The following is a 55490-nucleotide window of genomic DNA, read 5'->3' as shown; positions in this document are numbered from 1 at the left end:
CACACCGTCATCGCGGACCCGCACGCCAACGCCGAGGCGGTCCTCCGCCAGGCCCGCAGGTGCGCCGGGGAGGGGGTCGCCGTCGCCGTCTTCCCGGAGATGGGACTGTGCGGCTACTCGATCGAGGACCTGCTGCTCCAGGACGCGCTGCTCGACCAGGTCGAGGAGGCGCTCGGGACGGTGGTGGCGGGCTCGGCGGAACTGCTGCCGGTCCTGGTCGTGGGTGCCCCGCTGCGCCACCGCAACCGGGTCTACAACTGCGCGGTGCTCGTGCACCGCGGCCGGATCCTCGGTGTCGTGCCCAAGTCCTACCCGCCGAACTACCGGGAGTTCTACGAGCGCCGGCAGATCGCCGCGGGCGACGACGAGCGCGGCGGCACGATCCGGGTCGGCGGGGAGTCGGTGCCGTTCGGCGTGGACCTGCTGTTCGCCGCGGACGACGTCCCGGGCCTGGTGCTGCACACGGAGATCTGTGAGGACATGTGGGTGCCGGTGCCGCCGAGCACCGAGGCGGCCCTCGCGGGCGCCACCGTCCTCGCCAACCTCTCCGGCAGCCCGATCACGGTCGGCCGGGCCGAGGACCGCAGGCTGATGTGCCGTTCGGCGTCCTCGCGCTGCATCGCCGCGTACGTCTACGCGGCGGCCGGCCTGGGCGAGTCGACCACCGACCTGTCCTGGGACGGCCAGACGATGATCTACGAGAACGGGGCGCTGCTGGCCGAGTCCGACCGCTTCCCGCTCGACGACCAGTTCGCCGTGGCCGACGTGGACCTCGACCTGCTGCGGCAGGAGCGGCTCCGGACGGGCAGCTTCGACGACAACCGGCGCACCCACGCCGCCCGCACCGCGGACTTCCGGACGGTGTCGTTCCGGCTGGACCCGCCGACCGGCGACCTGGGACTGCGGCGCCGCGTCGAGCGCTTCCCGTTCGTGCCCGCGGACCCCGACCGGCTGGCCCAGGACTGCTACGAGGCGTACAACATCCAGGTCGCGGGGCTCCAGCAGCGGCTCGCGGCGATCGGTGGCCCGAAGGTGGTCATCGGGGTGTCCGGCGGTCTCGACTCCACGCACGCGCTGATCGTCGCCGCCCGCGCGATGGACCGGGCGGGCCGCCCGCGCGGCGACATCCTCGCCTTCACCCTGCCCGGCTTCGCCACCAGCGACCACACCAAGAACAACGCGCACGAGCTGATGCGCTCCCTCGGCGTCACCGCGGCCGAGCTGGACATCACGCCGACCGCCCGGCTGATGCTGAAGGAGATGGGCCACCCCTTCGCCGCCGGCGAGGCGGTCTACGACGTCACCTTCGAGAACGTGCAGGCCGGACTGCGCACCGACTACCTGTTCCGGCTCGCCAACCAGCGCGGCGGCATCGTGCTCGGCACCGGTGACCTCTCGGAGCTGGCGCTCGGCTGGTCCACGTACGGCGTGGGCGACCAGATGAGCCACTACAACGTCAACTCGGGTGTGCCCAAGACGCTGATCCAGCATCTGATCCGCTGGGTCATCGGCAGCCACCAGTTCGGCGAGGACACCGACCGGACGCTCGCCGCGATCCTCGACACCGAGATCAGCCCGGAGCTGGTGCCGGGCGAGGAGATGCAGTCCACCGAGTCCAAGATCGGCCCGTACGCGCTGCACGACTTCACGCTCTTCCACGTGCTGCGCTACGGCTTCCGGCCGTCGAAGATCGCCTTCCTGGCCTGGCACGCGTGGCACGACCCGGCCCGCGGTGCCTGGCCGCCGGGTTTCCCCGAGGCCGAACGGGTGGCGTACGACCTGCCGGAGATCCGGCGCTGGCTGGAGGTGTTCTGCCGGCGCTTCTTCGGGTTCGCGCAGTTCAAGCGCTCGGCCATGCCGAACGGGCCGAAGGTCTCGGCCGGTGGTTCGCTCTCACCGCGCGGCGACTGGCGCGCGCCGTCCGACGGCACGGCCGGGACCTGGCTGCGCGACCTCGCCCGCTTCGACCCACCGGAGCCGGGCCGCTGACCCCGCCCACGGGCCGGGCCGTGGGCGTTCAGTGGTGGAGGACGCCAGGGCGGTCGACCACGTGCGTGGCGACCACGCGTTCCCGCCCGGCCGGCGCGGCCGTGCGGCGGGCGTCCACCGCGTAGGCGACGGCCGCCACCGCGAGGCCCAGCACCGCGAGCCCCGCCCCGGCGAGTGCCGGGGAGGTCACGCCGAAGCCCGCCGCCAGGGCCAGCCCGCCGATCCAGGCGCCGCCGGCGTTCGCCAGGTTGAAGGCGGCCTGGTTGGCGGAGGACGCCAGGGACGGCGCCGCCGTCGCCTTCTCCATGACCATCAGCTGGAGCGGCGACCCGGTGACGAACGCGGCGACACCGAGCAGGATCACCGCCAGGCCCGCGCTCCACTCCGTACGCATCAGCAGCGGGAAGACCGCCAGCACGGCGACCAGCGCGGCCAGGCCGCCGAAGAGCGTGCGGCGCATCGCGTGGTCCGCGAGGCGTCCGCCGAGCAGGTTGCCCACGGTGGCGCCAACGCCGAACAGCGCCAGCAGCAGCGTCACGCTGGAGTCGGCGTACCCGGCGGCGTCGGTGAGCATCGGCGTGATGTAGCTGTACGCGGAGAACAGCGCGCCGAAGCCCGCGACCGTCGTGCCGAGCGCCAGCCACACCGGCAGGGACCGCAGCGCGGCCAGTTCGCCGCGCAGCCCGGTGGCGGCCGCGTGCCCGTGGTCGCGCGGGATCAGCAGCGCCAGCGAGACGATCGCCGCGAGCCCGATCGCGCTGACACCGAGGAACGTGGCCCGCCAGCCGAGGTGCTGGCCCATGAGGGTGGCGACCGGGACGCCCGCGATGTTGGCGACGGTCAGGCCGAGGAACATCAGCGAGACAGAACGGGCCCTGCGCTCCGGGCCCACCATGGTCGTCGCGACGACCGCGCCGACGCCGAAGAAGGCGCCGTGCGGGAGACCGCTGAGGAAGCGGGCGGCCAGCAGGTAGTGGTAGTCGGGGGCGAGGGCGGAGAGGGCGTTGCCGGCCACGAACAGGGCCATCAGACCGATGAGGACACTACGGCGGGACAGCCGCGCGGTGGCCGCGGCCAGCAGCGGGGCGCCGACGACGACACCGAGCGCGTAGGCGGAGACGAGGTGTCCGGCGCCGGGGATGGAGATGTGCAGGTCGTCCGCGACCTCGGGGAGCAGCCCCATCATCACGAACTCGGTCGTCCCGATGCCGAAGGCACCGACGGCGAGGGCGAGCAGGGCCAGGGGCATGAGGGGCCTTTCGAAGGGAGTTCCGTACCTCGTATGTTCAAGTACGGAACAAAGTCTCTCAGGCCGAGTATTCCAGTGGGTGACGACGAGGTTGCGACGGAATCTCAGGAGCCGTCCGCTGGGGACGGAATCTCAGGAGCCGTCTGTGGCCAGGTTCACACGCGCCGCCACCGGCAGGTGGTCGCTGCCGGTGGCCGGCAGCGACCACGAACTGACCGGCTCCACGCCCTGCACCATGATCTGGTCGATCCGCGCCATCGGGAACGACGCCGGCCAGCTGAACCCGAAGCCGCTGCCCGCCGCGCCCTGCGTGGAGCGCATCTGCGAGGTGACGGCGGTGAGCGCGCGGTCGTTCATGGTGCCGTTGAGGTCGCCGAGCAGGATCTTCCGGCCCAGCTTCTCGTCCGCGATCGCCTCGCCCAGCGCGTCGGCGCTCTTGTCGCGCTGACGCGCGGTGAACCCGGCGTTCATCTTCACCCGCACCGACGGCAGGTGGGCGACGTACACCGCGACCTCGCCCGCCGGGGTCGCCACCGTCGCCCGCATCGCCCGGATCCAGCCCAGCTTGATGTCGACGGCCGCGACCGCGCTCAGCGGGTACTTGCTCCACAGCCCGACGGTGCCCTGCACCGAGTGGTACTTGTACGTCGGCGTCAGCGCCTTCTCGTACGTCGGGACCGCCGACGCCTTCAGCTCCTCCAGGGCCAGCACGTCCGCGCCGGACGCGGCGACCTCACGGGCGGTGCCCTCGGGGTCGGCGTTGTCGGCGTTGACGTTGTGGGTGGCCACCATGAGGTCGCCGCCGGCGGCCGACTTGTCGGTGAGCAGACCGCCGAAGAGGTTCAGCCACACGATCGCTGGCAGCAGCACCGCGATCAGCGCGGTCGCGGACCTGCGCACCAGCGCCAGGACGAGCAGCACCGGCACGAGCACCCCGCACCAGGGCAGGAACGTCTCCGTGAGGCTGCCGAGGTTGCCGATGGTGTTCGGGATGCGCGAGTGCAGCAGCATCACCAGGGCCAGCAGCAGCGCGATGGCCGCGAGGACGAGGCCGCGCCGCCAGATCCGCGGGTCGCCGCGCCAGCCGCCGATCAGACGCCCGGCCAGGCGCCGGAGCCGGGAGCCCCGGCGCTGGTCCCCCGAGCCGCCGTTGTCCGTCTCCGCCACATACGCCTGCTGCGCCATACCGTCGCCTCACTACCTGCCGAGCACACCGTCGTCCCCCCACGTCCCTATGACCCTAGGGGATGATCGGCTCCGATCCCCGCCGCCCCATGACGGCCGTACGGGCACGAAGACGCCCGGGGCGGCGCCGGGAGTTCCGCTTACGGACCGGACCGGGGGGTCTGTGACGAAACGCGCACATTCGGGCCGGGGCTTGCCGTTTGGGAACAGTTCACCCCGCGGCACCGGGCCGGTCCGCACGACAGAGCCCGGTCAGGACAACCGAGTTCGCGGGCCGGGCGGGACGACCGGGCGCAGTCCCTGGAGCAGCGTGTCGACCACCCGCTGGGCGAGATCCTCGGGCAGGTCGCCGTCCGGGCGCATCACGGAGCGGACGAGCATGGGGCCGATGAACAGGTCGTTGGCGAGCTCCACGTCGATGTCGGCGCGCAGTTCGCCGTTCTCCTGGCCCCGGCGCAGGATCTCGGCGGCGAGCCGGCGCCGGGGGGCGATGACGGTGCTGTCGTAGGCGGCCCAGATCGTCGGGCAACTCTTCATCTGGACGTGCACGTTGTACAGGATGGCCGAGGAGCGGCTGGCCAGGCCGCGTCGGCGCTGCGACTCCAGCAGGACGATCAGGTCGTCGCGCATCGAGGTGCCGGGGAGCACGGGGTCGGGGGGCTCGGCGGCGCGCAGCACGTCGACGAACAGGGCCTCCTTGCCGCTCCAGCGGCGGTAGATGGTGGCCTTGCCGACGCCGGCGGTGCGGGCGATGCGCTCTATCGACAGCTCCGCCAGCGACACCCCGTCCTCGAGGAGCTTCATCACGCCCTCCATGATGGCGCGCTCCACGGCCTCGCTCCGGGGGCGCCCTCTGGCGGGGGCCCCCGAAGCGGTGTTGGTGTCGGCGAGGCTCACTGTCGTCCGTCCCTTCGTCGCGCTGGGATGATTCTCGGTGATTCCCCCCGGCTTATTGAGGTCTGCCCCCCGGACCACCGTCCGTTACTCTCCCGCCACCACCAATTCCGTCTCCTTCTCGTCCTGCTGACCGGACGTCGGCCGGCCCGGCAGGAACAGCGCCACGACGGCCGCGCCCACGAGGGCGATGCCGGCGCCGCACAGCGCGGTGACGTGCATCGCGTGCAGGAACGCGTCGTTGGCGGGCGTGACCAGGGCCTCGCCCCGGGCACCCAGCTTGGCGGCGACGCCCAGTGTGGCCTCGATGGACTCGCCGGCCGTGTCGCGCAGCCCGGGCGGCAGCGCGCCGAGCTTGTCCTCGACGCCGCTGCGGTAGGAGGCCGACAGGACCGAGCCGAGGACGGCGATGCCGAGCGCGCCGCCGACCTGCCGGAAGGTGTTGCTGAGCGCGGACGCGGAGCCGGCCTTCTCGCGGGGCAGGGCCTGCATGATGACGACGCTGGTCGGCGTCATGATGTGCGCCATGCCGGTGCCCATGAGGAAGAAGACGACCTCCAGCAGCCAGATCGGCGTGTCCACCTCGAACGAGGCGAACGCGGCCAGCGTCGCCGCGATCAGGAGCATGGCGCCCGTGGTCGTGGCCTTGATGCCGATGCGGTCGACGACCAGCCGGGCCCGGGGCGCGAAGATCATCTGGGCGGCGGCGAGCGGCAGCATCAGCAGGCCGGTCTGGAGCGGCGAGTAGCCGCGCACGCTCTGGGTGTAGAAGACGGAGAAGAAGGTCACGCCCATCAGCGCGAAGAAGACCAGCGCGATGACGGCGATCGCCGCCGAGAAGACCTTGTTCTGGAAGTACGTGATGTCGATGGACGGATGGTCGCTGCGCTTCTCGAACACCACGAAGGCGGCGAGGACGGCGAGACCGGCGGCGACGGTCGCCAGCACGGTGGGATCCGTGAAGTCGGCGAGCTGGCCGCCCTTGATGATGCCGTAGACGAGCAGGACCAGGCCGACGACGGACAGGACCACGCCGACGGGGTCGATACGGCCGGGGTTCGGGTCCCGGGAGTCGGGCACCAGCCACACCATCAGCCCGATCGCGAGCACCACGATCGGCACGTTGATGAGGAAGACCGAGCCCCACCAGAAGTGGTCGAGCAGCACACCGCCGGTGATCGGGCCGATGGCGATGGCCAGGCCCACGCCGCCGGCCCAGATGCCGATGGCCTTCGGCTGCTCGTCCCGCTCGAACACGTTCATGAGGACGGCGAGCGTCGCGGGCATCACGAAGGCGGCGCCCAGGCCCATCACCGCGCGGAAGACGATCAGCTGACTGGGCGAGCCGGACTCGGCGGCGAGGGCCGAGCCGATGCCGAAGACGACGAGACCGCCGAGGAGGACCAGTTTGCGGCCGAGACGGTCGCCGAGCAGTCCGGCGGTGAACAGCAGGCCCGCGAAGACCAGGGTGTAGGCGTTGATCGCCCACTCCAGCTGGCTCTGCGTGGCGCCCAGGCCGGTGGGCGCCGGGGTCGAGATCGTCTTGATCGCGACGTTCAGGATGGAGTTGTCGAGGACGACGATCAGCAGGCTGAGCATCAGCACACCGAGGATCGCCCAGCGTCGCCGGTGCACCTCTTCCGGTATTCGGGAGGCCGGGACGGCAGGAGTAGTCATGGTGGCGAGCCTAGGCGCGTTCCGATACGAGACCGTCTCGTATCGGAAATCCTTTACCGAGACCTTACGCGGGCCGGGACACCGGCCCGATCGTCGGCCCGGACAGCGACCCGGACGTCGGCCCGAACGTCGGCTGGAACCTCACAGGGGGTCCCCTGGCCCTCCCCGACGCGAGGTGCCACCATGGAGGCGATCCGGGGACACCGTGAGGGTGCCTCGAGATGACGTAAGGAGCCGTTGCAATGACGCAGCTTTCGGCTGCCCAGACGAAGCCCTCCGACGGCAGCAAAGCGCTGTACGGGGGGAAGGGCACACGCCGTATCACCGTTCGTGACCTCGCCACCGCCAAGGAACGCGGCGAGAAGTGGCCCATGCTCACCGCCTACGACGCGATGACCGCGTCCGTCTTCGACGAGGCCGGGATCCCGGTCATGCTCGTCGGCGACTCCGCGGGCAACTGCCACCTCGGGTACGAGACCACCGTGCCCGTGACCCTCGACGAGATGACCATGCTGTCGGCCGCGGTCGTGCGCGGCACCCAGCGCGCCCTCATCGTCGGCGACCTCCCCTTCGGCTCCTACCAGGAGGGCCCGGTGCAGGCGCTGCGCTCGGCGACCCGGCTGGTGAAGGAGGCGGGGGTCGGCGCCGTCAAGCTGGAGGGCGGCGAAAGGTCCCATGAGCAGATCCGGCTCCTTGTGGAGTCCGGCATCCCGGTGATGGCCCACATCGGCCTCACCCCGCAGTCCGTCAACGCCATGGGCTACCGGGTCCAGGGCCGCGGCGAGGAGGCCGCCCAGCAGTTGCTGCGCGACGCGAAGGCCGTGCAGGACGCGGGCGCGTTCGCGGTCGTGCTGGAACTGGTCCCGGCGGAGCTCGCGGCCGAGGTGACCCGGGTCCTGCACATCCCGACGGTCGGCATCGGCGCGGGACCGGAGACGGACGCGCAGGTGCTGGTGTGGACCGACATGCTGGGGCTGACCGGCGGCCGGGTACCGAAGTTCGTCAAGAAGTACGCCGACCTGCGTGAGGTCATGGGCAACGCGGCCAAGGCGTTCGCCGAGGATGTCGTCGGCGGGACGTTCCCGCTCGAGGAGCACTCCGTCCACTAGCACCGCCCTTCGAAGCCATCGCCGCACCACGCAGCCCCGCCGACCATCCCCCATCGGCGGGGCTGCGCCCCTTCCGCCGGCGTCGTCGGTACGGGTGTCGGCGGCCTGTGGGCGCTGTCGGTGCGGGTGTCGGCGGCCTGTAGGTGGTTTGTCGGTGGCGGCTGGCACTGTCATCGGCATGACGCGAATCGACAAGAACCCCGCCGGCGGGCAGGCCGCCGTCACCGTACGGGGGCTGGTGAAGCACTTCGGGGAGACCAAGGCGCTGGACGGCGTCGACCTGGACGTGCGCGAGGGCACCGTGATGGGGGTCCTCGGACCGAACGGCGCCGGGAAGACCACCCTCGTCCGCATCCTGTCCACGCTCACCGCTCCCGACGCCGGACACGCCACCGTCGCCGGCTACGACGTACTGCGGCAGCCGCGGCAGCTGCGCCGGGTGATCGGACTGACCGGGCAGTACGCCTCGGTGGACGAGAAGCTCCCCGGCTGGGAGAACCTCTACATGATCGGGCGGCTGCTCGACCTGTCGCGCAAGGACGCCCGGACCCGTGCCGACGAACTGCTGGAGCGGTTCTCGCTCACCGAGGCGGCCAAGCGCCCGACGAGCACGTACTCCGGCGGTATGCGGCGCCGGCTGGACCTGGCGGCCTCGATGATCGGGCGCCCTGCCGTCCTCTTCCTCGACGAGCCGACCACCGGACTCGACCCGCGCACCCGCAACGAGGTGTGGAGCGAGGTCAAGGCCATGGTCGGGGACGGTGTCACCGTCCTGCTGACCACCCAGTACATGGAGGAGGCCGAGCAGCTCGCCTCCGAACTGACCGTGGTCGACCGCGGCAAGGTGATCGCGAACGGCGCCATCGACGAGCTGAAGGCCCGGGTCGGCGGACGGACCCTGCGCGTGCGGCCGGTCGATCCGCTGGAGCTGCGCCCGCTCGCCGGGATGCTCGACGAACTGGGCATCACCGGGCTCGCCACGACGATCGTGGACGCGGCCAACGGCGACCTGCTCGTGCCCATCCTGAGCGACGAGCAGCTGACCGCCGTGGTCGGCGCGGTCACCGCACGCGGTATCACGCTCTCCTCCATCAGCACCGAACTGCCCAGCCTGGACGAGGTGTTCCTGTCCCTCACCGGCCACCGCGCCAGTGCCCCGCAGGACGCCACGCCCGCCGAAGACCGCGAGGAGGTCGCCGTATGAGCGCCGCCACTCTCCAGCCGGCCGATCTCAAGGCCGACGCGCCGATCGGTCCGCGCGCCCATCTGCGCCACACCGGCGCCCTGATCCGCCGCAACCTGCTGTGGATCCGCCAGGACCCGGAGTCGATGTTCGACGCCATCCTGTTCCCGGTCATCTTCACGTTGCTGTTCGTGTACGTCTTCGGCGGCTCCATCGGGCAGTCGCTCGGCGGCGGCCAGCAGGCGTACGTGCAGTACGTCGTGCCCGGCCTGATGGCCATGATGGGCATGAACATGGCCCAGGGAGTGGGCACCGGCTTCAACACCGACTTCAACTCCGGTGTCATGGACCGGTTCCGGTCCCTGCCGATCGGGCGCGGCTCGGTGCTGTTCGCCAAGATCGCGGTGGAACTCATGCGGATGCTGATCGCGACCGCGGTGCTCATGATCGTCGGCGTCCTGGTCGGCTTCGACATCACCAACTGGCCCGGTCTGTTCGCCTCCGTGGGGCTGTCCGCGATCTTCGGCTCGGCCCTGATGTGGGTGTTCCTCACCCTCGGCGTGATCATGAAGAGCGCGCAGTCCGTGCAGGCGATGGGCTTCCTGGTGCTGATGCCGCTCCAGTTCGGCTCGTCCATCTTCGCGCCGACCCAGTCGATGCCGGGCTGGCTGCAGAACTTCACCGACTACAACCCGCTCTCCTCGCTCGCGGACGCCGCGCGCGGGCTGATGGTGGGCGGTCCGGTCGCGCACGGTCTGTGGGTGACGCTGGGCTGGTCGGTGGCGCTCACCGCGGTGATGGCTCCGGTCGCGATCCACAAGTTCCGTACCAAGAGCTGACACACCGGCCCGCCGGCGTACGCGTCACGCGCGGTTCGGGGCACAGCGGGGCGGCGGACTCCCGAGAGGGGAGCCCGCCGCCCCGCCCGTACGTCCCCCGCGCGGGGCGGCGGGCGGCACCGGACCGGCGAGCGGCGCTCACACCAGGGCCGCGGCCTCCTCGTAGGAGAGTCCGGCGCCTCGCGCGTACGCCGTCTCGTACTCCGCCTCGCCCAGGGCGCCGCGGGTGAACTCCACCGCCCGGACCAGCGCCGCGGTCTCCAGACTGCTGGCGACATGGCCGGCGGGCAGGAGCGCGGCGGCGGCGCCCAGGCAGCGGGCCGCGTCGTGGGCGCGGCTGCCGCCGTCGGCCCCGCTGAGGGCGATCGCGGCGACGGACAGGTAGGCGGAGCGCATATGGGGGGCGATGGTCTGCGCCAGGCGGTCGCTCGCCTTTTCCAGGGCGCGCCGAATGGTGACGAGGGCCTCCTCGTAATGTCCGTCGACCGCGTCCAGCCAGGCTTCCGCGCCCAGGATGACGGCGTCGAAGACCACGAAGTTGGACAGTCCGAACTCCTGGCGCAGCAGCCGGACGTGCTCGCGCGCCTCGGCCGTACGGCCGGTGATGCCCAGCCAGCCGGCCAGGAACAGCCGGGCGAAAGGTATCGCCTCGTGGGCGGCGCCGTCCTGCCCGTCGATCACCTCGCGCAGCATCCGCTCGCCCTGCTCGTGCCGCCCCGCCTCCAGCAGGGCGCTGCCGAGCCGGGCGGTGAGGAGCTCCACCTGGCCGCGGGCGCCCAGCCGGTCGGCGTGCTCGACGGCCGCCTCGTAGTCGGCGGCGGCGGACAGGTACGCGCCCTTGCGCTCATGGGCCTCGCCGCGGGCGGAGAGCGCCTCGGCGGTGCCCCAGGCGTCCCCGAGGCGCTCGAAGATCTCCAGCGACTCGTCGGCGTCCCGGGCCGCGTCGCCCACCCACTCGGTGCGGTTGGCCAGCAGGTTGGCCCGCATCTGGAGACTGCCGGCGAGCTCCCACTCGAAGCCCGGGGTGGCCCGGCAGGTGCGCACGGCGGCGTCGCCGATGACGCGGACGCGGTCCATGTCGCTGGTGAGCATCACGGCGAAGAACCAGAGCATCCCGGGGGCGCGGCAGATCTGCGGCATCCCGGGCTCGTAGGTCTCGGTGATGACGCGCAGCTTGGCCTGGGCCTGCGGGGTCTGCCAGGCGGCGAGCTCGGTCTCCATACAGGCGAGATGGGCGAGGTGCAGGCCGCGCCGGGCCTCGGCGAGGATCTCGCCGTTCATCGGCGGCGGCGCGTCCGTGCAGCGCTGCCACACCGGGGCGGCCGGGCGGACGGGCCCGGCGAACGGGTCGGGACCGAGGGTCATGACCTCGGTGCACCAGCTGCGGGCCTCGATGCGCAGATCGCGCATCTGCCAGTACCAGACGAGCGACAGGACGAGACACAGGCCTTCCTGCTCGTCGCGGGCGGCGACGGCGTGACGCAGCGCGGTGCGCAGGTTCTCGTACTCCGTCTGGAACCGTTCGATGGCGGCGCGCTGGCCGGGGCCGCGTAGCAACGGGTCGGTGGTGCGGGCCAGTTCGCGGTAGTACGTCAGATGCGCGCGCTCCGCCTCGGCGCGCTGCCCCGCCTCGTCGAGCCGCTCGCCCGCGTATTCGGCGACGGTCTCCAGGAGGCGGTAGCGCATCTCGCCGTCAGAAGCTCGTTCCGGTGCTCGCGGCGCCTCTTGGTCCGGCCCGTGTTCCGGCCCTCGCGCCGCGCCTTGTCCCGAACCGTGGTCCGGTCCCGCCACCGCGCCCTGTTCCTGGCCCTGTTCCGGTCGCGGCGCCGACGCGTGTTCCGGTCCCGGCGCCGCGCCCCGGTCCGAGGCGGGGGGAGACCCGGGGGACGACGCCGGCGCCGCCACCACCAGGGACTTGTCGACGAGGGAGCCCAGCGCCTCCAGCGCGGCCGGACCGCACACGGCCTCGGCGGCGGCGAGGTCGCAGCCGCCCGCGAAGACCGACAGGCGCCGCAGGACGTCCCGTTCGTCCTCGTCGAGCAGGTCCCACGACCAGTCGACGACCGCGCGCAGGGTCTGCTGGCGGGGCAGGACCGTACGGCTTCCGGAGGTGAGCAGCCGGAAGCGGTCGTCGAGCCGGTCGGCGATCTGCCGTGGCGTCAGCATCCGCAGCCGGGCGGCCGCGAGTTCGATGGCGAGGGGCAGCCCGTCGAGCCGTCGGCAGATCTCGGCACAGGCGCCGGGATCGTCCCCGACCCGGAATCCGGGTCGGGCGGCCGCGCCCCGCTCGGCCAGCAGCCGTAGGGCGACCGGCTCGGGCAGCGGCTCCACCGGCCGCAGCAACTCCCCCGGGACGCCCAGGGGTTCGCGGCTGGTGGCGAGCACGGTCAGCTCCGGGCAGCGCTCCAGCAGCTCCTCGACGAGCCGGGCGGCCGCCTCGACGACATGTTCGCAGTTGTCGAGGACGATCAGCATGCGGCGTCTCGCGCAGTGCTCGACGAGCCGCTCCACGGGGTCGTCGTACCGGTCGGAGACGGCCGCCCTGATGCCCTCGGCGCCGGCGCCGTGCAGCACGGTCTCACGGGCGCCGATGGCGGTCAGCACGGCCTCCGGCACAGCGGCGGGGTCGTCGACGGGCGCGAGCTCGGCCAGCCACGCCCCGTCACGCGCCACGTCGCGCACCGCCTCGGCGGACTCCTGCGACAGCCGGGTCTTCCCGGCGCCGCCCGGTCCGAGCAGGGTGACGAGCCGCGCGCTCGCGAGGTCGCCCCGGATGGTCTCGATGTCGGCCTCGCGGCCGACGAACGAGGTGAGCCGGGCGCGCAGGTTGCCGAGCCGCGGGGTGCCGCGCGAGCCGTCGGCGGCCGGGCGCGCACCGGGCGCCGGCCGCGCCGCGGGCCGGGCCTCCGTCCGCGGGCTCAGCAACGCCGCGTGCAGCGCCCGCAGCTCCGGCCCCGGGTCGGAGCCCAGCCGGTCCGCGAGCAGCCGTCGTACGTCCTCGTAGGCGGCCAGCGCCTCGGCGGTGCGGCCCGCGTCGCGCAGGGCGCGCAGGCGCAGCGTCTGGAGCGGCTCGTCCAGGGGGTGGGCGTCGCACAGGGCGGTCAGCTCGGGCAGGCACTGGTCGGCCTGGCCGAGGGTGAGCGCGGCGGTGTGGCGGGCGCGCAGCGCGCCGAGGTGCCGGGCCTCCCAGCGGGCGGCCTGCGCGGCGCGGTCGGGGAGGTCGGCGAGGACGGGGCCGCGCCACAGGGCGAGGGCGTCGTCCAGGACGCCGGCGGCCTTCGCGGGGTCGTCGTCGGCCAGGGCGCGCAGGCCGTCGGCGGCCAGCCGGTCGAAGCGGTACAGGTCGATGTCGTCGGGTGCGGCGGTGAGCCGGTAACCGCCCTCGACGGAGGCCACCGCGTCCGCGCCGAGCGCCCGGCGCAGCCGGCCGACCAGCGCCTGGAGGGCGCCCGGGGCGTCGGCGGGCGGGTCGCCGTCCCACACCTCGTCGACCAGCAGGCTCGCGGGCACAGTACGGCCGGGCCGCAGGGCCAGCACGGTCAGCAGGGCGCGCAGCCGTGCCCCGCCGACCGTGACGGGCGTGCCGTCGGGGCGGAGTGCCTGGGTGGTGCCGAGAATGCGGTAGCGCACGGGGTCCATTGTCTCCGGTGGCGTCGGGGCCGGTCACGGGGTTCGGTCGGCGAGGCGTGCCCCCGAGGGGGCGGGCCGCGGAAACCGCCCGCGGACCGGGCCGGTCGCGTTCCCGGCACGTCGGGCGGCCGTCTCCGCGGTGGCTCGCGGCGGCCGCCTCCGCCGCACCTTACGGCCGTCGGCCGTACGCGGCTCACTCCGGCCGCCTCCCCTGAACCGTACCCAGCTCCGGCCGCCGACCCGTACCGGCCGCCTCCGGCCCGACCAGGCACCCCCGGTTCACAGCCCGCACGAGGCCGCTGCTCTCGGGCATCCGGTCCCCGGCCCGGTCCTCCCCCGGCGCCGCGGCCGGGCCCGCCGCGAAGTGCTTCCCGCAGCACTCCATCCGCTGGTCCGCGCGGAACACCCGCCGAAGTAGCATGCCCCCACCTTCCTGGGAACCGGCGACCGATCGCGAGACGTTTTCCCGTACGCCGGGTACGGTCGGGCGCTCCGGCGCCCCACCGTCCCGGACATCCCAGACATTCCAGACCTCCCGGACAGCCACCGAGCGCGACACCCGAGCGCAGTACAGGAGCCTCCTCCATGACCACCGCCACCACCCGCCACGGCGAACGGCGGATCAGCCCCGTCTTCGTCGGGATCCTGGCCGTCACGGCGGTCACCGGCTGGGCGACCTGGAGCGGCTTCGCCGAGCAGCCCGGCGTGGCCGTGTTCCTGTTCGTGACGGCCGCGTGGATCGTGTCCCTCTGCCTGCACGAGTACGCGCACGCGCGCACCGCTCTGCACAGCGGCGACATCTCGGTGGGCGAGAAGGGGTATCTGACCCTCAATCCCCTCAAATACACGCACGCACTGCTGAGCATCGTGCTGCCCGTGGTGTTCGTGATCATGGGCGGGATCGGGCTCCCCGGCGGCGCCGTCTTCATCGAGCGCGGGCGGATCCGGGGCCGCTGGCGGCACAGCCTGATCTCCGCCGCGGGACCGCTGACGAACGTGCTGTTCGCCGCCGTGTGCACCGCCCCGTTCTGGCTGGACTCGCTGGAGGGCGTGCCGCACGACTTCCGGCAGGCGCTCGCCTTCCTCGCCCTGCTCCAGGTCACGGCGGCGCTGCTGAACTTCCTGCCGGTGCCCGGCCTGGACGGCTACGGCGTCATCGAGCCCTGGCTGTCGTACAACGTGAAGCGCCAGGTGGAGCCGTTCGCGCCGTTCGGGCTGCTGTTCGTGTTCGCGCTGCTGTGGGTGCCGTCGGTCAACAGCGCCTTCTTCGACGTGATCGACACGATCCTGCGCGGGATGGGCATCAGCGGCGAGGACACGTACTGCGGCCAGGAGCTCTACCGCTTCTGGCAGGGCACCAACGAGTACTGCTCGGTCAGCCCGTGACGGAGCCGCCCCGCGCCCGGTCCCGGCCGCGCTTGAGGTAGTACCAGGTCATGTTGGACGACAGTCCCGCCATCAGGACCCAGACGACACCCAGCCAGCTGCCCTGCACGAAGGAGACGACCGCCGCGGCGGTGGCGAGGACGCAGACGACGAGGCTGTAGAGGCCGATTCGCCGGGCCGGGTCGGAGGGGAGCATGGCGGACATGGGGGTGGCTCCTGTCGGGGGACACTGCTGCTGGCGCCGTCCAGTGTCCCCCATGGAGCCGCCCGCCCGGGACGGGCCACCCGCCGACGGCCGACCCGCGCGCGGGCGCCGACCACGCGAAGGCCACGCGCCGGCCGTCAGCCGGTCGCGGCGCGGGCCGTCCGTCGGCCGTGCGTCGTCACACGTCGGTGACGCGCAGTCCCGCGTGCGCCTTGTAGCGGCGGTTGACGGAGATCAGGTTGGCGACCAGCGACTCGACCTGGTGGGCGTTGCGCAGCCGGCCCGCGAAGACACCGCGCATGCCGGGGATGCGCCCGGCCAGCGCCTGCACGATCTCCACGTCGGCGCGCTCCTCGCCGAGGACCATGACGTCGGTGTCGATGGCGTCGATCTCCGGGTCCTGCAACAGCACCGCGGACAGGTGGTGGAAGGCGGCGGCCACCCGCGAGTCCGGCAGCAGGGCGGCGGCCTGCTCGGCGGCGCTGCCCTCCTCCGGCTTCAACGCGTAGGCGCCCTTCTTGTCGAAGCCGAGCGGGTTGACGCAGTCGACGACGAGCTTGCCCGCCAGTTCCTCGCGCAGCGACTCCAGCGTCTTGCCGTGGCCGTCCCAGGGCACGGCGACGATCACGACGTCGCTGCGCCGCGCGGTCTCGGCGTTGTCGGCGCCCTCGACGCCGTGGCCGACTTCGTCCGCGGCGGCCCGGGCGCGGTCGGTGGCCCGGGAGCCGATGATCACCTTCTGGCCGGCCCTGGCGAGCCGGTAGGCCAGGCCCTTGCCCTGCGGCCCGGTCCCGCCGAGCACGCCGACGACGAGTCCGGAGACGTCGGGGAGGTCCCAGGGGTCCTTGGCGGGGGCCTGCTGTGCACTGTCGGTTGAGGTCATGCGCCGACTTTACGTGCGTGTCCGTCCGGTCACCGGGTCAGGTGAGCCGCGCCACCGGCACTCTGTGGAATGCGATCGTCTCGTAGGCGCCGAAGTCACCTGTCTCGTAGAGCAGTCCGAGCGTGTCGGCGTCGATCCGCACCAGGTCGGAGTAGGCGGCGGGCAGCCCGTTCACCGTGTACACGGGCCGCCAGGTGACGCCGCCGTCGGTGGAGGCGCGCAGGGTCATCAGGGCGCGTACGGCGGGGTCGGCGGGGCCGGAGTAGAGCAGCGTGTCGGGGTCGCGGAGCTGGAGGAGGCTGCCCTCGCAGACGGGGGCGACCAGTCCGGCCTGCGGACGGAACGGCCTGACCAGGGTCCGCCCGCCGTCCCCGGAGTGGGCGTCGGCGCGGTTGCCGGGCGACGGGGAGTCGTTGCGGGTGTTGAAGTAGACGCGGCCGTCGGGGAGTTCGGCGGCGGTGGTCTCGTTGACGTTGACGTAGCCGTCGGTGTTCTCGTCGACGTAGCCGAGGTACCAGGTCACGCCCCGGTCGTCGCTGAGCAGGCAGTGGCCGCTGTTGTACCTCGACTCGTTGCCGACGTCGGTGCCTGCGGGCGGGACGGTGTGGTTGCCGGGGACCAGGACCCGGCCGGTGCTCAACTGGAGGGCGTGGCCGGGCGTGGTGGCGTACCAGCGCCAGCCCGTCCGCTTCACCTGCTTGGTGATCTCCTTCAGGCCCGACCAGGTCGCGCCGTGGTCGTCGCTGTGCTGCACCCACACCCGGCGGCCGTCCGCGTCCTTGACCGTGCCGCGCAGGATGGCGTCCTCGCTGACGGCGCCGGAGGCCCGGACGTGGACGAGCAGGATCCGGCCGGTGTCGAGGACGACGGGCGCGGGGTTGCCGGCCAGGTTCGTGCCGTTGTTCGCCGCCACCTGGAGCGGGCCCCAGGTGCGGCCGCCGTCCGTGGAGCGCTTCAGGACGATGTCGATGTTGCCGTGGTCCCGCGCGGAGTCGACGCGGCCCTCGCAGAAGGCGAGCAGGACGCCGGAGGCGGCGCGGACCACCGCCGGGATCCGGTAACTCGCGTATCCCTCGCGGCCCGCGCGGAAGGGTAAGGCGGTCTCGTTCGTCATGGGAACTCCTCAGGCCCTCTTTCCCCGGACGTCTCCCCTTTCCCCGGGTCGGGCGAATTCCAGGTGAACTCCGGGTCACGAGTGGCTGGTTGCGGCAGGATGCGGTCGTATGGACGCCGTACGGGTCGCGTTGCTGCGCGAAGTGCTCGCCGGGACCGAGTGGCTGGGCGCCACCCGGCGGTTCGCGGGTGCGCTGCGCGGGTCCGTGGTGTCGCACGGGGGCGGTCTGCTGCTGGTGGGGACACCCGGGTACGAGCCCTGGCACCTGGCCGCCCACCTGGTGGACGAGGCCGCGTGGTCGGGCACGCCGGAGCTGACCCCGACGCTGGTCCGGCATGACGCGCGCGCCTCGGATCCGGCGCAACTGGCCGTCGGTCTGGGGCGGATCGAGGCGGTGCGGCGGGGCGAGACGCTGCTGGTGGTGACGCCCGAGGACCCCGGCGGCCCGCTCCTGGAGCGGGTGCACGACGCGCGCCGGGCCGGGGCGACGGTCCTGGCGCTCGGTTCCGGGGGCCGTGACCTGGTGTCCCTGTCCCATGAGTCCCTCGCCGTCCCGGACGGCACCGACCTGGACCTGGACACCGTGCAGCACCTGGTCAGCGCCGGGGCCGGCGAGAACGCGCTGCCGGCGCCCAGGCGCCGCCGGCGGCTGCGGGACGATCTGTCCCGGCTCGCGGACCGTCTGACGGCGCCGCCGCCCGCACCCTGGTGACGTCCCGTCGGCGAAGGGCTCGGGCCAGGACCGCGTTCCGCGCCGTCCCGCCGCGCTCGGCACCGATCGGCGCAGCGGCGGCCGTCGGCCGAGGCGGCGGCCCCGGCGAAAAGGGTTTGCCTCCCGCGTCGACGGGGACCGATCATGAGCTGTCGTGACCGAAGTGCCCGCCTCACCCGCGCCCCCCGCCTCCCCCGCCGAGAGTCCCTCCGGACTGCGCGCCCTGCTGCCCGACCTCGCGCCCTGGCGGGCCTCGCTCGACTTCCGGAGGCTGTGGCTGTCGGGGCTGGTCTCCAACTTCGGCAGTTTCCTCACCTTCGTCGCGCTGCCGGTGCAGTTGAAGGACCTCACGGGGTCGGCCGCCGCGGTGGGCGCGATCGGCGCGGTGGAACTGGTGCCGCTGATCGTCTTCGGGCTGTACGGCGGGGCGCTCGCCGACGCCCTGGACAAGCGGAAGCTGATCGTCTGGACGGAGGCGGGCCAGGGGCTGCTCTCCGCCGTGCTGCTGCTCAACGCGCTGCTGCCGCGGCCGGCGATCTGGCCGTTGTACGTCGTCGCCGCGCTGTCCTCCGCGCTCGTCTCGGTGCAGCGGCCCGCGCTCGACTCGCTGTGGCCGCGGATCGTCGCCCATGACCACCTTCCGGCCGCGGCCTCCCTGAACTCGTTCCGCTGGACGGTCGGCGGAGTGGCGGGCCCGGCGCTCGCTGGCGTGGTCGTGGCGTACGCGGGGCTCGGTTCGGCGTACGCGGCCGACCTCGTCACGTTCGCCGTCTCCGTGCTCCTCGTCGTCCGCATCGCGCCCTCCCCCGCCGCCCGCGAGGCCGCCCGGCCGTCCCTGCGCTCGATCGTCGAGGGCGCCCGCTACGCCTGGAGCCGCAAGGAACTCCTCGGCACCTACGCCGTCGACCTCGCGGCGATGTTCCTCGCGATGCCCCTCGCCGTCCTGCCGTTCCTCGCGGACGAGCTGGACGCGCGGTGGTCGCTGGGCCTGATGTACGCGGCCATCCCGGCCGGGGCCCTGCTGGTCAGCCTGACCAGCGGCTGGACCGCGCGCGTGCACCGGCACGGGCGGACGGTGGTGCTCTCGGCCGCGCTGTGGGGCCTGGCGATCGCCGCCGCCGGGGTGGTCGGCAACGTGTGGCTGGTGCTGCTGTTCCTGGCCGTCGCGGGCGGCTGCGACATGGTCAGCGGCATCTTCCGCGGGGCGATGTGGAACCAGACGATCCCGGACGAGCTGCGCGGCCGGCTCGCCGGGATCGAGCTGCTGTCCTACTCGGTGGGGCCGACGCTGGGCCAGGTCCGCGCGGGCGGGGTCGCCGCCTGGCTGGGCGTGCGGACGTCGGTGTGGTCCGGCGGCCTCCTGTGCGCGGGGGCGGTGGGGCTGCTCGCCCTGTGCCTGCCGAAGCTGATGACGTACGACGTGCGCACGAACGAGCACGCGCTGCGGCGGCGCGAACGGCACGCCACCGCGAGCACGGGTCCCGCCGCGCACGCCACGCCGGGTCCGGATCCGGTTTCCGCGGCGGACCCGGCGCAGGCGTGATCAGTCGTCGTCCGGGGCGCCGCCCGCCGGGGCGTCGTGCCAGCGGGGGTCGTTCTCCCACTCGAGGTTGCGTTCGCGGGCGGTCTCCATCGCGTGCTGGGCCTCCTGGCGGCTCGCGTACGGGCCGAATCGGTCCTTGCCTGGACAGTCCGGCCCCTCCTCGACCTTCTTGTGCTCCAGGCAGTAGAACCACTCGCCCGGCTTGCCGACCGTGCGCTTCTTGAACAGGGCCATGACCAGCTCCTCTCGCCACCGACATGTTCCCCCATCCCCGCTGGATAGACTCGCCGACATGTCTGGCCAGTCACTGCTCGTACCAGGGGAGCTCTCTCCCGCCCGTTCCGTCCCCGGCAACATCCGCCGCCCCGAGTACGTGGGCAGGCCCGCGCCGACGCCGTACACCGGACCCGAGGTGCAGACGCCCGAGACCGTCGAGGCGATGCGCCGCGCGGGCCGGATCGCCGCACAGGCGATGGCCGAGGCGGCGAAGATCATCGCGCCGGGCGTGACGACGGACGAACTCGACCGGGTGGCGCACGACTACATGTGCGACCACGGCGCCTACCCGTCGACACTCGGCTACCGCGGCTTCCCCAAGTCCCTGTGCACCAGTGTCAACGAGGTCATCTGCCACGGCATCCCGGACTCGACGGTGCTGCGCGACGGCGACATCGTCAACCTGGACGTGACCGCCTACATGGGCGGGGTGCACGGCGACAACAACGCCACGTACCTGGTCGGTGACGTGGACGAGGAGTCGCGGCTGCTGGTGGAGCGGACCCGGGAGTCCCTGGACCGCGCGATCAAGGCGGTCCGGCCGGGCCGGCAGGTCAACATCATCGGCCGGGTCATCGAGTCGTACGCCAAGCGGTTCGGGTACGGGGTGGTCCGGGACTTCACGGGCCACGGGATCAACTCCTCGTTCCACTCCGGGCTGATCATCCCGCACTACGACAGCCCGCACGCGACGACGGTGATCCAGCCGGGCATGACGTTCACGATCGAGCCGATGCTGACGCTCGGCACGCACGAGTACGACATGTGGGACGACGGCTGGACGGTCGTGACGAAGGACCGTCGGCGGACGGCGCAGTTCGAGCACACACTGGTGGTGACGGAGACGGGAGCCGACATCCTGACGCTGCCGTAGCCGCTCGACCCCCCTGGCCCGCTCTCTTCGGAGGGCGGGCTTTTTTCGTGTTCCGCCCCAGGTCCGGCCGTGGATCCGCCTCCGGTCCGCCCTCTCGGGTGAGGACCGCCGCCATCCGGGGTACGGTCTTACCGACAGGCCGTCGGCAAAGCTGTTGACTTAGGTAAGGCTTACCTTAAATGATGCCGCATATGGACTCCTTTTCGACAGTCATCCGCACCGCCTCGCACGAGCAGCACGTGGAGGCGGAGACCTCGACGTTCATGAGCGACCTGCTCGGCGGCCGACTGGGCGTGGACGCGTACGCGCGCTACACCGAGCAGCTGTGGTTCGTGTACGAGGCGCTGGAGGCCACGGCCGGGCGGCTCGCCGCGGACCCGGTGGCCGGACCCTTCGTCCAGCCCGAGCTGTTCCGGCTGACCGCGCTGGAGCGGGATCTCGCGCATCTGCGCGGTGCCGACTGGCGGACGGGCCTGTCCCCGCTGCCCGCCACCCGCGCCTACGCCGACCGGGTGCGCGAGTGCGCCGAGCGATGGCCCGCCGGCTATGTCGCCCACCACTACACCCGCTACCTCGGCGACCTCTCCGGCGGCCAGATCATCCGGGACCGGGCGGAGCGGACCTGGGGGTTCGAGCGCAAGGGCGACGGGGTCCGGTTCTACGTCTTCGAGGGCGTCGCCAACCCGGCCGCGTTCAAGCGGGGTTACCGCGAGCTGCTGGACGCGGTCCCGGCCGACGACCTGGAGAAGCAGCGGATCGTGACGGAGTGCAAGCGGGCCTTCGCCCTGAACACGGCGGTGTTCCAGGCGCTGGGCGAGGAGTTCCCGCTGAGCGCCTGAACCGCCGCGCGGAACCCGTCCTAGCGTTCCAGGAGCACCCGGCCCCCGATCTCCACCCACCCGTACGGCTGTGGCGCGGTGAGGATCTGGGAGCCCGCGCCCTGCGTGATGTTGAGCGCCCGGCCGAGCCGTTCGGTCAGGAGCAGCGCCGCCGCGCCCGTCGCCTCGTCCTCCTCGACGCCGTCGTCGCGGCCCGGGAAGGCGCGGGCACGGACGCGGCCCGCGGGCTCGTCCTCCCAGGCCCAGGCGTAGATCCACTCGCCGGCCGGCGGCACGGGCAGGTCGTCGACCTCGGCGGCCGTGGCGTACCGGCGCAGCGTACGCGGCGGGACCCACTCGGCCCGCGCCTCGATCCAGCTGAACTCGCCGTCCTGTCGCGCCCCGACCACCCCGGCCGGCGTGACCAGTTCGGGCACGTCGAGGAGCCAGGCCGTGCCGACGCACGGGTAGCCCGCGAACGGCAGCCGCAGGGTGGGCGTGTAGATGTCGATGACCCCGCGCTCGGGGTCGTCCACGAACACCGTCTCGCTGAAGCCGAGTTTCCCCGCCAGGGCCTGCCGGTCGTCCCGCTCCGGCAGCACGGAACCCTCGCGGACGACGCCCAGCTCGTTGCCGTATCCGCCGTTCGCCGCGCAGAACACGCGCAGCACGTCGTAGTCAGTCACCCGGGCATTGAAACACCCGGTCCGTCCGCGCGAGCGCCGCGACCGAGGTGGCCGCCTTCGCCGTACGGCCGTTCTCGGCGCTCAGCGGCGGGGAACGGGCCCGGGTCGCGCCGGCCCGGGTGCCGGCGCAGGCCGCTCCGCTGCCGCTGCTCGACGAGCCGACCACCGCGCTCGACCTGAAACACCAGGAGTTGGTGCTGCGGCTGTGCCGGGAAAGGGCGCACGCCGGTGACGCGGTGGTCGTGGTGTTGCACGACCTGGGACTCGCGGCCGCCTACGCGCACCGGGTCGCGATCCTGTGCGCCGGCCGGGTCGCGGCCGACGGGCCACCGGCCGAGGTGCTCTCCGAGGACCTGCTCTCCCGGGTCTACGACCAGCCCGTCGACGTGCTGCCGCACCCGCGCACGGGCGCCGTCCTGGTGACACCCGGACGGAACCTTTGAATTCCCTTTGACCGCTTCTTTACGTCCGATTTGGGTCGCCGTGATCACCTCGTGCTCCTACGGCTTCCATGAGAGGTGAATCACGGCACGCAGGGGTACCACGCAGGTAAGCCTCGGTTAAGTTAGGCCAGCCTCACTAGATTCCCTGTGAGTGCCGTCACGCCGTTTTTCAGCCACCTGTGGGAGCCCGCATGCGAGCCGTCAGACTGTCCGTTGTCACCGCCGCCGCCACCGCGGCCGCTCTGACCGCCGTCACGGGCTGCACGGAGAAGAGCAGCGCCGGGGACACCGGGGCGATCCAGGTGACCGCCGCGGACTCCACCTGCGAGACGTCCACCACGTCGGTCCCGGCCGGCCAGGTCACGCTGAAGATAGCGAACAAGGGTTCCCAGGCCACCGAGGTCGAGATCCTCTTCCCGGACGACCGGATCGTCTCCGAGAAGGAGAACATCGGACCGGGCACGAAGTACACGCTGACCGCCGAGGTGAAGGCCGGGTCGTACGAGATCGCCTGCCGCCCCGGCATGAAGGGCCGCGGTGTGCGGCAGAAGCTCACCGTCACCGGCGGCTCGGCCGCCAAGCGCGACCCGAAGCTGGACAAGGCCGTCGCCGACTACCGCGAGTACGCGCAGGAGCAGGCCGACGCCACCGTGCCGCTCGCCGAGACCTTCGCGAGCGCGATCAAGGCAGGCGACCTGGAGGCCGCCAAGAAGGCGTACTCCCCCTCGCGTCTCGGCTGGGAGCGCACCGAGCCGATCGCCGAGTCCTTCGGTGACATCGACCCGAAGACCGACACGCGCGCCGACGGCCTCGAGGACGGCCAGAAGTGGACCGGCTGGCACCGGCTGGAGAAGTCCCTGTGGGAGGACAAGAAGATCGGCGACGAGGACAAGACCCTCGCCGACCAGCTGGTGACCGACCTGAAGGACTGGCAGAAGCGCGTCGGCAAGGCCGAGATCACCCCGACCTCCATGGCCAACGGCGCCAAGGAGCTCCTCGACGAGGTCGCCACCGGCAAGGTCACCGGCGAGGAGGACCGCTACTCGCACACCGACCTGGTCGACTTCAAGGCCAACGTCGAGGGCGCGCAGAAGGCGTACGAACTGCTCGAGCCGGTCGCCGCGAAGAACGACGCCGCCCTGACCGGTGAACTGGACAAGCAGTTCGCCGCGCTGGACACGCTGCTGGACAAGTACCGCTCCGACAAGACGTCCTACGACTTCGTCTCCTACGACAAGGTCACCAAGGACCAGCGCAAGGAGCTCTCCGACGCCGTCAACGCGCTCGCCGAGCCGCTGTCCAAGCTCGCCGCGGCCGTCGTGAAGTAAGAAGGGCCACATCCCATGACGGACCTCCAGGAAACCGCCGCCGGGGACACCTCCGGCGGCGCTCCCACCCGGCGATCACTGCTCGGCTGGGGTGGCGCGGGCCTCGCGCTCGGCGCCGCCGCGGCGGGCGGCGCGGTGACGATGGCGCGGGTCGGCGACGACGTGGACCCGGCCGCCGCCGACACCGGCGGTGCGATCGCCTTCCACGGCCCGCACCAGGCCGGCATCGCCACGCCGGTCCAGGACCGGCTGCACTTCGCCGCGTTCGACGTGAAGACCGACGACCGCGCCGAGTTCGTACAGCTGCTGAAGGACTGGACCGAGGCCGCCCGGCGGCTGACCGCCGGCAAGGCGGTCGGCGAGGGCGCGTACGGCGGGCTCGCCGAGGCGCCGCCGGACGACACCGGTGAGGCGCTGGGCCTGAAGCCGTCCCGGCTGACGCTGACGATCGGCTTCGGACCGTCGTTCTTCGAGAAGTTCGGCCTGGCGGACCGGCGGCCGCAGGCGCTGGTGGACCTGCCCCGGTTCCCCGGCGACAACCTCGACGCCTCCCGCACCGGCGGCGACCTGTGTGTCCAGGCCTGCGCGGACGACCCGCAGATCGCCGTGCACGCGATCCGCAACCTGGCCCGCATCGGCTTCGGCAAGGTCGCCATCCGCTGGTCCCAGCTCGGCTTCGGCAAGACCTCCTCGACGACCCCCGACGCCCAGACCCCGCGCAACCTCATGGGGTTCAAGGACGGCACCCGCAACATCGCGGGGACGGAGACGGACCGGCTGAAGAAGTTCGTGTGGGTCGAGGACGGCGACGCGGCCTGGATGACCGGGGGTTCGTACCTGGTGGCCCGGCGCATCCGCATGAACATCGAGACCTGGGACCGGACCTCGCTCCAGGAGCAGGAGGACGTCTTCGGCCGTGACAAGGGCGAGGGCGCGGCGGTCGGCAAGGCGAAGGAGCACGATCCGCCGTTCCTGAAGGCGATGAAGCCCGACGCGCACGTGCGTCTGGCCCACCCCGACTCCAACGACGGGGCCACCATCCTGCGCCGGGGTTACTCCTTCACCGACGGCACGGACGGCCTCGGCCGCCTCGACGCGGGCCTGTTCTTCCTGGCCTACCAGCGTGACGTGCGCAAGGGCTTCATCCCGCTCCAGCGCCGTCTGTCGGCGTCCGACGCGCTCAACGAGTACATCCAGCACGTGGGTTCGGCGCTCTTCGCCGTCCCGCCGGGCGTCCGCGACACGGACGACTGGTGGGGCCGGACGCTGTTCTCCAAGGAGGCGTAGCCCGTGTTCTCCAACTACCTGATCGGTCTGCGCGAGGGGCTGGAGGCGAGCCTCGTCGTCTGCATCCTGATCGCCTACCTGGTCAAGACCGGCCGCCGGGACGCCCTGCGGCCGATCTGGATCGGTATCGGCGTCGCCGTCCTCATCGCCATGGGCTTCGGCTGCGCCCTCGAATTCGGTTCCCAGGAGCTGACGTTCGAGGCGCAGGAGGCGCTCGGCGGCTCCCTGTCGATCGTCGCGGTCTGCCTGGTGACCTGGATGGTCTTCTGGATGCGGCGCACCGCCCGGCACCTCAGGTCCGAGCTGCACGACAAGCTGGACGCGGCCCTGGCGATGGGCACGGGCGCGCTGGTCGCCACCGCGTTCCTGGCCGTGGGCCGCGAGGGCCTGGAGACCGCCCTGTTCGTGTGGGCGTCCGTGCACGCGGCCAGTGACGGCACCCCCCGCCCGCTGGTCGGGGTCGCCCTCGGCCTGGCCACCGCGGTCCTCCTCGGCTGGCTGTTCTACCGCGGCGCCCTCAAGATCAACCTCGCCAGATTCTTCACCTGGACCGGCGGCATGCTGGTCGTGGTGGCGGCGGGCGTGCTGGCGTACGGCGTGCACGACCTCCAGGAGGCCGACTGGCTTCCCGGCCTGCGGAACCTGGCCTTCGACATCAGCGACACCGTCGACCCGGGCAGTTGGTACGGCACGCTCCTCAAGGGTGTCTTCAACTTCCAGCCCGACCCGACCGTGTTCCAGGTCACGGTGTGGCTGCTGTACCTGGTCCCGACGCTCGCGCTGTTCCTCGCCCCGGTAGGGTTCCCCTCCGGGAAGGGGAAGGTGACAGCACCTGATGAGCAGGGTTCGCGGCCCTCGAAGGCCGAGCAGGCTTGAGCGGAGCGCGCTGGTCGCGGCCTCGGCGACCGCGCTGTCGCTGACGGCGAGCGGGTGCGTGGTGGTGCACGGTGAGCGCGAGATGCTCCCCGCCACCACGCCCGCCGAAGCCGCCGAGGCGCTCCAGCAGTTCACGGCCGCGTACAACAAGGCCGACAAGGCGTACGACAGTTCCCTGGACGCGGACCACGTCACCGGCGCCCTCGGCGACATCGACGCGGCGCGGCTGAAGGCCGGCCACGCCAACAGTCCGGCGGGCAACGCGGCGCACACGCCCCTGACGTTCACGGACGCGCGGTACACCATCCCCAAGAAGGCGGGCTGGCCGCGCTGGTTCGTCGCCGACGCCAAGGCCGACAAGGGCGGTGACGCACGCTGGATGCTGGTGTTCCTGCGCGGCGGCCTGTCCGAGCCGTGGCAGGTGTCGTATCTGACGCTGGTGGCCCCGGGCGCCGTACCGCAGTTCAAGAAGGACAAGGACGGCTGGGCCGAGGCCGTGCCCGTGGACTCGGCCGAACTGGCCGTCGCCCCCGCGGACTTGAGCCGGGACTACGCGACCTACCTGAAGGACGGCGGGACGGCCTTCGCGGACGGCACCTACACCAGCACCCTGCGCGCGAACCGGGCGAAGGGCGCCAGCAAGCCGGGGCTGGCCACGCAGTACATCGACGAGCCGCTGACCCGGGACGACTACGCCCCGCTGGCGGTGCGCACCGCGGACGGCGGGGCACTGGTGTTCTTCACCACGCACCACTACATGAAGCAGACGGCCGCGGCCGGCGCGTCGGTCCCCACGCCCAACAAGAGCGTGCAGGCACTGACCAAGGGCGAGATCAAGCAGTCCCTGACAATGGAGTTCGTCTCCAACCAGGTGGTCCTGGACCCGAGACGGGGCTCGGTGGCCGGTCCGGTGTCGATGCTCGGCAAGATCCAGGGGCTGACGGCGGCGCAGGGCGAGTAGCGCCGGGCGCCGGGCGTCCGGGGAGAGCGCAGGGCGTCCGGGTCAGTGGCGCAGCGGCCAGGCCGAGGCCACGTCGTGGTCCGGCTCCGCGCCGGCGTGCCGGGCGCAGGCGTCGGTGAGGGACTCCAGCAGGGTCAGCGGGTCCGGCAGCGGGTGCTCCGGGCCGCGCAGCCAGCGCACGTGCTGTCCGTCGTCACCGGGCAGCCGGGCCGGCGGTACGAGGACGTAGGAGCCCCGGCAGTGCCAGCGCATGCCCGGGTGCTCGTCGGCCGTCTCGGGGTGGCAGTCCAGCTCGCACGGCCACCACTCGTCCTCGTCCTCGGGGGTGCCGCGCGTGAGCGTGAAGAACAGCATGCGGCCGTCGTCGCTCTCGGCGACCGGGCCGACCTCGACGCCGGCCGAGAGCAGGTTCTCCAGGGCCTCGGCGCCGGCCTCCACGGGCACGTCGAGGACGTCGTGCACCATGCCGGTCGCGGTGATGAAGTTGGCCTGCGGCTGGTGCCGGGCCCAGCGCTCGATCTGGGCGCGGTCGGTGGTGGACTGGGTCTGCCACGCGAACGACACGGGGTGCCGGGCGGGCGTGGGACAGCCGACGCGGTCGCACGAGCACCGGTAGCCCGGCGCCGGGTGCGCGGCGGGCGCCAGCGGCAGTCCCGCGGCGGCGGCGGCGAGCAGCAGAGCCTCACGGCCACCGGTGTCGGCGGTCTCCTTCGGGCGCCGTCCGCGCAGCCACTGGGAGAGTTTGCCCTGTCGGCCGGTGCGCCCACCGATCTCCGCGCTCATCTATCCCCTCGCCTCGCTGTTGTCCGGACAGCATGCCTCATGGTCCCACCATCCTGCGCATCGGGGGTCCTCGGCCACCGATCGGGGCAGGTGGGACAAGGAGTCACGAGCAGCCACGAGAGGCACACCACATCCCTGATCGGGCGTGCCGCGCATTTCGGCGCCCGGGAACGGCGGTCCGGTCAGCGCGGGGAGAGGCCGTGCAGGGCGTAGTCGACGAGGGTGTCGGTGTACTCGTAGGAGATCGGGCCCGTGTACTGGAGCCAGCGCTGGGCGAGCGGGGAGATGAAGAACTCCAGGGCGATGCGCGGGTCGATCTCGGCGCGGACCTGTCCGGCCCGCTGCGCGGAGCGCAGCCGCTCGACGTACAGCTGGAGCGCCGGTTCCATGAGCTTGGCCGTGAACTCCCGGCCGACCTGTTCGTTGACCACGCCCTCGGCGGCCAGCGCCCGGGACGGCGCCTCGAACCGGGGGTCCCGCAACTGGTCGACGGTGGCCCGCAGCACCGCCTTGAGGTCGGCGGCGAGGTCTCCGGTGTCCGGGAAGACGTACGGCCGCGCGCCCGCGTCCCCCGCCGCCCGGGCGCTGAGGTCCAGGAACGCCTCCAGCAGGACGTCCGCCTTCGACGCCCACCACCGGTAGATGGTCTGCTTGCCGACGCCGGCCCGGGCGGCGATGCCCTCGACGGTGGTCTTCGGGTAGCCCACCTCGGCGACGAGGGCGAGGGCGGCGTCGTAGATCGCGCGCCGCGACCTCTCGCTGCGGCGGGTGGCGTCGGGGGGCGGCTTCTGGACCATGGGGCGACGCTATCAAGGCGGTGAGACGGGGCGTCTCGCGGCGGGCGGGACCACCCGGGTTCGTGGGCGGGGGCGTGTGGGCGGGTGGGATCGCCGGGCTCGTGGGTGGGGGTCCTGCGTCTGGGGCCCGTGGGTGGGGATCCCGAGGAGGCGGGGTCAGTCCGCCGGGTCGTGCGGGGGCGGCCAGGCGTCGCCCCAGTCGGCGTCCCGGGCCGCCTTGTAGAGGTCGCCGTGGCGCTTGGTGACCGTCGTACGGCGCAACTGTTCGTCGGCCTCGCACAGGTCGAGCAGGACCTGGCCCTTGCGGATCTGCGGGCGCCGGACCACCCGGGAGGGGGCCGCCGTCGCAGGGAGGCGGGTGGCGGCGACGTAGCTGAACTTCTCGTCCTCGTAGGCGAGGGAGCCGCCCTTGACCTGGCGGTGCAGCGAGGAACGGCTGACACGGGCCGAGAAGTGGCACCAGTCCGTGCCGGGCACGATGGGGCAGGCGGCACTGTGCGGGCAGGGCGCGGCGACGCGGAAGCCGGCGGCGACCAGGCGGTCGCGGGCCGCGAGCACCCGGGCGTAGCCGTCCGGGGTGCCGGGTTCGATGATCACGACGGCCTGGGCGGCGCCCGCGGCGGCGTCGACGACGTGGCCCCGGTCGGCCTCGGTGAGTTCGCCGAGCACGTACGACACCGTGACGAGATCAGTGCTCTCGACGGTGAGCGCCGCTCCGATCCGAGAGCGCTGCCAGCGGGCGTCCCGCAGCGCGGGGTTGGCGGCGGCGATCTCCCGGCCCAGGGCGAGCGCGGGCTCGGCCCAGTCCAGCACGGTCACCGGCCGGGTCCCGTCCCAGGTCGCGCTGACGGCCCAGGTCGCCGCCCCGGTGCCGCCGCCGATGTCGACGTGGCCGCCGGGCGTCCACCCGGGGGCCGCGTCCGCGAACGCCTCCAGCGCCGCCCGCACCGCCTCGAAGGTCGCCGGCATCCGGTACGCGGCGTACGCGGCCACGTCCGCGCGGTCGCGCAGGATCGGCGCGTCGGTCGGGGTGGTCCCCCGGTAGTTGGCGATGAGCCGTTCCACGGCTCCCGCGGCCTGCCGGGCCGGGAGCCCGTCGAGAAGGCCGGCGAGGGCGCCGCGGAGGGTCTCGGCCGGGAATACGGGGACGTTCACCCGGCGATTCTCTCAGGTCCCCGGACCCGTCTCCCTCCGGTCCCCGGACCCACTTCTTCGGGGTCCCCGGACCCACCTCCTCGCGGTCCCCGGACCCCGCCGCTCCCTGGCGTCCGGACCCGCCTCCCCTCCCCGGGGCCCTGAACCCTCCCGGGGACCATGAGCCGTGCCCGCGGGCTACGCCCCGCGCACCGCCCGGGCCAGGCGTGTCCCCGCCGCCGCCCGCGGTGCGCTGTCCGGTGGACGTCTGCGCGGATGGACCGTGTTGGCCAGCAGGACGAGGAAGGTGTCCGTGGCCGGGTCCAGCACCAGGGAGGTGCCGGTGAAACCGGTGTGGCCCGCGGCTCCCCGGCCCGCCAGCTCTCCCATGAACCACGGCTGGTCCAGGGCGAATCCGAGGCCCGGCGGGGTCAGCAGGAGTTCCACGAAGTCCGGCCCGAGGATGCGGGCGGGCCCGTAGGAGCCGCCGCCCAGCAGCGCACGGCAGAACACCGCCAGGTCCCGCCCCGTGGAGAACAGGCCCGCGTGACCGGCCACCCCGCCCAGCGCCCAGGCGTTCTCGTCGTGGACCACGCCCCGCAGCATGCCCCGGTCCGCCTTGGCCCAGGGGCGACGCTGGTCCTCGGTCGCCGCCGCGCCCGGACAGGGCCCGAAGTCGGTGGCGGTCATACCCAGCGGGCGGGTGATGCCCTCGTGGACGAGGACGTCGAGGGTGCGGCCGGTGATCCGTTCCAGGACGTGTTGCAGGAGCAGCAGGTTCAGGTCGGAGTAGCGGTACGCGCCGGGCGGCCCCACCGGCTCCTCCGACCGCAGCCGGGCCAGCCGCCCGTCGTCGTCCGCGCAGTCGTACAAGGGGAGTTCGGGACGCAGACCGGAGGTGTGGGTGAGCAGCTGCCGCACGGTGATGTCGTGCGCGGCGGCGGCGCGGAAGTCCGGCAGGTACGCGCCCACCCGGGCGTCGATGCCGAGCGTGCCGCGCTCGATCTGCTGCACCGCGGCGACGGAGGTGAACAGCTTGGTGAGCGAGGCCAGGTCGAAGGGGGTGTCGACGGTCATCGGCACCCGGTCCGCGAGCGGCAGCTCGACGCCCGCGTCCGTTTCCGGGTCGTACGACGCGTAGCGCACCGCCCATCCCGCCGCCTCCGCGACGGCGATCACCGGGCCGCGTCCGGCGACCACGACGGTGCCCGCCGCCCAGGGGCGCGCGCCCCTGGTGAGGCCGTGGACCTCACGGACGAGGTCGCGCAGCTCCCCGGCGTCGAGTCCGGCGCGTTCCGGTGTGTCGCTGCGCAGTTTCGGCGCGCTCAGTTCCCCTCCTCCGGGTTCCCGGGCTCCGACGCACCCGCCGGTGTGTGCCAGGGACGGCACATTCCCACGAAACAGGCCAGCGCCACCAGTGCGGCCGTCAGTTGGACCAGTGCCATGGGTACGGCGGTGTGCTCCCCGGCGACACCGACGAGCGGGGAGGCGATCGCGCCGACGAGGAAGGAGGACGTGCCGAGCAGGGCGGACGCGGACCCGGCGGTGTGCCGTACGCGCATCAGGGCGAGGGTCTGGGCGTTGGGCAGCGTGAGGCTCATCGCGGACATCAGCACGAACAGCCCGGCCGCCACCGGGACCAGCCCGACCTCGCCGAGGGCGCCGGTGGACATCAGCAGCAGGGCGGTCGCGGCGACGATCACGATCGCCAGGCCGGCGGCCAGCACCTTGTCGAGGCGGACCCGGCCGACCAGCACCTTCCCGTTGATCTGGCTGACGACGATCAGGCCCACCGAGTTGAGCCCGAACAGCAGGCTGAAGGTCTGCGGGGAGGCGCCGTAGATCTCCTGGATCACGAACGGCGAGGCCGAGATGTAGGCGAACAGCGCGGCGAACGTGAAGCCGCCCGTGAGGACGTAACCGGTGAAGACACGGTCGGCGAGCAGGGCGCGCATGGCGTGCAGCGCCTCGCCGACTCCGCCGCCGTGCCGTTGGGCCGGGGCCAGGGTCTCGGGCAGCTTCGCCCAGACCAGCGCCGCCAGCAGCACGCTCACGACCGTCAGCAGGGCGAAGACGCCCCGCCAGTCCGTCACCCGCAGGATCTGCCCGCCGATGAGCGGCGCGACGATCGGGGCGACCCCGGAGACCAGCATGAGCGTGGAGAAGAAGCGGGCCATGGCCACCCCGTCGTACAGGTCCCGTACGACGGCCCGCGCGATGACGATGCCGGCCGCGCCCGCGAGCCCCTGCGCCAGCCGGAAGGCGATGAGGAACCCCGCGTCGGGTGCCAGCGCGCACAGGGCGGTGGCGACGATGTAGACCGCGAGGCCGGCCAGCAGCGGGCGCCGGCGTCCCCAGCGGTCGCTCATCGGGCCGACGACCAGTTGCCCGAGCGCCATGCCGGCCAGGCAGGCGGTCAGGGTGAGTTGGACGGTCGCGGCGGGCGCGTGCAGGGCCTCGGTGACCTCGGGCAGCGCCGGGAGGTACATGTCCATCGCCAGCGGGGGCGTGGCGGTCAGTCCGCCGAGGACGAGCGTGACGAGGAGGCCGATGCGGCGCGGGGAACGGCCGTCGGCGGCCACGGCGTCGGCGTCGCTCCGCTGTTCCGGCCGCGGTCCCGGCTGGTGCTCCGGTTGTTGCTCCGGCTGGTGTCCCGAGTGCTGTCCCGGCTGTTCCTGCGGCTTCGCTCGCCGCTCGGCCCGCGGCTTCTGTCGTGGCTTCTGTTCCAGGCCCGGTATCGCCGCCCCGCGCTCGGACATGCGCCCCTCCCTCTCCGAGTGATCCGCCACCTATGCTCTCAGCTCGTACAGAGTGCCGATGGCCACATGAGCGAGGGTGGGCGCCGCATGACGGTGACGGAAGACAGTGTGCGCTGGGGGATCCTGGCGACCGGCGGGATCGCGGCGGCGTTCACGGCGGACCTGGTGGATCTGCCGGACGCGCGGGTGGTGGCGGTGGCTTCCCGGACACGGGCGTCGGCGGAGGCCTTCGCCGAGCGGTTCGGCATCCCCCGGGCGTACGGCGACTGGGAGTCGCTCGCGCGGGACGAGGACATCGATGTCGTGTACGTCGCCACCCCGCACTCGGCGCACCGCGCGGCCGCCGGTCTGTGCCTGGAGGCCGGGCAGAACGTGCTCTGCGAGAAGGCGTTCACGCTGAACGCGCGCGAGGCCCGGGAACTGGTCGCGCTGGCGCGCGAGCGCGGGAGCTTCCTGATGGAGGCGATGTGGATGTACTGCAACCCGCTGGTGCGGCGGCTGAAGGCGCTCGTCGACGACGGCGCGATCGGCGAGGTGCGGACCGTGCAGGCGGACTTCGGGCTGGCGGGACCCTTCCCGCCGTCGCACCGGCTGCGTGACCCGGCCCAGGGCGGGGGCGCGTTGCTGGATCTCGGTGTGTATCCGGTGTCGTTCGCGCAGTTGCTGCTCGGGGAGCCGTCGGACATCGCGGCGAGAGCGGTGCTCTCGGAGGAGGGCGTCGATCTCCAGACGGGAGCACTGCTCTCCTGGGAGAGTGGCGCTCTCGCTTCGGTGCACTGCTCCGTTGTGGGCGGTACGGGCACCACCGCCTCGGTGACCGGCGCGGCCGGCCGGATCGACCTCCCGGGCGGCTTCTTCCACCCGGACCGCTTCGTGCTGCACCGCGACGGCCGCGACCCGGAGGAGTTCACGGCCGACCCGGCCGACGGCCCCCGCACCAGCCTCCGGCACGAGGCCAAGGAGGTCATGCGCGCCGTGCGGGCCGGCGAGGCCGAGTCCCCGCTCGTCCCGCTCGACGGCACCCTCGCGGTGATGCGCACGCTCGACGCGATCCGCGACCGCGTCGGCGTGCGCTATCCCGGCGAGGCCGCCGAGTAGGCCGCGGACGCCGAGCAGCGGGCGTCGCCGCGGAGTCCGCGGACACCGAGCAGCGGGCGCCGCCGGGATCGGTCGCGCTCAGGCCGGCTTGAGCCCCGGCTCCCCCACCTCCGTCACGAAGGAAGCGGCCGTCGTGACCGGCGCCCCCGGCGTCGTCACGTACGGCACGGTCCTGAAGTCGGCCCGGGCCAGCCGCTGTCCCAGCGTGACCCGGGCGTAGCCGCGCCGTCCGTCGTAGAACCTGAGGTGCGGGTTGGCGGTCATGTAGGTGGCCCAGTTCCCGGGCCGCTGCGAGCCGTCCTTGCCGCTGGAGATCGACGTGGCCACGATCTCGGTGCCGACGGTGCGGGAGCGCGGGTCGTCGAAGTCGTCCTTGATGTCGAAGGCGTAGCCGACGTGCACGTCACCGGTGAGCACCATCAGGTTCTCGACGCCGGCCGCCCGCGCGCCGTCGAGGACGCGGCGACGGGCTGCCGGGTAGCCGTCCCAGGCGTCCATGGAGACCGCGGCGACCGGGGCGAGGTCCATGTTCCGCCGGGAGAAGCAGACCTGCTGCGGCACGACGTTCCACAGCGCCGCCGAGGAGCGCCAGCCGTCGAGGAGCCACCGTTCCTGGGTCGCGCCGGTCATCGTGCGGGCCGGGTGCTCGCTCTGCGGGCCCGGGACGTGCGGGACGTCGCCGTAGGCCTGGTCGGAGCGGTACTGGCGGGTGTCGAGCACGTCGAACTGGGCGAGCCGGCCCCAGTGCAGCCGCCGGTAGAGGGGCAGGTCCGGCCCCACCGGTGAATGCGGCGGGCGCAGCGGCTGGTGCTCCCAGTAGGCCCGGTAGGCGGCGGCGCGGCGCAGCAGGAACTCCGTCGAGGAGACGGCGTTCTCGGGGACGGCGCCCGCGTAGTTGTTCTCGGTCTCGTGGTCGTCGAAGGTGACGACGAAGGGGTGCGCGGCGTGCGCGGCCCGCAGGTCGGGGTCGGTCTTGTAGAGGGCGTAGCGCAGCCGGTAGTCCTCCAGCGACGCGGCCTCGTGGTCGAACAGCGCGGGGAGCCGGCGGTCGGTGTAGGCGCGGGCGCCGCCGGCCGCGTCGACCGCGTATTCGTAGATGTAGTCGCCGAGATGGAAGACCACGTCGACGTCGTCCTCGGCGAGATGGCGGTAGGCGGTGAAGTACCCGTCCTGGTAGGCCTGGCAGGCGACGGCGGCGAGGGTGAGCGACGAGACGTCGCCGCTCTCGGCGGGCGCGGTGCGGGTGCGGCCGGTCTCGCTGAGCCAGGTGCCGGCGCGGAAGCGGTAGTAGTACACGCGGTCGGCTTCGAGGCCGTCGACCTCGACGTGGACGGTGTGCCGGAACTCGGGGTGCGCGGTGGCGGTGCCCCGTCTGACGACGCCGGCGAACGCCTGGTCCAGGGCGACCTCCCAGCCGACGTCGACGCGTTCGGCGGGCAGTCCGCCGTCGGGCTGGTACGGGGCGGGTGCCAGCCGGGTCCACAGGAGCACCGAGCCGGGCAGCGGATCGCCCGAGGCGACCCCGAGGGTGAAGGGGTGGGCGTCGATCCGTGCCGCGTCCAGCTCCGCGGCGGCCGCCACCCCGGGTCTGGGGAGGTCCACGGCGAAGGCGAGCGCGATGGCCGCGCCGGTCGCGCCGAGGAAGCGACGGCGGCCGATATGGCGGGCGGCGGCGCGGAGTTCGGGCGCGTGCCGCGAAGGGGCCGGATGCGACGGGAATGCTGCGATTGTCATTCTTTCCTCCCCGGACAGTTCAGGGAGGAGACGGGGAGCCGACCACGCACGACACGCACCGCCCGGCACGCACCGCCCGGATGGCGGACAACGGGTTCCGTGTCACGGAGCGCCCTCCTACGCTCCGGGCCCATGAATCCCCACGCCCATGCCCAGGCCCAGGCCCACACGAACGCCGGCACCGACACCGACGCCGGCCTCACTGGAACCGCCCCCGCCGCCACCCCTGCCGCCACCACCGCCGACGCGACGGAATCCGCCCGCCGGTCGAGGATCGCCGTCGTGACCGGCGCCGGCTCCGGGGTCGGCCGCGCGGTGGCCGTCGAACTGCTGCGCGCGGGCTGGTCGGTCGCGCTGGCGGGCCGGCGCGCGGGGACGCTGGAGGAGACCGCGGCGCTGATGCCGGAGGGCGCCGCCCTCGTCGTACGGACGGACGTGTCACGCCCGGACGACGTGACCGCGCTCTTCGCCGCCACCGTGGACCGGTTCGGCCGGGTCGACCTGCTGTTCAACAACGCGGGGACGTTCGGGCCGGGCGGGGTGCCGGTCGAGGAGCTGCCCTACGAGGCGTGGCGGCACGTGGTGGACACCAACCTCAACGGGGCGTTCCTGTGCGCGCAGGCGGCGTACCGGCGGATGAAGGAGCAGAATCCCCAGGGCGGCCGGATCATCAACAACGGCTCGGTCTCCGCCCACGCGCCCCGCCCGCACTCGGCCGCCTACACCGCGACCAAGCACGCGCTGACGGGCCTGACCAAGTCCCTGTCCCTGGACGGGCGGGCGTACGGGATCGCGGTCGGCCAGATCGACATCGGCAACGCGGCCACCGACATGACGGCCGGGATGGGGACGGGCGCCCTCCAGGCCGACGGCAGGACCGTGCCGGAGCCGGTGATGGACGTGGCCGACGTGGCGCGCACCGTGCGGCACATGGCGGAGCTGCCGCTGGAGGCGAACGTGCAGTTCGCGACCGTACTGGCGACGACGATGCCGTACGTGGGCCGGGGTTGAGGGCGCCCCCGCGGTCGAACCGCGCCCGCCCGCGCCCGTCCGACAGTTCGTCAAGTCCTCAACTTGCACAAGCGGAATTCAATAGTCCGTACCATTGCGGCCGGTAACGGGCTTATGCTCGACACGCCTGCACAAGAGCTTCACATTTAGCGCAGTGAGGTTCCGCAAGCCAAACCGAGGGGGGAGGCGGCAGCCGTTCCACGGCGTCGGGTGGGGGTGGACCGCGCGTGGGACCGCGGGGTACGCACCGACCCGTGGAACGGCTGCCGTGCGGCTCACCCGGCGTTCCGGTCCCCGGCGCGGGCCGCCAGACGCCTGCGCAGCGCGTAGGCTCCGCCCGCCAGCAGCGCCGCCGTCACCACGCCCCCTTCCGCCAGCCGCCAGGCCGAGGTGCCGTCCGGCGCGGTGCCGGGCGGTCCGGCGGCCGCCGCCACCGCCTTCCGGGACGGCGGGGCGCTCACCCCTCCCTCACTCAGCGGATCGACCAGCGTGCCCACCGCCCGCGCCGAACCCGCCTTCGAGAAGCCCCAGTCGAGCAACGCGGCCGTCTCCTCGTAGACCGCGTTGTAGCCGCTCCTCGGGTGCATCACGGTGACGATCAGGGTGCGGCCGCCCCGGGTCGCGGCACCGGTGAAGGTGTTGCCCGCGTTGCTGGTGTAACCGTTCTTCACACCGATCAGGCCCGGGTACGGCCTCACCCCGTACACGCCCGACAGCAGGCGGTCGGTGTTCTGGATCTGGAACTTCTTCCTGCCGCCCGCCGGGAAGTCCGCCGTCCTCGTCGCGCAGTAGGCGCGGAAGTCGGCGTCCTTCAGCCCGTGCCGGCCGAAGAGCGTCAGGTCGTACGCCGACGAGAGTTGTCCCTTGTGGTCGAAGCCGTCGGGGCTGACCACATGGGTGTCCAGGGCCTGGAGGTCGACGGCCCGCGCCTGCATCTCGGCGACCGTCTTCGCCAGGCCGCCGTTCATCCGGGAGAGCACGTGCACCGCGTCGTTGCCCGAGCGCAGGAAGACGCCCTGCCACAGCTGTTCGACGGTGTACGTGATCCCCGGCTTGACGCCGACGAGGCTGGAACCCGACGGGATGTCGGCCAGGTCGGCGTCGGTGACCGTGTACCGCTCGGTCCGCCCGAACCTCGCCAGGACCGTGTCGGCGAACAGCATCTTCAGCGTGGACGCGGGCGCCAGACGCTGGTGCGCCCGGTAGGAGGCCAGCACCTCGCCGGACTCGTGGTCGGCGAGCAGCCAGGCACGGGCGGAGAGTTTGCCGGGCAGCCCGGTGGCGCCCTGCACCTGGACCCCGGCCCGGGTCAGCCGCTCACCACCGATCGCACCCGTCACGCCGGTCGCACGGGCCGGGCCGGTCGGGCGTGCCGAACCGGTCGGACCGGTCGCACCGGTAGGGCCGGTCGGGCCGGTCGGTCGGCTTGCGTCCGGCGCGGCGGCGGCGGATGTGGGCACGCCGGCCGCCAGGGGGACGGCCGCGGTGAGAGCGAGCAGGGAACGCCGGGTCAGCCAGGAGGATTCGCGCACTCCGGGACCGTACAAAGCCGTCCCGCGACCGCGCACACCGGGGCCGCGACATGCGTGCAGGAAACCCGAAAGAGGCAGACGACGGGTCATTGGACAGGGGTTTCCTGGCAATGACCCCAGCACGGCCCAGGAATCGGCTGTCTGACGGAAATCTGAGGCCGGCCCGCACATTCTCAGTCCGCGCACATCTCTCGCTCAGCAGGACTCAAAGGTTCCTCCCTAGCTTGTGGCCGCGCCCACGGCGGGCGCCAAGAACCTTCGAGGAACGGGATGTTTGGCATCTATCTCAAGCGCGAACTGAGCCGGCGCAAGAAAGCGGCTCTGGTCATCGCACTGGGTCTGGCGCTCGGAATCGCCCTGGTCATCACCGTCAACTCGGTGTCCGCGGGCATGACTCAGGCTCAGGACAAGGTCCTGAACTCGCTCTACGGCCTCGGCACCGACATGACGGTCACCAAGGCCCGTACGGCGCCCACCGGCAGCAGTTCCCAGCGACCGAACTTCCAGTTCGACGCGCGGTCCGAGGACGACGAGGCCTCCCAGAGCTCCGACCGGGTGATGACGCAGGGCGGCCAGGCCCTGGCGTCCTCCCTCGTGGCCGAGGTCTCCGCGCAGAAGGGCGTCGCCGGCGCGGTCGGCGCCCTCGGCCTGAACGTCACCAAGGTCGACGGCTCGTTCACCCAGGGCGAGGCCGAGAGCTCGACCGGCGGCCAGGGCGACCCCGGCGGCGGTGGCAGCGGCCGGCCACAGGTGCAGGGGGGCGGCGCCTCGTTCGACGTGAACTCCTACTCCGTGACCGGAGTGGACGTCACGAACCAGGACCTGGGGCCGCTGTCCACGTCGAAGATCACCTCCGGCAGGACCTTCACGGCCACGCAGACCGACGCCGCGGTCGCGGTGCTCAGCACGTCGTACGCCAAGGAGAACACGTACAAGGTCGGCTCGACCTTCAAGATCTCCGGCACCGAGTACACGGTGATCGGCATCGCGACACCCGAGAGCGGCGACTCCACCACGGACGTCTATCTGCCGCTGAAGCAGGCGCAGACGCTGGGCGACGCCAAGAACAAGGTCACCACGATCTACGTCAAGGCGACCGGCTCCCAGCAGATCGACACCGTCAAGTCGACGATCCAGAAGAACATCTCGGGTACGACGGTGACCACCTCCGCCGACCTCGCGGAGACCGTCTCCGGTTCCCTGTCCACCGCCTCCGACCTGGCGACCAGTGTCGGCAAGTGGCTGTCGGTCGCGGTGCTGGCCGCCGCCTTCCTGGTGGCCGCGCTGCTGACCTCCGCGGCCGTGTCCCGCCGGGTGCGTGAGTTCGGCACCCTGAAGGCGCTCGGCTGGCCGAGCCGCCGGGTGACCCGGCAGGTCGTCGGCGAGTCCATGGTCAACGGCCTGCTCGGCGGAGTCCTCGGCATCGGCCTGGGCCTGGCCGCCGCGTACACGGTCACCGCGATCAGCCCGAAGCTGACCGCACAGCTCGGCAGCACCGGCGGCGGTGGCGGCGGCACGGGTGGCGGTCCCGGCGGCGGCGGTCCCGGTCAGCAGTCGGCCCGGAACACCATGGAGATCGCCCTGTCCGCCCCGGTCTCGGTGACGACCATCGCGCTCGCCGTGGGCCTCGCGGTCGCCGGCGGTCTGATCGCCGGTGCCATGGGCGGCTGGCGCGCCTCCCGCATGCGCCCGGCCGACGCACTCCGCAGCGTCTCCTGACCCGGCCCCTCTTCTCCCCCTTCCCTCCCCCTTATCTCCCTCTCCCCCTATCTCTCCTCGACTCACGGAGCACCCATGTACAGACTCACCGGCGTCACCAAGCGCTACACGCGGGGCAAGGAGACGGTGGAGGCGCTGCGCGGCGTCGACCTCACGATCGAGGACGGCGACCAGCTCGTCATCCAGGGCCCCACCGGCGGCGGCAAGTCGACGCTGTTGCAGATGATCGGCGGGCTGGACCGCCCCTCCGAGGGCTGCGTCGAACTGGACGGCGTCGACCTCGCGAGCATCAGCGAGGCCAGGCTGACCCGGCTGCGGGCCGAGAAGATCGGCATCATCTTCCAGTCGTTCAACCTCATCCCGACGCTGACCGCCCAGGAGAACGTCGAGACCGCCCTGGTCCCGCTCGGCGTCAAGCCCGCCGAGCGCCGTGAGCGCGCCGCCGACGCGCTGCGCTCGGTGGGCCTCGGCGAGCGGCTCACCCATGTCCCGACCGAGCTGTCCGGCGGCCAGCAGCAGCGCGTGGCGATCGCCCGCGCGCTGGTCAAGAAGCCGAAGGTGCTGCTCGCCGACGAGCCCACCGGCAACCTCGACGAGGGCACCCGCGACGACATCATGGGCCTGCTGGAAGGTCTGTGGCACGAGTACGGCCTGACCTTCGTCCTGGTCACCCACGACTCGTCCATCGCCCGCCGCGCGCCGCGGCTGGCCACCATCGAGTCCGGCCGGATCACACTGACCGAGCAGAGCGGCGGCCGACCGTACGCGACGCGGGCGCACGACGGTCGAGCGCCCGACGGTCGGACGTACGACGGCCAGACCGTGGCGGGGGCGCACGGCGGTCGGACGTACGACCATCACGCGTACTGACCCTCCGGTGGCCCGAAGGGGCCGCTCACCTTCCGAGTATTCGGTCGACGTCGGCCAGTTGCCCGGCGGTGAGCGGCCCCTTCGCGATCGCGCCCGCGTTCTCCTCGGCCTGCGCGACCGACCGGAAGCCCGGGATCGGCACGGTGCGCGGGCTGCGCGCCCAGATCCAGGCCAGGGCGCCCTGGGCGGGCGTACGGCCGTCGCTGGTCAGGACGTCCCGCAGCGCCTCCACCCGGGCCAGCCATCGCGGGTCGGCCCCGGAGCCGTCGCCGAAACCCGGCAGCCAGGCCGGTGGCCGGCTGCGGATGTCCCCCGCTTCGAGGGCGGGACGGCCCGTGTGCCTGCCGGTGAGCAGCCCCATGGCGAGCGGGCTGCGGTTGACGCTCGCCAGGTCCCACGCCTCGCACAGCGCCAGCATCGCGGGCGCGTCCTGGAACACGTTGAGCGCGTGCTGTACGGCCGCGCAGTGCGGGCCCTCGGCGAAGACGGCGGCGCGCGCCGGGTCGTCGGTGCTCCAGGCGTACGCCCGTACGAGGCCCTCCCGGACGAACTCCTCGCAGGCGTCACGCAGTCGGGCCGCCCGCTCGGGGTCGGCGTCCGAGAGGTGCAGCTGGTAGAGGTCGACGTGCTCGGTGCCGAGCCGGGCGAGCGACGCGGTCAGGGCGCGGCGGGCGTGCTCGGGGGACGCGTCCTGGCCGTCGGCGGTCCGGGTGCCTTCGTCGAAGAGGTTGCCCCACTTGGTGGCGACGACGACGTCGTCCCGGCGCTTGCCCAGCGCCCGGCCGAGCACGCGCTCGCTGTGCCCGGTGCCGTAGGCGTCGGCGGTGTCGAAGAAGGTGACGCCGAGGTCGAGGGCGCGCCGGATCGCCCGTACGGACTCGTCGTCGTCGACCTTGCCCCAGCCCAGGGGTTGTCCGTCGGGGGTCTGCCACTCGCCGCCGATGGCCCAGCAGCCGAAGCCGAGGGCGCTGACCTGGATGCCGCTGCGTCCCAGTGTCCTGTTGGTCTCCATGGTGGGGACGCTAGGAGTTGGAGCGCACTTCAGCGCAAGGGGTGGGGCGAGGACGACGGTGCCGGAGGTCGTAAGGCCCCCACCCGCGCCTGCCGCTCATACCGGCCCTCACGCCTGCCGTCCGCGCCTGCCGCCTACGCCTGGCCGGTCTCGAACCGCGAGATCCTGCCGTCGTCCTCGACCGTGAAGTTCCACCGGGTGCGCATCTCGCCCCAGGTGTCGTTGCTGTAGTGGGCGACGAGCGCCCGGCCGCCCGCCGACTCCCGGTCGACCTCCAGATGACCGTGGGAGGTGAAGATCTCCTGGTCGATCCAGTCGGTGAGGTCATGGTCGGCGCCGTCGTCCGCCATGGTCGCGTCGGGCGTGAGCAGCGCCATGAAGGCCTCGCGGTCGTGGGCGTTGACCGCGGTGACGAAGGCGCGGACGGCCGGGTCGCTGAGTCTGGCTGTCTGAATCGTCATGCGGGCCACGCTCGCACCGGTGCCGGGCCCCCGCCACCCGAACGGCGTCCAGCGCGGGCCCGGCACGGGCGGGAGTGCCACGGTGGCGACGTGGAGACCCGCGTGCGGGCCTGTTCCTGCCGACGACCCAGGGGAGTACTCGTGACCTGCTTCGACCGACGAGATCTGGGCCTGCTGCTGCTCCGACTGGGTACCGGCGGGGTGCTGGCCGCGCACGGCACGCAGAAGCTGTTCGGCTGGTTCGGCGGCCACGGGCTCGAGGGGACCGGGCAGTACATGGAGTCCGTCGGGTTCGTGCCGGGAAAGCTGAGCGCGACGGCGTCGGGCCTGGCGGAGACGTGCGGCGGCACGCTGCTGGCCCTGGGGCTGGCGACCCCGGCGGCGGGCGCGGCGGCGGCCGGCGCCATGGCCGGGGCGAGTTCGGTGCACGTGCCCAACGGGTTCTTCGCCCAGGGCGGCGGATTCGAGTACCCGGCCACCCTGGGCCTGTGCGCCACCAGCCTCGCGGTCGCCGGCCCGGGCCGGATCTCCCTCGACGAGGCGTCCGGCAACGTGCTGAACCGGGCGTGGATGGTCCCGGCGGCCCTCGCCGCGACAGCCGCCGTCACCAGCGCGGTGGTGTGCCTGCGCAACAAGCGGCTGCGGGAACAGGCGGGCGGCGAACAGCAGGCGCTCTTCGAGGAGTAGGAGGCATGGCAGGCTGCGTCCATGAGTGATCAGGACTCCCCCGCCGTCCCCGCCGTCGCCCCCATGGACCTCTGGACCTCGGTCGACGCGTTGTGGGCCTGGCTGGAGGCCGATCAGCCGGTCGCCGGCCGGGAAGGCCTGCTGCTGCGCATGCTGAAACTGACGGAGGAGGTCGGCGAGGTCGCCCAGGCGGTGATCGGCGCGACCGGCCAGAACCCACGCAAGGGCGTCACACACACCTGGCCGGACGTCGAATCGGAACTGTGCGACGTCGTGATCACCGCCTTGGTGGCCCTGCGCACGCTGACCCCTGACGCCCGCGAGGTCTTCACGGCCCACTTGGCCCGGGTCACAGAGCGATCGCTTCCACACTGACGCCCCCGTACCGAGCGCCGGGAGAACCCGGAAGGGGAACGGCAGACGAGTCGGGCTGTACGCCGGGGAGAATCACCAAAACGCCATGACCTGCACAAACGTGCAGGGAGGACGTTTCCGTGGCTACCTTGATGGCTACGCAAGGAGGCGTCCCGCGCCGGAGCGGTCCGGACGGGGCTTCGTCGTTCTCGGAAAGGCCGGTTCGGGTGGCCACCGCGGCGGACGGCATCACCGCCAACGTAGTGATCACCGAACTCGACCGGCGCCATGTACCGGTGGTCCGGTTCAATCCCGCCGACATCGGAGAGGACCTCTCGGTCCGGGTGGTGGCAGCCTGCGGGACAGGGTTAGGGATACCTCCAGGGCGACGCCCGAGGCAGGACACTCACCGAAATCCGTACTAGAATCTGTACAGAATCAAGCCTCTATATGGGTACGGTGACAGCGTGGAGATTCCTGAGGTCGTGACCGTCAGCGACGCGCGCGCGCGACTGTCGCGGATCCTGACTGACCTGTCGGAGTCCGGCGCTGATGCCGACCCGGTCCTGATCGGCGCCCACCGCAAGCCCCAGGGCGTCCTGCTGTCCGTCGAGGCCTTCGAGGCGCTGAGCGGCCGAGCGGCACGACGTGCGGCCGTCGCCTCGGCCACCGGCTCCATCGAGGCCGAGCGGCTTCACACCTCCGAGGCCTCCGACCGCGACACCGAGGCGTACGTGAAGGGCGACCTCGATGTGGACACCCTTGTCGCCCGCGCGATCGCCCGTCACCAACAGACCTCGGAGCGGCGGGCCGGGTGAACGACCCGTACTCCATGCCCAACGGCGTGCTGCGCAACAAGCTCGGCATCACCGACCATCAGCTGCTCGCGGCAGCGGAGGCGGACATCACCCGGGCGCGCCTCGTCATGCTCGCCGAACGCCCTCTCCCCGGCGCGTACGATCTCGGCCATCTCCAAGCGTTCCATGCCGCGGTCTTCGGTGACATCTATCCGTGGGCAGGCGAGTTACGCACCGTGAACATCGCCAAGCGCACACCGTTCTGTCCGGCGAGAAATCTGGTGCCCTATGCCGGAGAGGTCTTCGGTCGTCTCGTCTCCTCCGGTCATCTGCAGAATCTCCACCGGCAGGCATTCGTCATCCAACTGGCCACGTTGTACGGCGACCTGAACGTCCTCCACCCGTTCCGCGAGGGCAACGGCCGTGCCCAGCGGGCGTTCCTTGCCCAACTCGGCGCCAACGCGGGATACGCCCTGAACTGGTCGGGCTTGGACCCTCAACGCAACGAGGACGCCTCGGTGAAGAGCTTCCTCGGTGACAACAATCTGTTGGAGCAGCTACTCGACGAGCTCATCACCACCACTGGGTGAGGCCGCCGTCTCCCGGCCGGCAGGCGCGGCGCCTGCTGTCTGGCGCGTGCCGGGCCAAAGTAAGGTGCGCCGGTTCCGTGACCAGGCCCCTCCCGCTCTAGAGCCGGTAGACGATCTCCCCGTCGGAATCGGCGAAGCCGAACTCCCGGTAGCAGGAACTGCATCTGGAGCCAGACGACCCCGAATGCGACACCTTGACTCACCAAGCGGAGCAAGCCGCGGAGGCCGGGTCAAGGGCGCACCCTCCGACCGTGCCGTACGCGGCCCAGGCCGCTGGAGACGTGGACGGCCCGAACGCCCTCAGGGTGGTCTCGGTTCAACTCGTCCCAGCCGCTCCCAGGTGGTGGCCACGTTCCAGCCGTGGACAGTCTGCGCTTGCTTGGAACTCACGTCGCGAGCTCCTGTGCGGAGACCAGCAGCATTCTGCTGACATGGGCTCCGCACTGTGTGGGCTGCTGAGCATCTGCCCGCACCGCAGTCGATGGCTTTACTGGAACGCCGATTCACAATCCGGTGCAGAGAGAAAGCAGGCCTTGACCTGCATAAACACTGAGCGGCAGACGAGTCGGGCTGTACGCCGGGTTCTGTCGCCCGGGCGCCTCGCGGCGGCCGGGGAGACGGCCATCCATCTAGGGCCGGCGTTGCCGCCGGCCTCGTGCGGTCTACCCGCGGACTCGGGCGGGCAGCCCTCGAACGTCCGCGCAGAAGCACCGGGGTGCTTCCTTTTGACCTTGCTCCGGGTGGGGTTTACCTAGCTGCCCAGGTCGCCCTGGGCACTGGTGGTCTCTTACACCACCGTTTCACCCTTACCGGGGGCCGAAGCCCTCGGCGGTCTGTTTTCTGTGGCACTGTCCCGCGGGTCACCCCGGGTGGCCGTTAGCCATCACCCTGCCCTGTGGAGCCCGGACGTTCCTCGGGAAGCCCCCTAGGGGGACTCCACGCGGCCGTCCGCCCGGCTCGTCTGCCGTGTGGACCATGCTACCGGGCGCGACCGCTTCCTCTCGCCCGCCGGCTTCCGGTCGCCCGCCGTCGCGAGCACCGAGCCCACCAGGATCAGGAGGAAGGCGGCGACGACGCCGGCCGTGAGGCGCTCGTCCAGGAAGAGGGCTCCCACGGCCACCGCGACCGCCGGGTTGACGTACGTGATGACGGTCGAGCGGGTCGGGCCGATCTCCTTGATCAGCTCCAGGAAGGCGACGAAGGCCACGGCCGTGCAGATGACACCCAGGCCCACGAGGGCGGCGAGGACCTCGGCGGACGGGGTCGTGGCGGGCCAGGTGACGGCCGCGGCGGGGGCGTAGACCAGGGCCGCCAGGGTCAGGCAGGGGGCGATGAGCTGGAGGGTGGGGACGTCCTTGAGGCGGCGGGCGACTATCAGGGGGGCCGTCGCGTAGCCCACGACCGTCAGCAGTACCTCGGCGAGGGAGAGGGCGTCGCCGCCCGTCAGGTGCGGGACGGTGAGGACGGCCACGCCGGCCAGGCCGAGGGCGAGGCCCGCGATCCGGCGTCCGCCCAGCACCTCCGTGTCGCCGAAGAAGCGGGCCGCGAGGACGCCGACGATCGGGACGCCCGCGATCAGCAGGCCGGCGGTGGAGCTCGACAGGTGCCGCTCGGCGTCGGTCAGCGTGAACCAGGGGCCCATGATCTCGATGCACGCGAAGGCCAGCATGGGCGCCCAGTGCGCCCGGACGGTGCGGATCAGGCCGCCCTGGCGGATGGCGAAGGGCAGCAGGAGGAGGGCGCCGAGGGCGCACCGTACGAACACCACCATGGACGGGGACAGGGTGTCCACCGCCACCTTGATCATCAGGTAGGGGATACCCCAGACCACTCCCATCAGGGAGAACAGGAACCAGCCGCGTGCAGTCATACGGAGAGTGTCGGCCCGGTCAGTGCCCGCTGTCTTGAACGCTGTTGCGGTACGCCGCCGGGGTCACCCCCAGCACCCGGCGGAACCACCGGGTGAGGTGCGCCTGGTCCGCGAAGCCCACGAGCGGGGCGACCTCGGCCGCGCGCAGCCCGGACTCCAGCAGTGCGCGGGCCCGGGTCACCCGGTGCTGGGCGAGCCAGGCATAGGGCGGTATGCCCATCGTCGTACGGAAGGCCCGGAGCAACTGGTAGCGGGACAGGCCCAGCTCGGCGGCGAGGTCGGCGAGCGAGGGCGGCGCGAGGAGTTCGTCGGCGAGGCGGTCGCGGACGATGCCGGCGATGTGTCCGGCGCCGGGCACGGTGTCGGCGGCCGCGCGGGCCGTGGAGTGGCGCCGCGCGAGGGCCGTGAGCAGCCAGGGCAGCCGGGACTCGGCTTCCAGCGGGTCGGGGCAGGCGCTGAGTTCGGTGTGGGCGCGGCGCAGGGCGGCGGCGAGTTCCGGGTCGTCGACGACGGGGTCGCGGAAGTGCGGGAGGCCGAGGCCGAGGGCGCCCTCGGTGAGCAGGCCGGGGGCCGCGTACAGGGCGCGGTAGGCGTAGCCGTCGGTGGTGTTGGCGGGGCCGCCGGTGTGCATCTCGCCCGGTGCCAGGACGACGATGGAGCCCGGTCCGGTACGGAGGTGGCCGCCGCGGTAGTCGATGATCTCGGAGCCGCCGACGCAGACGCCGACGGTGAACTCCTCGTGCGCGTGGGGGGCGTAGACGTGTTTGTCGAAGCGGGCGGTGAGCAGGTCGAGGGGCGGGCCGCAGCGGCCCAGTCGCGCCCGTGTCCACAACGCCTGCTCAGCCATCCGACACCCCCGTGTAGGCACTTTGACATCGACAACGCCCACGGGTCGCGTTTCCATGCCGCCCCCGCCGCCTCGTCCTGGGCGGTCCTCGGCGGCCGTCAGGCGGGCGCGAAGCGTACCTTCGCCGTGATCGGGTCGGCCTGGGTGAGCCGGACCCGCAGCCGCTCACCCAGCGGGAGGTGCCCGCCCTCGATCCGGCCGATCACCGCCGGATCCCTCAACTGGACGGTCCCCACGGTCGGCCGGTGTTCCTCCACGTCCACCACGCAGCCGTCGAAGAGGTCGCCGACGCGGTCCCTGAGCACCGCGGCCTCGACGATGTCCACTCCGGCCCGCTCCACCGTGGCCGCGCGCCGGCCGCCGTCGCGCATCTCGGCCGGCAGCGCGTCGAGGGCGGCGAGCACCCAGTCGGGCGGGGCCTGGCCCGCGACGGCCGCGAGACAGAGCTCGGCTGCGTACCGGTCGACGAGGCGGCGCAGGGGGGCGGTGCAGTGCGCGTAGGGCGCGGCGACCGCCGCGTGGGTGGTGATGTCCGGCAGGACGCCGTCCCGGAAGACCGTGTAACCGGCGCCGCGCAGCAGGGTCGTGCACTCCTGGAGGAAGGCCGCGTGGTGCGGCGGACGCGGGTCGAGGCGGCGGATGAGCTCCGCGTACGGGACGTGGCGCGGCCAGTCGATGTGCAGGGCGCGCGCGGTGCGGCGCAGCCGGCCGACGGCGCCGTCCGGGGCGACGGGCAGGGTGCGCAGCACGCCCGTGCCGTACGCCAGCATCAGGTCGGCCGCCGCCATGCCGGTGAGCAGGGAGATCTGGGCGTTCCAGACGTCGGCGGGCCGCACCGCGCGGTAGGTCAGCTCGTAGGCGTGGTCGCGCTCGACGACCTCCTGTTCGGGTACGTGCAGCGAGATGCCGCCGCGCTCGGTCTCCAGCCGTTCGCGCAGCTGTCCGACGGTCTTCAGCAGGGCGAGGGGTTCCTCGGCGGTGCCGTCGTCGATCCGTCTCTGTACGCCCGCGTAGTCGAGCCGGGCCCTGCTGCGCACGAGGGCCCGGCGGACGTCGGCGGCGAGCGTACGGCCGTCCGCGTCGAGGTCGATCGTCCACAGGGCGGCCGGGCGCACCTGGTCCGGGAGCAGGCTCGCGGCGCCCTCGCCGAGTGACGTCGGGTGCAGCGGGACCCGCCCGTCCGGGAAGTACAGGGTGGTCACCCGCCGGTGGGCCTCGGCGTCCAGCGCTCCGCCGGGTACGACGAAGGCGGCGACGTCGGCGATGGCGTACCGGACGCGGTAGCCGGTGCCCCGCCGGGACAGGTGCAAGGCCTGGTCGAGGTCGCGGGAGGCGGGCGGGTCGACGGTGAAGAAGGGGATGTCGGTGGCGTCGTGCGTCGGCGGCAGGGGGGCCGCGGCCGCGCGCTCCGCCTCGGCCAGGACCGCGGGCGGAAAGCTCCCGGGCACGTCGAGCCCGGCACGCAACGCGTCGAGGGCGACGCGCAGCGAGGCCTCCGGGGCACAGACCACGCAGATACGGCGGCGGGGCATGGGTCGAGCGTAGGGCGGGGCCGCGGGTGGGGCACGCCGTACGCTGGCTCGGAGCTCTAGCGAAGGAGACCCCCCTGTGCTTGTCCTGCTGCCGCCCTCCGAAGGCAAGGCCTCGTCCGGCCGCGGCGCCCCGCTGAAGCCGGAGTCGCTGTCGCTGCCGGGGCTCACCGCCGCCCGTGAGGCCGTGCTCGGCGAGCTGGTCGAGCTGTGCACGGGCGACGAGGACAAGGCGCGCGAGGTGCTCGGGCTGAGCGAGGGCCTGCGGGGCGAGGTGGCCAAGAACGTGGAGCTGTGGACGGCGGGCGCGCGGCCGGCCGGGGAGATCTACACGGGTGTCCTCTACGACGCCCTCGGCCTGGCCTCCCTCGACGCGGCCGCGAAGCGGCGTGCCGCGCGGTCGCTGCTGGTCTTCTCGGGGCTGTGGGGCGCGGTCCGGGTGACGGACCGGATCCCCTCGTACCGCTGCTCCATGGGCGTGAGACTGCCCGGGCTCGGGGCGCTGGGCGCGCACTGGCGTACGCCGCTGGCGTCGGTGCTGCCCGAGGCGGCCGGGGACGGCCTGGTGCTGGACCTGCGGTCGTCGGCGTACTCGGCGGCGTGGAAGCCTGCGGGCGAGGTGGCCGGGCGCACGGCGACCGTGCGGGTGCTGCACTCCCAGGTCGTGGACGGGGTGGAGAAGCGCTCGGTGGTCAGCCACTTCAACAAGGCGACCAAGGGGCGGATCGTGCGCGGCCTGCTGACGGCGGGGATCGCGCCGCGGAACCCGGCCGGGCTGGTGGAGGCGCTGCGGGACCTCGGGTACGTGGTGGAGGCGCAGGCGCCCGCCCGGGCGGGGCGGCCGTGGGCGCTGGACGTGGTGGTGGCGGAGATCCACTGAGACTCCCCCCCAGGGGCGTTGCAACATACGCAACGCACTTTGCGCGGGTTGCATCGCGCGGGCAGGATGAGGCCATGAGTTCACCCCTGCCCCGCTCTTCGGCTGCCCCGGTGTCCGTGCTGGACCTCGCGCCCGTCGTGCCGGTCGTCGTGCTCGACGACGCCGCCGACGCCGTACCGCTGGCGCGGGCCCTGGTCGCGGGCGGGCTGCCCGCGATCGAGGTGACGCTGCGGACGCCCGCCGCCCTCGACGCGATCCGGGCGGTCGCCGGCGCCGTGCCGGACGCGGTGGTCGGCGCGGGCACGGTGATCACTCCGGAGCAGGTGACGGCGAGCACGGCGGCCGGGGCGCGGTTCCTGGTGAGCCCGGGGTGGACGGACGTACTGCTGGCGGCGATGCGGGCGTCCGGGGTGTCGTTCCTGCCGGGGGTGTCGACCGCGTCCGAGGTGGTGGCGCTGCTGGAGCGCGGGGTGCGGGAGATGAAGTTCTTCCCCGCGCAGGCGGCGGGCGGTACGGCCTATCTGCGGTCGCTGGCCGGGCCGTTGCCGCAGGCGCGGTTCTGCCCGACGGGCGGGATCGGGCCGGCGTCCGCGCCGGAGTATCTGGCACTGCCCAACGTCGGCTGCGTGGGCGGCAGTTGGATGATCCCGGCGGACGCGCTGGCGGCGCGGGACTGGGACCGGGTCGAGCGGCTGGCCCGCGAGGCGGCCGCCCTCAGCGCAGGTGGGACGTGTCGTTGAAGAGGCGCACGCTGGCGTTGCCGTCGGCGTAGTACGCCACCGCCGAGAGGGAGGCGGCGGAGAGTTCCATACGGAACAGGGCCTCCGGCGGGGCGCCCAGGGCGAGCCGCAGGAACGTCTTGATCGGTGTCACGTGGGAGACCAGCAGCACCGTGCGGCCCGCGTACGCCGCGACCAGCCGGTCGCGGGTGGCGGCGATGCGGACGGCGGTCGCCGCGAAGCTCTCGCCGCCGCCGGTCGGTTCGGCCTCCGGGTCGGCGAGCCACGCGTTCAGGTCGGCGGGGTGCCGCTCGCGGACCTCGCCGAAGGTGAGCCCCTCCCAGGCCCCGAAGTCGGTCTCCCGCAACCCGTCGTCGACCGTCACCTCCAGGCCCAGACGGGCGGCGACGGCCCCGGCGGTCTCACGGGTCCGGGCGAGGGGGGAGGCGACGATCGCCTGGATCGTGCCGCGCCGGGCCAGCGCCGCGGCGACCCGCTCGGCCTGCTCGCGGCCCACGGCGGAGAGGGAGGGATCGCCGCCTCCGCTCCCGGAGAACCGCTTCTGCGGGGTCAGCGGCGTCTCCCCGTGCCGCAGCAGCACGAAGGTCGCCGGCGCTCCCATGTCGGCGGGCGCCCACCCGGGCGCGGCCACGGCCCGAGCCGCCCGGACGTCGGACGCGCCCTTCAGGCCACGACCACGGGGATCGCCCTGCGCGGCGAGGGGGGCCGCGTCAGAGTCGGAGTCGGAGTCGGCATCGGCTTCGGCGGAAGGGGCGGGGGCGTTCGCGGCAGGGGGGCCGGAGTCGGTGGCGCCGTCGGCGGTCACACCCGGGCGCGCGCTCGCGCTCGCGGCCCGATCGCCCGCGTCGGCGCTCGCACCGGCACCGGCACTCGTATCGGCATCGGCATCGGCCCGCGAGCCACGTCCGCCCGTCTCGGCGCTCGTGCCAGGGTCGTCCGTGCGCGTCCCGGCCTCGGCGGCGCGCGGTCCGGGACCGGCCTCGACGGCGGGCGCACCGGCGGCGGCCTCGGCCGCCCGCTCGCGGGGACCGGGCGTGGCCGCACGCCCCCCGTCATCCGTCTCCGCGTCCGCGCCGGCCGGGTCCTCGGCCCGCGGGGCGGCCTCGGTGGATCCGCGGCCCGTCAGCGCCGCCCGGACCCGGGCCGCGCCCGCCGTGGCGTCTCCGGGCGGCCCCTCGGCCTCGGGTCCCGCGGGGCGCGACGCGCGGGTGTCCAGGTCCGCCGTGGAGGCCGACGCCACCCACTGCTCGCCGCGCTTGCCGGCGTCCATCGCCTCGTTCGCGAGCCGGTCCGCGTGCTTGTTGCGCTCGCGGGGGATCCACTCGTAGGTGACCTGCCCCGGCGGGAAGACCCCCGCCGCCTCCGCGGCGAGCGGCTTCATGGCGGGGTGCTTGATCTTCCAGCGGCCCGACATCTGCTCGACGACGAGCTTGGAGTCCATGCGGACGCTGACCTCGGCGGTCGGGTCGAGTTCGCGGGCGGCGCGCAGACCGGCCACCAGCCCCCGGTACTCGGCCACGTTGTTCGTGGCGACGCCGATGTACTCGGCCCGCTCGGCGAGCGTCTCCCCCGTCGCCGCGTCGATGACCACGGACCCGTAGCCCGCGGGCCCCGGGTTGCCCCGGGAACCGCCGTCGGCCTCGACGATGAACTCCCGCACGCCGAAGGCTCCTTACAGGCCGGAGTCGGACGTACGCACCAGGATGCGGCCGCAGTTCTCACAGCGGACGACCTTGTCGGGCGCCGCCGCCCGGACCTCGTTGAAGTCGGTGATCGCGAGCTCCTGGCGGCAGCCCTGGCAGGTGCGCTGGTACAGCTTGGCCGCGCCGATGCCGCCCTGCTGCTGGCGCAGCTTGTCGTAGAGCTTGAGCAGGTCGGCCGGCACGGCGGCGGCGATGACCTCGCGCTCCTTGGTCACCGTGGCGACCTCGCCGTCGATCTCCTCGAAGGCCGCCTCCCGGCGGGTCGTGGCGTCGTCGATCTTCGACTGGACGGAGCCGGTCCGCTCGGTCAGCTCGCCCACCCGCTCCTGGGCGCTCTCACGGCGCTCCATGACCTCCAGGACGACGTCCTCGAGGTCGCCCTGCCGCTTGGCGAGGGAGACGATCTCCCTCTGGAGGTTCTCCAGGTCCTTGGGGGAGGTGACGGCGCCCGAGTCCAGGCGCTGCTGGTCCCGGACGGCGCGCTGGCGGACCTGGTCCACGTCCTGCTCCGCCTTGGTCTGCTCGCGGGCGCAGTCGCTCTCCTCCGTCTGCGCGGCCACCAGCAGGTCGCGCAGCTGCGTGAGGTCCTTGGTCAGCGAGTCGATCTCGGCGTGCTCGGGCAGCGACCTGCGCCGGTGCGCGAGCTGCTGGAGGCGCACGTCGAGGGCCTGGACGTCGAGAAGGCGGATCTGGTCGGCGGGCGCGGCGTTCAGTTGGGGGCTCCAGGGGTTTTCGTCGTGGTGGACGCCGCGTGGGCCGTCCAGGGGTCGGTGACCGTCGCCGAGACGTGGACGCGCAGGTCCCATCCGTGCCGGTCGGAGATCTCGTCGAGCTGGGCGGCCGCCAGCTCGCACCAGGGCCACTCGGTGGCCCAGTGCGCCGCGTCGAGCAGCGCGAGAGGACTGTGGGTGCCGGCCGCCATGAACTCGCCCGCCGGGTGGTGGCGCAGGTCCGCGGTGAGGAAGGCGTCGACGCCGGCCGCGCGCACCTGCTCGAAGAGGCTGTCGCCGGACCCGCCGCTGACGGCGACCGTGCGCAGGACCGCCTCGGCGTCACCGGCGACCCGGATGCCCTGCGCGGTGGCGGGCAGCCGTTCGGCGGCGCGGGCGGCGAACTCGCGCAGGGTGACCGGGTGGTCCAGCGCGCAGATACGGCCCAGGCCCCGGCGGCCCTCGGGGTCGGTGGGGTCCGGTACGAGCGGACGGACCACCCGCAGGCCGAGCGCGCCGGCGAGCGCGTCGCTGACTCCCGGGTCGGCGGTGTCGGCGTTGGTGTGGGCGACGTGCAGCGCGATGTCGTTCTTGATCAGGGTGTGCACCACGCGGCCCTTGAAGGTGGAGGCCGCGACCGTCGTCGTACCGCGCAGGTAGAGCGGGTGGTGGGTGACCAGCAGGTCGGCGCCCAGCTTCACCGCCTCGTCGACGGTCTCGCGGACCGGGTCGACGGCGAACAGGACCCGGGAGACCTCCTGGTCGGGGTCGCCCACCACGGTGCCGACCGCGTCCCAGGACTCGGCCCGCTCGGCGGGCCACAGGCTCTCCAGCGCGGCGATGACTTCAGACAGACGGGGCACGGGGGCAAGGCTACCTGGCCGTTCTGCCCGGCAGTACCGGCTCCGCCCGCACCGGCCGGGACCCTCACCACTCAGCACACCGGCCTCGCCCCGCTCAGGCGAATCGCTTCTGCACCACCCTTATGTGTGAAGCGGCCGCTCGGCGGTCCCACGTCCGTGCGTACGAAAACTAGCTTCGTCGCCGGAGGTGAGCGAACGATGACGGCCTGTGCGATCGAACCTTCGGCGACCGGCGCGGACGACGGTGCGCCGCGGGCGGGCTGCGCCATCACGGCGGACGGCGCCTATGCCGCCCGCCTCGCGCGCGACGGTGACGGCGACTCCTGGTTCCCCGAGCGCTGGACGCTCGACGGCCACGAGCCGTACGCCGTGCCGCTGCCCGGCCACCAGCCGGAGGAGCCCGGCACCGAGGTGCAGCCGATGGGGGACGGACGGGTCCTCATCCACCGGCCGGTGGACGGGCGGCACGTCTTCTCGCTCCTCTACCCCACCGGCCCGGGCACCGGCGAGCTGCCCCTGGGCGCCGTCGAGTGCCCGGACGAGGGCAGCCGGCTGTGGCTGCTGCCCCCGGCCCCGGACGGCGAGCGGGCCTACGCCCTCGCCGTGGGCCGCCGCTCCACGGCGGTGTGGCTGGTGGCGGGCGGCGCCTTCGGGCCCGAGCACCTCGCCGAGCTCCCCGGGCGCTGCTCGGGCGGGGTGTGGCTGGACCGTGCGGGGCGGATGCTGGCCCTGGACCGGGAGCTGGGGGGCAGGACCAAGGCGGTCGTGGTGGACCTGGAGCGCGGGGGCGAGGTGTCGCCGCTGCTCCAGATCGCGGCCGACAGCGACGACCGGGTGTTGCTCGCCGACCCCGACAGCGGACTGCTGCTGATCCGCTCGGACGCGCCCTCACCGGGCGAGGACCGGCTCGGCTGGGGCGTCCTGGGCAGCACGCTGCCGGTGCGCTTCCCGGAGTGCCTGCGGGTGCCGGAGTGCGTGGTGACGCCGTTCGCGATCCAGCCGGAGCAGGTGCTGATGCCGGAGGGCTGCGCGGTGGCGCTGCGCGTCGACGGGCCGGCCGGCAGCTGGGTCGGCGTGTGGCGGCCGGCCGAGCGGCAGATGCACCATCTGCCGGCGCCCGAGGGGTGGCTGGCCGGGGCCGGACTGTGGACGCCGGACGGGGTGCTGCGGCTGCCGTACGCCACGCAGACGACGCCGTGCGCGGTGGCGGAGATGGACGCGCCCGCGGCCGCGGCGAGGGTGTGGACGGAACCGGGGACACCCGTGGAACCGGAAGCTCCGCAGCCGGTCACACCCCGTCCTGTGCCCTTGCAGCAGGCGCCCCTGGGACGTCTTGTAACGAAGTAGTGCCGGTTGGCGTGGCCGTCTGGATCGGGCCCGAGGGGGGTTGGTTAGACTCGCCGGGCGGTAAGAAGGATCATGTTGACGGGGTGAAGTTTTCCGATGAACGACGCAAGCACGACGCAGCCGCTGCCCTCCGGTGACCGGGACGACTCCGGCCACGGCAAGCATCGCGGTCAGAACGCGGCACAGGACGGCGAGACGGCCCCTCACGGCCGTCACCGCAGGCCCGCCGAGGAAACCGAGGCGGCGGTCTGACCGACCGTACGCCAGGAGGGGCCCGCACGTCAGCTGATGTGCGGGCCCTTTCCGCATCCTTGACACCTCCGGCCACGGGCTCGGCTCCCTGACGGCTCGGCCCCGGCCCGGCCTCGGCGTCGACCTCGGCGCCGGGTCACCGGATCACCGGGTCGCCTCAGCGGCGCCTCAGTCCCAGCACCTCCGCCGCCGCGAACGTCTCCTCCCGCGGACGGTCCGCGTAGTGCGGGGTGAGCACGGCGTCCAGCTCGTCGTAGCTGAAGG

Annotated in this window: 50 protein-coding genes, 1 other RNA gene and 2 pseudogenes (2 of these 53 cut by a window edge); 26 read left to right on the top strand and 27 right to left on the bottom strand. The window is 72.8% G+C overall.

The genetic code is table 11. The features are described from left to right. Positions 1–1989, top strand: the 3' portion of a protein-coding gene (locus ACWCQK_RS17100) for an NAD(+) synthase (protein ID WP_451156037.1). 57 nt of this gene lie to the left of the window's left edge; only the last 1989 of its 2046 coding nucleotides appear in the window; its start codon lies beyond the left edge, outside the window; it ends in the stop codon at positions 1987–1989. Positions 1990–2017: 28 nt separating this feature from the next. Here the strand turns inward: ACWCQK_RS17100 and ACWCQK_RS17095 are convergent, their stop codons facing one another. The 4 genes from ACWCQK_RS17095 to ACWCQK_RS17080 all read right to left on the bottom strand — a co-directional run bounded on the left by ACWCQK_RS17095 (position 2018) and on the right by ACWCQK_RS17080 (position 6994). Next, complete coding sequence (locus ACWCQK_RS17095) at positions 2018–3238, bottom strand: MFS transporter (RefSeq protein ID WP_451155944.1); 1221 nt, start codon at positions 3236–3238, stop codon at positions 2018–2020. Positions 3239–3370: 132 nt separating this feature from the next. Continuing rightward, the gene (locus ACWCQK_RS17090) at positions 3371–4423 is read right to left on the bottom strand and encodes an endonuclease/exonuclease/phosphatase family protein (protein WP_451155943.1); all 1053 of its coding nucleotides are present in this window, start codon (positions 4421–4423) and stop codon (positions 3371–3373) included. Between the two features lie 252 nt (positions 4424–4675). After that, positions 4676–5320 carry a TetR/AcrR family transcriptional regulator gene (locus tag ACWCQK_RS17085; protein WP_451155942.1) on the bottom strand — a complete coding sequence of 215 codons (645 nt, stop codon included), beginning with the start codon at positions 5318–5320 and terminating at the stop codon, positions 4676–4678. Between the two features lie 84 nt (positions 5321–5404). Then, positions 5405–6994: an MFS transporter gene (locus ACWCQK_RS17080; protein ID WP_451155941.1), complete on the bottom strand. Its 1590-nt coding sequence runs from the start codon at positions 6992–6994 to the stop codon at positions 5405–5407. A gap of 242 nt (positions 6995–7236) precedes the next feature. On the opposite strand from ACWCQK_RS17080, the gene panB reads away from it, so the two are divergent. From panB to ACWCQK_RS17065, 3 genes are all read left to right on the top strand, one after another. Then, positions 7237–8103, top strand: coding sequence for a 3-methyl-2-oxobutanoate hydroxymethyltransferase (panB, locus tag ACWCQK_RS17075; RefSeq protein ID WP_451155940.1), 867 nt, complete (start codon positions 7237–7239; stop codon positions 8101–8103). Positions 8104–8281: 178 nt separating this feature from the next. After that, the gene (locus ACWCQK_RS17070) at positions 8282–9307 is read left to right on the top strand and encodes an ATP-binding cassette domain-containing protein (protein WP_451155939.1); all 1026 of its coding nucleotides are present in this window, start codon (positions 8282–8284) and stop codon (positions 9305–9307) included. Next, the gene (locus ACWCQK_RS17065) at positions 9304–10125 is read left to right on the top strand and encodes an ABC transporter permease (protein WP_451155938.1); all 822 of its coding nucleotides are present in this window, start codon (positions 9304–9306) and stop codon (positions 10123–10125) included. Before ACWCQK_RS17070 ends, ACWCQK_RS17065 begins: the two co-directional genes overlap by 4 nt. A 138-nt stretch (positions 10126–10263) precedes the next feature. Here ACWCQK_RS17065 and ACWCQK_RS17060 read toward each other — a convergent pair whose 3' ends face one another. Further along, positions 10264–13764, bottom strand: coding sequence for a BTAD domain-containing putative transcriptional regulator (locus ACWCQK_RS17060; RefSeq protein WP_451155937.1), 3501 nt, complete (start codon positions 13762–13764; stop codon positions 10264–10266). A gap of 576 nt (positions 13765–14340) precedes the next feature. Between ACWCQK_RS17060 and ACWCQK_RS17055 the strand changes: the two genes are divergently transcribed. Further along, positions 14341–15141 (top strand): site-2 protease family protein, encoded by an 801-nt coding sequence (locus ACWCQK_RS17055; RefSeq protein ID WP_451155936.1) that lies wholly within the window; start codon positions 14341–14343, stop codon positions 15139–15141. Here ACWCQK_RS17055 and ACWCQK_RS17050 read toward each other — a convergent pair. The 3 genes from ACWCQK_RS17050 to ACWCQK_RS17040 form a co-directional block, all read right to left on the bottom strand. Continuing rightward, positions 15131–15346, bottom strand: coding sequence for a hypothetical protein (locus ACWCQK_RS17050; RefSeq protein ID WP_451155935.1), 216 nt, complete (start codon positions 15344–15346; stop codon positions 15131–15133). The genes ACWCQK_RS17055 and ACWCQK_RS17050 overlap by 11 nt on opposite strands. A gap of 178 nt (positions 15347–15524) precedes the next feature. Beyond that, positions 15525–16229 carry an NADPH-dependent F420 reductase gene (gene npdG / locus ACWCQK_RS17045; RefSeq protein ID WP_451155934.1) on the bottom strand — a complete coding sequence of 235 codons (705 nt, stop codon included), beginning with the start codon at positions 16227–16229 and terminating at the stop codon, positions 15525–15527. 37 nt (positions 16230–16266) lie between these two features. Then, positions 16267–17343 carry a sialidase family protein gene (locus ACWCQK_RS17040; RefSeq protein WP_451155933.1) on the bottom strand — a complete coding sequence of 359 codons (1077 nt, stop codon included), beginning with the start codon at positions 17341–17343 and terminating at the stop codon, positions 16267–16269. Between the two features lie 109 nt (positions 17344–17452). Here ACWCQK_RS17040 and ACWCQK_RS17035 point away from each other — a divergent pair, with 109 nt between their 5' ends. Then, on the top strand, positions 17453–18055 hold the full coding sequence (locus ACWCQK_RS17035) for a hypothetical protein (RefSeq protein ID WP_451155932.1): 603 nt from the start codon (positions 17453–17455) through the stop codon (positions 18053–18055). A 163-nt stretch (positions 18056–18218) separates the two neighbouring features. Continuing rightward, on the top strand, positions 18219–19598 hold the full coding sequence (locus tag ACWCQK_RS17030) for an MFS transporter (RefSeq protein ID WP_451156036.1): 1380 nt from the start codon (positions 18219–18221) through the stop codon (positions 19596–19598). On the opposite strand, the gene ACWCQK_RS17025 is transcribed toward ACWCQK_RS17030, so the two are convergent. Then, positions 19599–19832: a hypothetical protein gene (locus ACWCQK_RS17025; RefSeq protein ID WP_451155931.1), complete on the bottom strand. Its 234-nt coding sequence runs from the start codon at positions 19830–19832 to the stop codon at positions 19599–19601. It lies immediately after the preceding gene. 58 nt (positions 19833–19890) lie between these two features. Here ACWCQK_RS17025 and map point away from each other — a divergent pair, with 58 nt between their 5' ends. Together map and ACWCQK_RS17015 are read left to right on the top strand one after the other, a co-directional pair. Then, complete coding sequence (gene map / locus ACWCQK_RS17020) at positions 19891–20748, top strand: type I methionyl aminopeptidase (protein WP_451155930.1); 858 nt, start codon at positions 19891–19893, stop codon at positions 20746–20748. 191 nt (positions 20749–20939) lie between these two features. Continuing rightward, complete coding sequence (locus ACWCQK_RS17015) at positions 20940–21587, top strand: biliverdin-producing heme oxygenase (RefSeq protein ID WP_451155929.1); 648 nt, start codon at positions 20940–20942, stop codon at positions 21585–21587. A gap of 20 nt (positions 21588–21607) precedes the next feature. On the opposite strand, the gene ACWCQK_RS17010 is transcribed toward ACWCQK_RS17015, so the two are convergent. Continuing rightward, positions 21608–22252, bottom strand: coding sequence for a PhzF family phenazine biosynthesis protein (locus ACWCQK_RS17010; protein ID WP_451155928.1), 645 nt, complete (start codon positions 22250–22252; stop codon positions 21608–21610). A gap of 29 nt (positions 22253–22281) precedes the next feature. Here ACWCQK_RS17010 and ACWCQK_RS17005 point away from each other — a divergent pair. The 5 genes and pseudogenes from ACWCQK_RS17005 to ACWCQK_RS16985 form a co-directional block, all read left to right on the top strand. Then, positions 22282–22695: pseudogene (locus tag ACWCQK_RS17005) on the top strand (ABC transporter ATP-binding protein); the annotation flags it as partial. 191 nt (positions 22696–22886) lie between these two features. After that, entirely contained in the window at positions 22887–24023 is a 1137-nt protein-coding gene (gene efeO, locus ACWCQK_RS17000) for an iron uptake system protein EfeO (protein ID WP_451155927.1), read from the top strand. Between the two features lie 15 nt (positions 24024–24038). Next, the gene (efeB, locus tag ACWCQK_RS16995; RefSeq protein ID WP_451155926.1) at positions 24039–25310 is read left to right on the top strand and encodes an iron uptake transporter deferrochelatase/peroxidase subunit; all 1272 of its coding nucleotides are present in this window, start codon (positions 24039–24041) and stop codon (positions 25308–25310) included. 3 nt (positions 25311–25313) lie between these two features. Further along, positions 25314–26186, top strand: coding sequence for an iron uptake transporter permease EfeU (gene efeU / locus ACWCQK_RS16990; RefSeq protein WP_451155925.1), 873 nt, complete (start codon positions 25314–25316; stop codon positions 26184–26186). After that, a complete protein-coding gene (locus ACWCQK_RS16985; protein ID WP_451155924.1) occupies positions 26146–27147 on the top strand; it encodes a hypothetical protein in 1002 nt (333 codons plus the stop codon). Before efeU ends, ACWCQK_RS16985 begins: the two co-directional genes overlap by 41 nt. Before the next feature lie 42 nt (positions 27148–27189). Here ACWCQK_RS16985 and ACWCQK_RS16980 read toward each other — a convergent pair whose 3' ends face one another. The 5 genes from ACWCQK_RS16980 to ACWCQK_RS16960 all read right to left on the bottom strand — a co-directional run bounded on the left by ACWCQK_RS16980 (position 27190) and on the right by ACWCQK_RS16960 (position 32620). Then, the gene (locus ACWCQK_RS16980) at positions 27190–27930 is read right to left on the bottom strand and encodes a bifunctional DNA primase/polymerase (protein ID WP_451155923.1); all 741 of its coding nucleotides are present in this window, start codon (positions 27928–27930) and stop codon (positions 27190–27192) included. 182 nt (positions 27931–28112) lie between these two features. After that, the gene (locus tag ACWCQK_RS16975; protein ID WP_451155922.1) at positions 28113–28727 is read right to left on the bottom strand and encodes a TetR/AcrR family transcriptional regulator; all 615 of its coding nucleotides are present in this window, start codon (positions 28725–28727) and stop codon (positions 28113–28115) included. 156 nt (positions 28728–28883) lie between these two features. Then, positions 28884–29882, bottom strand: coding sequence for a small ribosomal subunit Rsm22 family protein (locus ACWCQK_RS16970; RefSeq protein WP_451155921.1), 999 nt, complete (start codon positions 29880–29882; stop codon positions 28884–28886). A gap of 177 nt (positions 29883–30059) precedes the next feature. Then, positions 30060–31250, bottom strand: a complete 1191-nt coding sequence (locus ACWCQK_RS16965; RefSeq protein ID WP_451155920.1) for a serine hydrolase domain-containing protein — start codon at positions 31248–31250, stop codon at positions 30060–30062. Next, a complete protein-coding gene (locus ACWCQK_RS16960) occupies positions 31187–32620 on the bottom strand; it encodes a multidrug effflux MFS transporter (protein WP_451155919.1) in 1434 nt (477 codons plus the stop codon). Before ACWCQK_RS16960 ends, ACWCQK_RS16965 begins: the two co-directional genes overlap by 64 nt. Positions 32621–32707: 87 nt before the next feature. On the opposite strand from ACWCQK_RS16960, the gene ACWCQK_RS16955 reads away from it, so the two are divergent. Beyond that, entirely contained in the window at positions 32708–33718 is a 1011-nt protein-coding gene (locus tag ACWCQK_RS16955) for a Gfo/Idh/MocA family protein (RefSeq protein ID WP_451155918.1), read from the top strand. Positions 33719–33796: 78 nt separating this feature from the next. Here ACWCQK_RS16955 and ACWCQK_RS16950 read toward each other — a convergent pair whose 3' ends face one another. Further along, positions 33797–35452, bottom strand: a complete 1656-nt coding sequence (locus ACWCQK_RS16950) for an alkaline phosphatase D family protein (RefSeq protein WP_451155917.1) — start codon at positions 35450–35452, stop codon at positions 33797–33799. A 132-nt stretch (positions 35453–35584) separates the two neighbouring features. Between ACWCQK_RS16950 and ACWCQK_RS16945 the strand changes: the two genes are divergently transcribed. Further along, positions 35585–36463: an SDR family oxidoreductase gene (locus ACWCQK_RS16945; RefSeq protein ID WP_451155916.1), complete on the top strand. Its 879-nt coding sequence runs from the start codon at positions 35585–35587 to the stop codon at positions 36461–36463. A gap of 275 nt (positions 36464–36738) precedes the next feature. On the opposite strand, the gene ACWCQK_RS16940 is transcribed toward ACWCQK_RS16945, so the two are convergent. Beyond that, positions 36739–37995: a D-alanyl-D-alanine carboxypeptidase family protein gene (locus tag ACWCQK_RS16940; RefSeq protein ID WP_451155915.1), complete on the bottom strand. Its 1257-nt coding sequence runs from the start codon at positions 37993–37995 to the stop codon at positions 36739–36741. A 270-nt stretch (positions 37996–38265) separates the two neighbouring features. On the opposite strand from ACWCQK_RS16940, the gene ACWCQK_RS16935 reads away from it, so the two are divergent. Together ACWCQK_RS16935 and ACWCQK_RS16930 are read left to right on the top strand one after the other, a co-directional pair. Continuing rightward, positions 38266–39714 (top strand): ABC transporter permease, encoded by a 1449-nt coding sequence (locus ACWCQK_RS16935; RefSeq protein ID WP_451155914.1) that lies wholly within the window; start codon positions 38266–38268, stop codon positions 39712–39714. 75 nt (positions 39715–39789) lie between these two features. Further along, positions 39790–40584, top strand: coding sequence for an ABC transporter ATP-binding protein (locus tag ACWCQK_RS16930; RefSeq protein WP_451155913.1), 795 nt, complete (start codon positions 39790–39792; stop codon positions 40582–40584). A gap of 25 nt (positions 40585–40609) precedes the next feature. Here the strand turns inward: ACWCQK_RS16930 and ACWCQK_RS16925 are convergent, their stop codons facing one another. Together ACWCQK_RS16925 and ACWCQK_RS16920 are read right to left on the bottom strand one after the other, a co-directional pair. Next, complete coding sequence (locus ACWCQK_RS16925; RefSeq protein WP_451155912.1) at positions 40610–41596, bottom strand: aldo/keto reductase; 987 nt, start codon at positions 41594–41596, stop codon at positions 40610–40612. Positions 41597–41730: 134 nt separating this feature from the next. Next, positions 41731–42057, bottom strand: coding sequence for a nuclear transport factor 2 family protein (locus ACWCQK_RS16920; RefSeq protein WP_451155911.1), 327 nt, complete (start codon positions 42055–42057; stop codon positions 41731–41733). 141 nt (positions 42058–42198) lie between these two features. On the opposite strand from ACWCQK_RS16920, the gene ACWCQK_RS16915 reads away from it, so the two are divergent. The 4 genes from ACWCQK_RS16915 (at position 42199) to ACWCQK_RS16900 (ending at position 44485) form a co-directional block, all read left to right on the top strand. Beyond that, positions 42199–42744, top strand: coding sequence for a DoxX family protein (locus ACWCQK_RS16915; protein WP_451155910.1), 546 nt, complete (start codon positions 42199–42201; stop codon positions 42742–42744). 21 nt (positions 42745–42765) lie between these two features. Continuing rightward, complete coding sequence (locus ACWCQK_RS16910) at positions 42766–43119, top strand: MazG-like family protein (RefSeq protein ID WP_451155909.1); 354 nt, start codon at positions 42766–42768, stop codon at positions 43117–43119. A gap of 446 nt (positions 43120–43565) precedes the next feature. Further along, the gene (locus tag ACWCQK_RS16905) at positions 43566–43916 is read left to right on the top strand and encodes an antitoxin VbhA family protein (protein ID WP_451155908.1); all 351 of its coding nucleotides are present in this window, start codon (positions 43566–43568) and stop codon (positions 43914–43916) included. Then, a complete protein-coding gene (locus tag ACWCQK_RS16900) occupies positions 43913–44485 on the top strand; it encodes a Fic/DOC family protein (protein WP_451155907.1) in 573 nt (190 codons plus the stop codon). The genes ACWCQK_RS16905 and ACWCQK_RS16900 overlap by 4 nt, the downstream gene beginning before the upstream one ends. Before the next feature lie 557 nt (positions 44486–45042). Here ACWCQK_RS16900 and rnpB read toward each other — a convergent pair. The 4 genes and pseudogenes from rnpB to ACWCQK_RS16880 form a co-directional block, all read right to left on the bottom strand. Further along, positions 45043–45445, bottom strand: an RNA gene (gene rnpB, locus ACWCQK_RS16895) — RNase P RNA component class A. A 130-nt stretch (positions 45446–45575) separates the two neighbouring features. After that, positions 45576–46292: pseudogene (locus ACWCQK_RS16890) on the bottom strand (DMT family transporter); the annotation flags it as partial. A gap of 82 nt (positions 46293–46374) precedes the next feature. After that, complete coding sequence (locus ACWCQK_RS16885) at positions 46375–47202, bottom strand: helix-turn-helix domain-containing protein (protein ID WP_451155906.1); 828 nt, start codon at positions 47200–47202, stop codon at positions 46375–46377. A 98-nt stretch (positions 47203–47300) separates the two neighbouring features. Beyond that, positions 47301–48734: an RNB domain-containing ribonuclease gene (locus tag ACWCQK_RS16880; RefSeq protein ID WP_451155905.1), complete on the bottom strand. Its 1434-nt coding sequence runs from the start codon at positions 48732–48734 to the stop codon at positions 47301–47303. A gap of 76 nt (positions 48735–48810) precedes the next feature. On the opposite strand from ACWCQK_RS16880, the gene yaaA reads away from it, so the two are divergent. Beyond that, positions 48811–49611, top strand: coding sequence for a peroxide stress protein YaaA (gene yaaA, locus ACWCQK_RS16875; RefSeq protein ID WP_451155904.1), 801 nt, complete (start codon positions 48811–48813; stop codon positions 49609–49611). 74 nt (positions 49612–49685) lie between these two features. Beyond that, positions 49686–50351 (top strand): bifunctional 4-hydroxy-2-oxoglutarate aldolase/2-dehydro-3-deoxy-phosphogluconate aldolase, encoded by a 666-nt coding sequence (gene eda, locus ACWCQK_RS16870; RefSeq protein WP_451155903.1) that lies wholly within the window; start codon positions 49686–49688, stop codon positions 50349–50351. Here eda and ACWCQK_RS16865 read toward each other — a convergent pair. Genes ACWCQK_RS16865 through ACWCQK_RS16855 form a run of 3 tightly spaced genes read right to left on the bottom strand, consistent with a single transcriptional unit; the run spans position 50326 to position 53627 of the window. After that, the gene (locus ACWCQK_RS16865; RefSeq protein ID WP_451155902.1) at positions 50326–52011 is read right to left on the bottom strand and encodes a bifunctional RNase H/acid phosphatase; all 1686 of its coding nucleotides are present in this window, start codon (positions 52009–52011) and stop codon (positions 50326–50328) included. The two genes, eda and ACWCQK_RS16865, sit on opposite strands and share 26 nt — an antisense overlap. A gap of 12 nt (positions 52012–52023) precedes the next feature. After that, positions 52024–52767, bottom strand: coding sequence for a zinc ribbon domain-containing protein (locus tag ACWCQK_RS16860; RefSeq protein ID WP_451156035.1), 744 nt, complete (start codon positions 52765–52767; stop codon positions 52024–52026). Beyond that, positions 52764–53627 carry a Nif3-like dinuclear metal center hexameric protein gene (locus ACWCQK_RS16855; RefSeq protein WP_451155901.1) on the bottom strand — a complete coding sequence of 288 codons (864 nt, stop codon included), beginning with the start codon at positions 53625–53627 and terminating at the stop codon, positions 52764–52766. Before ACWCQK_RS16855 ends, ACWCQK_RS16860 begins: the two co-directional genes overlap by 4 nt. 198 nt (positions 53628–53825) lie before the next feature. On the opposite strand from ACWCQK_RS16855, the gene ACWCQK_RS16850 reads away from it, so the two are divergent. Next, positions 53826–54974: a hypothetical protein gene (locus ACWCQK_RS16850; RefSeq protein ID WP_451155900.1), complete on the top strand. Its 1149-nt coding sequence runs from the start codon at positions 53826–53828 to the stop codon at positions 54972–54974. Between the two features lie 96 nt (positions 54975–55070). Further along, entirely contained in the window at positions 55071–55226 is a 156-nt protein-coding gene (locus tag ACWCQK_RS16845) for a hypothetical protein (RefSeq protein ID WP_451155899.1), read from the top strand. A gap of 157 nt (positions 55227–55383) precedes the next feature. Here ACWCQK_RS16845 and ACWCQK_RS16840 read toward each other — a convergent pair whose 3' ends face one another. Further along, positions 55384–55490 carry the 3' portion of a 3-oxoacyl-ACP reductase gene (locus ACWCQK_RS16840; RefSeq protein ID WP_451155898.1) on the bottom strand. Its footprint extends 838 nt past the window's final position, so 107 of the gene's 945 nt are visible here — the last part of the coding sequence; its start codon lies beyond the right edge, outside the window; it ends in the stop codon at positions 55384–55386.

It is taken from the genome of Streptomyces sp. NPDC002306 (assembly GCF_053593435.1).
Note: the sequence above shows the minus strand (reverse complement) of the source record. Positions and strands in the feature narration are given on the sequence as shown.

What these genes read in the sequence shown, in the direction of transcription:
- ACWCQK_RS17095 (WP_451155944.1), bottom strand. Translation starts at nt 3,238, where the DNA reads ATGCCCCTGGCCCTGCTCGCCCTCGCCGTCGGTGCCTTCGGCATCGGG.
- ACWCQK_RS17090 (WP_451155943.1), bottom strand. Translation starts at nt 4,423, where the DNA reads ATGGCGCAGCAGGCGTATGTGGCGGAGACGGACAACGGCGGCTCGGGG.
- ACWCQK_RS17080 (WP_451155941.1), bottom strand. Translation starts at nt 6,994, where the DNA reads ATGACTACTCCTGCCGTCCCGGCCTCCCGAATACCGGAAGAGGTGCAC.
- panB (WP_451155940.1), top strand. Translation starts at nt 7,237, where the DNA reads ATGACGCAGCTTTCGGCTGCCCAGACGAAGCCCTCCGACGGCAGCAAA.
- ACWCQK_RS17070 (WP_451155939.1), top strand. Translation starts at nt 8,282, where the DNA reads ATGACGCGAATCGACAAGAACCCCGCCGGCGGGCAGGCCGCCGTCACC.
- ACWCQK_RS17065 (WP_451155938.1), top strand. Translation starts at nt 9,304, where the DNA reads ATGAGCGCCGCCACTCTCCAGCCGGCCGATCTCAAGGCCGACGCGCCG.
- ACWCQK_RS17060 (WP_451155937.1), bottom strand. Translation starts at nt 13,764, where the DNA reads ATGGACCCCGTGCGCTACCGCATTCTCGGCACCACCCAGGCACTCCGC.
- ACWCQK_RS17055 (WP_451155936.1), top strand. Translation starts at nt 14,341, where the DNA reads ATGACCACCGCCACCACCCGCCACGGCGAACGGCGGATCAGCCCCGTC.
- ACWCQK_RS17050 (WP_451155935.1), bottom strand. Translation starts at nt 15,346, where the DNA reads ATGTCCGCCATGCTCCCCTCCGACCCGGCCCGGCGAATCGGCCTCTAC.
- npdG (WP_451155934.1), bottom strand. Translation starts at nt 16,229, where the DNA reads ATGACCTCAACCGACAGTGCACAGCAGGCCCCCGCCAAGGACCCCTGG.
- ACWCQK_RS17040 (WP_451155933.1), bottom strand. Translation starts at nt 17,343, where the DNA reads ATGACGAACGAGACCGCCTTACCCTTCCGCGCGGGCCGCGAGGGATAC.
- ACWCQK_RS17035 (WP_451155932.1), top strand. Translation starts at nt 17,453, where the DNA reads ATGGACGCCGTACGGGTCGCGTTGCTGCGCGAAGTGCTCGCCGGGACC.
- ACWCQK_RS17025 (WP_451155931.1), bottom strand. Translation starts at nt 19,832, where the DNA reads ATGGCCCTGTTCAAGAAGCGCACGGTCGGCAAGCCGGGCGAGTGGTTC.
- map (WP_451155930.1), top strand. Translation starts at nt 19,891, where the DNA reads ATGTCTGGCCAGTCACTGCTCGTACCAGGGGAGCTCTCTCCCGCCCGT.
- ACWCQK_RS17015 (WP_451155929.1), top strand. Translation starts at nt 20,940, where the DNA reads ATGGACTCCTTTTCGACAGTCATCCGCACCGCCTCGCACGAGCAGCAC.
- efeO (WP_451155927.1), top strand. Translation starts at nt 22,887, where the DNA reads ATGCGAGCCGTCAGACTGTCCGTTGTCACCGCCGCCGCCACCGCGGCC.
- efeB (WP_451155926.1), top strand. Translation starts at nt 24,039, where the DNA reads ATGACGGACCTCCAGGAAACCGCCGCCGGGGACACCTCCGGCGGCGCT.
- ACWCQK_RS16985 (WP_451155924.1), top strand. Translation starts at nt 26,146, where the DNA reads ATGAGCAGGGTTCGCGGCCCTCGAAGGCCGAGCAGGCTTGAGCGGAGC.
- ACWCQK_RS16980 (WP_451155923.1), bottom strand. Translation starts at nt 27,930, where the DNA reads ATGAGCGCGGAGATCGGTGGGCGCACCGGCCGACAGGGCAAACTCTCC.
- ACWCQK_RS16975 (WP_451155922.1), bottom strand. Translation starts at nt 28,727, where the DNA reads ATGGTCCAGAAGCCGCCCCCCGACGCCACCCGCCGCAGCGAGAGGTCG.
- ACWCQK_RS16960 (WP_451155919.1), bottom strand. Translation starts at nt 32,620, where the DNA reads ATGTCCGAGCGCGGGGCGGCGATACCGGGCCTGGAACAGAAGCCACGA.
- ACWCQK_RS16955 (WP_451155918.1), top strand. Translation starts at nt 32,708, where the DNA reads ATGACGGTGACGGAAGACAGTGTGCGCTGGGGGATCCTGGCGACCGGC.
- ACWCQK_RS16950 (WP_451155917.1), bottom strand. Translation starts at nt 35,452, where the DNA reads ATGACAATCGCAGCATTCCCGTCGCATCCGGCCCCTTCGCGGCACGCG.
- ACWCQK_RS16945 (WP_451155916.1), top strand. Translation starts at nt 35,585, where the DNA reads ATGAATCCCCACGCCCATGCCCAGGCCCAGGCCCACACGAACGCCGGC.
- ACWCQK_RS16935 (WP_451155914.1), top strand. Translation starts at nt 38,266, where the DNA reads ATGTTTGGCATCTATCTCAAGCGCGAACTGAGCCGGCGCAAGAAAGCG.
- ACWCQK_RS16930 (WP_451155913.1), top strand. Translation starts at nt 39,790, where the DNA reads ATGTACAGACTCACCGGCGTCACCAAGCGCTACACGCGGGGCAAGGAG.
- ACWCQK_RS16925 (WP_451155912.1), bottom strand. Translation starts at nt 41,596, where the DNA reads ATGGAGACCAACAGGACACTGGGACGCAGCGGCATCCAGGTCAGCGCC.
- ACWCQK_RS16920 (WP_451155911.1), bottom strand. Translation starts at nt 42,057, where the DNA reads ATGACGATTCAGACAGCCAGACTCAGCGACCCGGCCGTCCGCGCCTTC.
- ACWCQK_RS16910 (WP_451155909.1), top strand. Translation starts at nt 42,766, where the DNA reads ATGAGTGATCAGGACTCCCCCGCCGTCCCCGCCGTCGCCCCCATGGAC.
- ACWCQK_RS16885 (WP_451155906.1), bottom strand. Translation starts at nt 47,202, where the DNA reads ATGGCTGAGCAGGCGTTGTGGACACGGGCGCGACTGGGCCGCTGCGGC.
- ACWCQK_RS16880 (WP_451155905.1), bottom strand. Translation starts at nt 48,734, where the DNA reads ATGCCCCGCCGCCGTATCTGCGTGGTCTGTGCCCCGGAGGCCTCGCTG.
- eda (WP_451155903.1), top strand. Translation starts at nt 49,686, where the DNA reads ATGAGTTCACCCCTGCCCCGCTCTTCGGCTGCCCCGGTGTCCGTGCTG.
- ACWCQK_RS16850 (WP_451155900.1), top strand. Translation starts at nt 53,826, where the DNA reads ATGACGGCCTGTGCGATCGAACCTTCGGCGACCGGCGCGGACGACGGT.
- ACWCQK_RS16845 (WP_451155899.1), top strand. Translation starts at nt 55,071, where the DNA reads ATGAACGACGCAAGCACGACGCAGCCGCTGCCCTCCGGTGACCGGGAC.